54 protein-coding genes and 3 pseudogenes (2 of these 57 cut by a window edge) are annotated in these 57,165 nt (G+C 65.7%); 26 read left to right on the top strand and 31 right to left on the bottom strand.

Going from position 1 to position 57,165, the window contains the following annotated elements; translation table 11 throughout:
- The 8 genes and pseudogenes from ACZI8W_RS17355 to tnpA form a co-directional block, all read right to left on the bottom strand.
- Positions 1 to 9 carry the 5' end (the start) of a Na+/H+ antiporter subunit A gene (locus ACZI8W_RS17355; RefSeq protein WP_463369738.1) on the bottom strand. The gene continues 2,829 nt to the left of window position 1, outside the view, so the window shows 9 of its 2,838 coding nt (coding positions 1–9); its start codon is at positions 7 to 9; the stop codon falls past the left edge of the window.
- 231 nt (positions 10 to 240) lie between these two features.
- Positions 241 to 1,419, bottom strand: coding sequence for a hypothetical protein (locus tag ACZI8W_RS17350; RefSeq protein WP_463369737.1), 1,179 nt, complete (start codon positions 1,417 to 1,419; stop codon positions 241 to 243).
- 1 nt (position 1,420) lies between these two features.
- Complete coding sequence (locus ACZI8W_RS17345) at positions 1,421 to 3,619, bottom strand: AAA family ATPase (protein WP_463369736.1); 2,199 nt, start codon at positions 3,617 to 3,619, stop codon at positions 1,421 to 1,423.
- Between the two features lie 21 nt (positions 3,620 to 3,640).
- Positions 3,641 to 4,495: a CDP-alcohol phosphatidyltransferase family protein gene (locus ACZI8W_RS17340; RefSeq protein WP_463369779.1), complete on the bottom strand. Its 855-nt coding sequence runs from the start codon at positions 4,493 to 4,495 to the stop codon at positions 3,641 to 3,643.
- A 65-nt stretch (positions 4,496 to 4,560) separates the two neighbouring features.
- Positions 4,561 to 5,289, bottom strand: a complete 729-nt coding sequence (locus tag ACZI8W_RS17335; protein WP_463369735.1) for a phosphatidylserine decarboxylase — start codon at positions 5,287 to 5,289, stop codon at positions 4,561 to 4,563.
- Positions 5,290 to 5,375: 86 nt separating this feature from the next.
- Positions 5,376 to 5,840 carry an SRPBCC family protein gene (locus ACZI8W_RS17330; protein WP_463369734.1) on the bottom strand — a complete coding sequence of 155 codons (465 nt, stop codon included), beginning with the start codon at positions 5,838 to 5,840 and terminating at the stop codon, positions 5,376 to 5,378.
- Between the two features lie 77 nt (positions 5,841 to 5,917).
- A pseudogene (locus tag ACZI8W_RS17325) lies at positions 5,918 to 6,202 on the bottom strand (AAA domain-containing protein); the annotation flags it as partial.
- A gap of 91 nt (positions 6,203 to 6,293) precedes the next feature.
- A pseudogene (gene tnpA / locus ACZI8W_RS17320) lies at positions 6,294 to 6,727 on the bottom strand (IS200/IS605 family transposase).
- Between tnpA and ACZI8W_RS17315 the strand changes: the two are divergent.
- Positions 6,719 to 6,814: pseudogene (locus ACZI8W_RS17315) on the top strand (helix-turn-helix domain-containing protein); the annotation flags it as partial. The pseudogenes tnpA and ACZI8W_RS17315 sit on opposite strands and share 9 nt — an antisense overlap.
- Positions 6,815 to 6,817: 3 nt before the next feature.
- Positions 6,818 to 7,633 carry an RNA-guided endonuclease InsQ/TnpB family protein gene (locus tag ACZI8W_RS17310; protein WP_463369778.1) on the top strand — a complete coding sequence of 272 codons (816 nt, stop codon included), beginning with the start codon at positions 6,818 to 6,820 and terminating at the stop codon, positions 7,631 to 7,633.
- Here the strand turns inward: ACZI8W_RS17310 and ACZI8W_RS17305 are convergent.
- Positions 7,587 to 8,195: a DUF1707 SHOCT-like domain-containing protein gene (locus tag ACZI8W_RS17305; RefSeq protein ID WP_463369733.1), complete on the bottom strand. Its 609-nt coding sequence runs from the start codon at positions 8,193 to 8,195 to the stop codon at positions 7,587 to 7,589. The genes ACZI8W_RS17310 and ACZI8W_RS17305 overlap by 47 nt on opposite strands.
- A gap of 258 nt (positions 8,196 to 8,453) precedes the next feature.
- Between ACZI8W_RS17305 and ACZI8W_RS17300 the strand changes: the two genes are divergently transcribed.
- Together ACZI8W_RS17300 and ACZI8W_RS17295 are read left to right on the top strand one after the other, a co-directional pair.
- Positions 8,454 to 8,963, top strand: a complete 510-nt coding sequence (locus tag ACZI8W_RS17300; protein ID WP_463369732.1) for a hypothetical protein — start codon at positions 8,454 to 8,456, stop codon at positions 8,961 to 8,963.
- Between the two features lie 72 nt (positions 8,964 to 9,035).
- On the top strand, positions 9,036 to 9,560 hold the full coding sequence (locus tag ACZI8W_RS17295; protein ID WP_463369731.1) for a PadR family transcriptional regulator: 525 nt from the start codon (positions 9,036 to 9,038) through the stop codon (positions 9,558 to 9,560).
- A gap of 6 nt (positions 9,561 to 9,566) precedes the next feature.
- Here the strand turns inward: ACZI8W_RS17295 and ACZI8W_RS17290 are convergent, their stop codons facing one another.
- A complete protein-coding gene (locus ACZI8W_RS17290) occupies positions 9,567 to 10,808 on the bottom strand; it encodes an NAD(P)/FAD-dependent oxidoreductase (protein ID WP_463369730.1) in 1,242 nt (413 codons plus the stop codon).
- 126 nt (positions 10,809 to 10,934) lie between these two features.
- On the opposite strand from ACZI8W_RS17290, the gene htpG reads away from it, so the two are divergent.
- The 7 genes from htpG to ACZI8W_RS17255 all read left to right on the top strand — a co-directional run bounded on the left by htpG (position 10,935) and on the right by ACZI8W_RS17255 (position 19,084).
- Complete coding sequence (htpG, locus tag ACZI8W_RS17285; RefSeq protein WP_463369729.1) at positions 10,935 to 12,860, top strand: molecular chaperone HtpG; 1,926 nt, start codon at positions 10,935 to 10,937, stop codon at positions 12,858 to 12,860.
- Positions 12,861 to 12,893: 33 nt separating this feature from the next.
- Complete coding sequence (locus ACZI8W_RS17280; protein ID WP_463369728.1) at positions 12,894 to 13,670, top strand: HAD-IIA family hydrolase; 777 nt, start codon at positions 12,894 to 12,896, stop codon at positions 13,668 to 13,670.
- Positions 13,671 to 13,765: 95 nt separating this feature from the next.
- A complete protein-coding gene (locus ACZI8W_RS17275; RefSeq protein ID WP_463369727.1) occupies positions 13,766 to 14,293 on the top strand; it encodes a DUF6764 family protein in 528 nt (175 codons plus the stop codon).
- A gap of 323 nt (positions 14,294 to 14,616) precedes the next feature.
- A complete protein-coding gene (groL, locus tag ACZI8W_RS17270; RefSeq protein WP_463369726.1) occupies positions 14,617 to 16,242 on the top strand; it encodes a chaperonin GroEL in 1,626 nt (541 codons plus the stop codon).
- Between the two features lie 251 nt (positions 16,243 to 16,493).
- Complete coding sequence (locus tag ACZI8W_RS17265; protein WP_463369725.1) at positions 16,494 to 17,507, top strand: alpha/beta hydrolase; 1,014 nt, start codon at positions 16,494 to 16,496, stop codon at positions 17,505 to 17,507.
- Positions 17,508 to 17,830: 323 nt separating this feature from the next.
- Entirely contained in the window at positions 17,831 to 18,784 is a 954-nt protein-coding gene (locus tag ACZI8W_RS17260) for an alpha/beta hydrolase (protein WP_463369777.1), read from the top strand.
- 177 nt (positions 18,785 to 18,961) lie between these two features.
- On the top strand, positions 18,962 to 19,084 hold the full coding sequence (locus ACZI8W_RS17255; protein WP_463369724.1) for a hypothetical protein: 123 nt from the start codon (positions 18,962 to 18,964) through the stop codon (positions 19,082 to 19,084).
- A gap of 220 nt (positions 19,085 to 19,304) precedes the next feature.
- Here the strand turns inward: ACZI8W_RS17255 and ACZI8W_RS17250 are convergent, their stop codons facing one another.
- The 3 genes from ACZI8W_RS17250 to ACZI8W_RS17240 all read right to left on the bottom strand — a co-directional run bounded on the left by ACZI8W_RS17250 (position 19,305) and on the right by ACZI8W_RS17240 (position 20,735).
- Complete coding sequence (locus tag ACZI8W_RS17250) at positions 19,305 to 19,505, bottom strand: PspC domain-containing protein (protein WP_463369723.1); 201 nt, start codon at positions 19,503 to 19,505, stop codon at positions 19,305 to 19,307.
- A gap of 304 nt (positions 19,506 to 19,809) precedes the next feature.
- Complete coding sequence (locus ACZI8W_RS17245; RefSeq protein WP_463369722.1) at positions 19,810 to 20,130, bottom strand: hypothetical protein; 321 nt, start codon at positions 20,128 to 20,130, stop codon at positions 19,810 to 19,812.
- A 131-nt stretch (positions 20,131 to 20,261) separates the two neighbouring features.
- On the bottom strand, positions 20,262 to 20,735 hold the full coding sequence (locus tag ACZI8W_RS17240) for a phage holin family protein (RefSeq protein ID WP_463369721.1): 474 nt from the start codon (positions 20,733 to 20,735) through the stop codon (positions 20,262 to 20,264).
- Between the two features lie 10 nt (positions 20,736 to 20,745).
- Here ACZI8W_RS17240 and ACZI8W_RS17235 point away from each other — a divergent pair, with 10 nt between their 5' ends.
- Positions 20,746 to 21,792 (top strand): patatin-like phospholipase family protein, encoded by a 1,047-nt coding sequence (locus ACZI8W_RS17235; protein ID WP_463369720.1) that lies wholly within the window; start codon positions 20,746 to 20,748, stop codon positions 21,790 to 21,792.
- A gap of 134 nt (positions 21,793 to 21,926) precedes the next feature.
- On the opposite strand, the gene ACZI8W_RS17230 is transcribed toward ACZI8W_RS17235, so the two are convergent.
- Positions 21,927 to 23,936, bottom strand: a complete 2,010-nt coding sequence (locus ACZI8W_RS17230) for a prolyl oligopeptidase family serine peptidase (protein ID WP_463369719.1) — start codon at positions 23,934 to 23,936, stop codon at positions 21,927 to 21,929.
- Between the two features lie 151 nt (positions 23,937 to 24,087).
- Here ACZI8W_RS17230 and ACZI8W_RS17225 point away from each other — a divergent pair, with 151 nt between their 5' ends.
- Positions 24,088 to 25,416, top strand: coding sequence for a wax ester/triacylglycerol synthase domain-containing protein (locus ACZI8W_RS17225; RefSeq protein WP_463369718.1), 1,329 nt, complete (start codon positions 24,088 to 24,090; stop codon positions 25,414 to 25,416).
- Between the two features lie 4 nt (positions 25,417 to 25,420).
- On the opposite strand, the gene ACZI8W_RS17220 is transcribed toward ACZI8W_RS17225, so the two are convergent.
- Positions 25,421 to 25,885 (bottom strand): DUF6194 family protein, encoded by a 465-nt coding sequence (locus ACZI8W_RS17220; RefSeq protein WP_463369717.1) that lies wholly within the window; start codon positions 25,883 to 25,885, stop codon positions 25,421 to 25,423.
- Positions 25,886 to 25,911: 26 nt separating this feature from the next.
- Between ACZI8W_RS17220 and ACZI8W_RS17215 the strand changes: the two genes are divergently transcribed.
- The 5 genes from ACZI8W_RS17215 (at position 25,912) to ACZI8W_RS17195 (ending at position 30,329) form a co-directional block, all read left to right on the top strand.
- Complete coding sequence (locus tag ACZI8W_RS17215; protein ID WP_463369716.1) at positions 25,912 to 26,652, top strand: MerR family transcriptional regulator; 741 nt, start codon at positions 25,912 to 25,914, stop codon at positions 26,650 to 26,652.
- Between the two features lie 91 nt (positions 26,653 to 26,743).
- Entirely contained in the window at positions 26,744 to 27,652 is a 909-nt protein-coding gene (locus tag ACZI8W_RS17210) for an ABC transporter ATP-binding protein (RefSeq protein ID WP_463369715.1), read from the top strand.
- Positions 27,649 to 28,419, top strand: coding sequence for an ABC transporter permease (locus ACZI8W_RS17205; RefSeq protein ID WP_463369714.1), 771 nt, complete (start codon positions 27,649 to 27,651; stop codon positions 28,417 to 28,419). The genes ACZI8W_RS17210 and ACZI8W_RS17205 overlap by 4 nt, the downstream gene beginning before the upstream one ends.
- Positions 28,420 to 28,446: 27 nt before the next feature.
- Positions 28,447 to 29,691, top strand: coding sequence for a sensor histidine kinase (locus ACZI8W_RS17200; protein ID WP_463369713.1), 1,245 nt, complete (start codon positions 28,447 to 28,449; stop codon positions 29,689 to 29,691).
- Positions 29,688 to 30,329 (top strand): response regulator, encoded by a 642-nt coding sequence (locus tag ACZI8W_RS17195; protein ID WP_463369712.1) that lies wholly within the window; start codon positions 29,688 to 29,690, stop codon positions 30,327 to 30,329. The genes ACZI8W_RS17200 and ACZI8W_RS17195 overlap by 4 nt, the downstream gene beginning before the upstream one ends.
- Before the next feature lie 51 nt (positions 30,330 to 30,380).
- Here ACZI8W_RS17195 and ACZI8W_RS17190 read toward each other — a convergent pair whose 3' ends face one another.
- Genes ACZI8W_RS17190 through ACZI8W_RS17175 form a run of 4 tightly spaced genes read right to left on the bottom strand, consistent with a single transcriptional unit; the run spans position 30,381 to position 35,573 of the window.
- Complete coding sequence (locus tag ACZI8W_RS17190; RefSeq protein ID WP_463369711.1) at positions 30,381 to 31,220, bottom strand: energy-coupling factor transporter transmembrane component T family protein; 840 nt, start codon at positions 31,218 to 31,220, stop codon at positions 30,381 to 30,383.
- Positions 31,220 to 32,968: an ABC transporter ATP-binding protein gene (locus ACZI8W_RS17185; RefSeq protein WP_463369710.1), complete on the bottom strand. Its 1,749-nt coding sequence runs from the start codon at positions 32,966 to 32,968 to the stop codon at positions 31,220 to 31,222. Before ACZI8W_RS17185 ends, ACZI8W_RS17190 begins: the two co-directional genes overlap by 1 nt.
- Positions 32,965 to 33,915 (bottom strand): DUF8171 family membrane protein, encoded by a 951-nt coding sequence (locus tag ACZI8W_RS17180; protein WP_463369709.1) that lies wholly within the window; start codon positions 33,913 to 33,915, stop codon positions 32,965 to 32,967. Before ACZI8W_RS17180 ends, ACZI8W_RS17185 begins: the two co-directional genes overlap by 4 nt.
- 38 nt (positions 33,916 to 33,953) lie before the next feature.
- Positions 33,954 to 35,573 (bottom strand): HAD-IA family hydrolase, encoded by a 1,620-nt coding sequence (locus ACZI8W_RS17175; RefSeq protein ID WP_463369708.1) that lies wholly within the window; start codon positions 35,571 to 35,573, stop codon positions 33,954 to 33,956.
- A 194-nt stretch (positions 35,574 to 35,767) separates the two neighbouring features.
- Between ACZI8W_RS17175 and ACZI8W_RS17170 the strand changes: the two genes are divergently transcribed.
- Positions 35,768 to 36,817 carry a LacI family DNA-binding transcriptional regulator gene (locus tag ACZI8W_RS17170; RefSeq protein ID WP_463369707.1) on the top strand — a complete coding sequence of 350 codons (1,050 nt, stop codon included), beginning with the start codon at positions 35,768 to 35,770 and terminating at the stop codon, positions 36,815 to 36,817.
- A gap of 223 nt (positions 36,818 to 37,040) precedes the next feature.
- Here ACZI8W_RS17170 and ACZI8W_RS17165 read toward each other — a convergent pair whose 3' ends face one another.
- From ACZI8W_RS17165 to ACZI8W_RS17150, 4 genes are all read right to left on the bottom strand, one after another.
- The gene (locus ACZI8W_RS17165) at positions 37,041 to 37,883 is read right to left on the bottom strand and encodes an SDR family oxidoreductase (RefSeq protein ID WP_463369706.1); all 843 of its coding nucleotides are present in this window, start codon (positions 37,881 to 37,883) and stop codon (positions 37,041 to 37,043) included.
- A 235-nt stretch (positions 37,884 to 38,118) separates the two neighbouring features.
- A complete protein-coding gene (locus ACZI8W_RS17160) occupies positions 38,119 to 38,763 on the bottom strand; it encodes an NAD(P)-dependent oxidoreductase (RefSeq protein ID WP_463369705.1) in 645 nt (214 codons plus the stop codon).
- A 359-nt stretch (positions 38,764 to 39,122) separates the two neighbouring features.
- On the bottom strand, positions 39,123 to 40,586 hold the full coding sequence (locus tag ACZI8W_RS17155) for an aldehyde dehydrogenase family protein (RefSeq protein ID WP_463369704.1): 1,464 nt from the start codon (positions 40,584 to 40,586) through the stop codon (positions 39,123 to 39,125).
- Complete coding sequence (locus ACZI8W_RS17150; protein ID WP_463369703.1) at positions 40,583 to 41,359, bottom strand: coniferyl-alcohol dehydrogenase; 777 nt, start codon at positions 41,357 to 41,359, stop codon at positions 40,583 to 40,585. Before ACZI8W_RS17150 ends, ACZI8W_RS17155 begins: the two co-directional genes overlap by 4 nt.
- Positions 41,360 to 41,541: 182 nt before the next feature.
- Here ACZI8W_RS17150 and ACZI8W_RS17145 point away from each other — a divergent pair, with 182 nt between their 5' ends.
- Both ACZI8W_RS17145 and ACZI8W_RS17140 read left to right on the top strand, forming a co-directional pair.
- A complete protein-coding gene (locus ACZI8W_RS17145; protein ID WP_463369702.1) occupies positions 41,542 to 42,117 on the top strand; it encodes a helix-turn-helix domain-containing protein in 576 nt (191 codons plus the stop codon).
- A gap of 528 nt (positions 42,118 to 42,645) precedes the next feature.
- A complete protein-coding gene (locus ACZI8W_RS17140) occupies positions 42,646 to 43,008 on the top strand; it encodes a winged helix-turn-helix transcriptional regulator (RefSeq protein ID WP_463369701.1) in 363 nt (120 codons plus the stop codon).
- 167 nt (positions 43,009 to 43,175) lie between these two features.
- On the opposite strand, the gene ACZI8W_RS17135 is transcribed toward ACZI8W_RS17140, so the two are convergent.
- A complete protein-coding gene (locus tag ACZI8W_RS17135; RefSeq protein ID WP_463369700.1) occupies positions 43,176 to 43,859 on the bottom strand; it encodes a TetR/AcrR family transcriptional regulator in 684 nt (227 codons plus the stop codon).
- Between the two features lie 95 nt (positions 43,860 to 43,954).
- Here ACZI8W_RS17135 and ACZI8W_RS17130 point away from each other — a divergent pair, with 95 nt between their 5' ends.
- From ACZI8W_RS17130 to ACZI8W_RS17110, 5 genes are all read left to right on the top strand, one after another.
- Entirely contained in the window at positions 43,955 to 44,905 is a 951-nt protein-coding gene (locus ACZI8W_RS17130; protein ID WP_463369699.1) for an ATP-binding cassette domain-containing protein, read from the top strand.
- Positions 44,902 to 45,717 carry an ABC transporter permease gene (locus tag ACZI8W_RS17125; RefSeq protein ID WP_463369698.1) on the top strand — a complete coding sequence of 272 codons (816 nt, stop codon included), beginning with the start codon at positions 44,902 to 44,904 and terminating at the stop codon, positions 45,715 to 45,717. The genes ACZI8W_RS17130 and ACZI8W_RS17125 overlap by 4 nt, the downstream gene beginning before the upstream one ends.
- 78 nt (positions 45,718 to 45,795) lie before the next feature.
- Positions 45,796 to 47,199, top strand: coding sequence for a dihydrolipoyl dehydrogenase (lpdA, locus tag ACZI8W_RS17120; protein ID WP_463369697.1), 1,404 nt, complete (start codon positions 45,796 to 45,798; stop codon positions 47,197 to 47,199).
- Between the two features lie 253 nt (positions 47,200 to 47,452).
- Positions 47,453 to 48,268, top strand: a complete 816-nt coding sequence (locus ACZI8W_RS17115; RefSeq protein WP_463369696.1) for a class I SAM-dependent methyltransferase — start codon at positions 47,453 to 47,455, stop codon at positions 48,266 to 48,268.
- Entirely contained in the window at positions 48,265 to 48,600 is a 336-nt protein-coding gene (locus ACZI8W_RS17110; RefSeq protein WP_463369695.1) for a cupin domain-containing protein, read from the top strand. The genes ACZI8W_RS17115 and ACZI8W_RS17110 overlap by 4 nt, the downstream gene beginning before the upstream one ends.
- A gap of 21 nt (positions 48,601 to 48,621) precedes the next feature.
- On the opposite strand, the gene ACZI8W_RS17105 is transcribed toward ACZI8W_RS17110, so the two are convergent.
- The 7 genes from ACZI8W_RS17105 to urtD form a co-directional block, all read right to left on the bottom strand.
- Positions 48,622 to 49,314: a GAF and ANTAR domain-containing protein gene (locus tag ACZI8W_RS17105; RefSeq protein ID WP_463369694.1), complete on the bottom strand. Its 693-nt coding sequence runs from the start codon at positions 49,312 to 49,314 to the stop codon at positions 48,622 to 48,624.
- 63 nt (positions 49,315 to 49,377) lie between these two features.
- Entirely contained in the window at positions 49,378 to 51,093 is a 1,716-nt protein-coding gene (gene atzF, locus ACZI8W_RS17100; protein ID WP_463369693.1) for an allophanate hydrolase, read from the bottom strand.
- Entirely contained in the window at positions 51,090 to 54,638 is a 3,549-nt protein-coding gene (uca, locus tag ACZI8W_RS17095; protein ID WP_463369776.1) for an urea carboxylase, read from the bottom strand. The genes atzF and uca overlap by 4 nt, the downstream gene beginning before the upstream one ends.
- A 290-nt stretch (positions 54,639 to 54,928) precedes the next feature.
- Positions 54,929 to 55,468 (bottom strand): carboxymuconolactone decarboxylase family protein, encoded by a 540-nt coding sequence (locus tag ACZI8W_RS17090; RefSeq protein ID WP_463369692.1) that lies wholly within the window; start codon positions 55,466 to 55,468, stop codon positions 54,929 to 54,931.
- A gap of 51 nt (positions 55,469 to 55,519) precedes the next feature.
- The gene (locus ACZI8W_RS17085; protein WP_463369691.1) at positions 55,520 to 56,206 is read right to left on the bottom strand and encodes a GntR family transcriptional regulator; all 687 of its coding nucleotides are present in this window, start codon (positions 56,204 to 56,206) and stop codon (positions 55,520 to 55,522) included.
- Positions 56,206 to 56,898, bottom strand: coding sequence for an urea ABC transporter ATP-binding subunit UrtE (gene urtE / locus ACZI8W_RS17080; RefSeq protein ID WP_463369690.1), 693 nt, complete (start codon positions 56,896 to 56,898; stop codon positions 56,206 to 56,208). The genes ACZI8W_RS17085 and urtE overlap by 1 nt, the downstream gene beginning before the upstream one ends.
- Position 56,899: 1 nt before the next feature.
- A protein-coding gene (gene urtD / locus ACZI8W_RS17075; protein WP_463369689.1) for an urea ABC transporter ATP-binding protein UrtD crosses the window boundary here: on the bottom strand, positions 56,900 to 57,165 show its 3' end. 517 nt of this gene lie beyond the right edge of the window; the window shows 266 of its 783 coding nt (coding positions 518–783); its start codon lies beyond the right edge, outside the window; it ends in the stop codon at positions 56,900 to 56,902.

The following is a 57,165-nucleotide window of genomic DNA, read 5'->3' as shown; positions in this document are numbered from 1 at the left end:
GGCGAGCAAAAGGCACTCCGTCGGGATCGGGCCAGGCGGCGGGGTGAAAACGGTCCTGTACTTATGACTGCGTCGGCGGTTACCGTTGCAGAATTGTCAATGCGTTCGACACCAGAGCCGAAACGCGGGACGCCCCGACATGCGCGCCGATCGCCGTCAATGGGCAAATCGGAATGCACCCATACTAACGAGAAGCTTCGCACCGTTGCGAATCGGGGGTTGCGCACGCAACAACGTGACTCAGCGCACCTGCCACGCGCACGCAGTTCCCGTTGCCGCGAGCGCGAGTGTCGTCCACAGGGTGTCTGCCGGCAGCAACCACACTGCTCCGATCACGGCGGTCAGCGGCACCGGAAGCGACAGACCCAGCGCGGCGACGGACCCCGAACCGGGCAGGGACGACGCGAGCGCCAACGCTGTTCCCGCCGCGATGAGTGCCAGACGAACGGGCAGCGGAACGCTGTCGGCGAACTGGGGCCACAGCACCGCTGCTGTGGAGATCGCCAGTGCTACCGCGAGCCCGGCGGCCGCGTACGGTACGTACCGGGAACAGACCACACCGAATGCGACGGCGGCGACCACGAGCAGGGGCAACCACCATTGTCCGCTGCCGAACAACTCGAGCATCACCGGGTACACCGCGGCCACCACTCCGGTGACCGCCAGAACGAAACGGTCGTCGCCGGGCGGCACGACCCGGGCGACGACCTCGGCGCCGATCACCATCACCGCGAGCGCGCCCGCCGCGGCGAACCACATCCGTGCTCCACCGGACCCGGCCTCGGAGGTCACCAGCTCGCCGAGTAGCCGGTACCCGACGGTCAGCACACCCGCCGCGAGCGCTGTGACCAGGAGTAGCCGAGGGTCGAACCCCTGCGCGCGGACTCCGGGCGTGGCCGTCAGTGCCGCGGCGACGAGCACAACCAGCGCGATCGCAAGCAGCCACTGGGTGACCGTCCACTGCACCGCACCGATCGGCATCTGCACACCGACTGTGGCGGCGGTGAGGAACGCGGAAAACGCACCCGTGAGTAGTGCCCACGGTCCGTTCGGCTCTGCCCACGCTCCGGCGACTGCCGCTCCCAGCAGTACTCCGGTCGTCCCGGAGGTGACCAGCCCGACGGTGAGGAGGGTGTCGGCCGAGGCCCCTGCCGGTACCAGGTACCGGAGGGAGCCGAGCACGAGGACAGCGCCGGCGCCCAACGCCCACACCGTCCGCGGCGAACCCGACCGTTGCAGACCCGCAACCGACACGACGGCCAGGATCGCCGTGATCATCGGCGAGAAGTCGCTGCGGATGCCCGTCGGGAGTGCCGTCTCACCGACCATCAGGACGAACACCGAGACGGCAGATGCGCATGCCGCCGCGGCGAGCGCAACCGGTGCACCGGCCCGGATGAACGTCGTGGTCGGCGACATCTCAGCGTCCGTCCGCGTACGCCCGCAGATGCTGGACCTGGACCGGATCGAGCGACGGCCTGACGGTTTCTCGGGCAGAGGTGACATCCGCGGACGTCACCGCGGCTGCGTCGACCCGCCGCCGCATCGCCGCCAACGCGGCCTCGCGCAGCACCGCCGCGCAGTCGGCTGCCGAGTAGCCGTCGAGTTCCTCGGCGAGCAAGTCGAGGTCGACGTCGTCGTCCAACGGCACCGACCGGCCTGCGGTCCTCAGGATCGCGGCGCGTGCTTCGGCGTCCGGCGGCGGCACGAACACCAGACGCTCGAGTCGTCCGGGGCGCAGCAGCGCGGGATCGATCAGGTCGGGGCGGTTGGTGGCCCCGACCACCACGACATCGCGCAGCGGCTCGACACCGTCGAGTTCGGTCAGCAATGAGGCCACGACCCGATCCGACACCCCGGAGTCCGCACTCTGTCCGCGTCGCGGTGCGAGGGCATCGATCTCGTCGAGGAACACGAGCGAGGGCGCGGAATCCCGGGCGCGTTGGAACAGTTCACGCACCGCCTTCTCCGACGCCCCGACCCACTTGTCCATCAGTTCGGCACCCTTGACGGCGTGCACGCTCAACCGGCCCGTGCTCGCCAGGGCACGCACGAGAAACGTCTTACCGCAGCCGGGCGGTCCGTACAGCAGCACCCCGCGAGGCGGATCGACACCCAATCGCGCGAACGAGTCGGGATGCTGCAGTGGCCACAGCACGGCTTCGGTCAGCGCCTGCTTCGTCTCGGCCATGTCGCCCACATCGTCGAGACTCACGCTGCCGATCGCCAGTTCCTCGGACCCGGAGCGGGACAGCGGCCGGATCACCTCGAGGGCGCCGACCAGGTCGTCCTGCGTCAGCTTCGGTTCGTCGGTGTCGCGGCTCGCGCGGGACGCCGCCCGCAATGCGGCCTCCCGGCACAGCGCAGCCAGGTCGGCAACGACGAATCCGGGGGTGCGTGCGGCGATCGCATCGAGATCGAGTCCGGTGGACGGCACCGCCCGCAGCAGTACCTCGAGCTGCGCGCGGCGGGTGCTGCCGTCCGGCAGCGGCAGCGACAGTTCCCGGTCGCAGATCTCGGGTGTCCGCATCCGTGGATCGACGCTGTCGGACGTGGCGGACGTCGCGACCAGTGCAACACCGTCGGTCTCGACCGCGCGTCGGAGTTGCTCGAGGATCAGCGTCGCCACCGGCTCCGCATCCTCGGGCAGGACGGTGTCCACATCGGTGACGAGTAGGACACCACCACTGCGTACAGCGTCGACAGCCGCGGTGACCCGTGCCAGCCGATCCTGCGCGGCCAGCGCACCGATGCTCGGGCCGTCGACATCGACGACACGGCGGTTTGCAAGCACTGCCCGCGCAAAGGTGGTCTTACCGACCCCCGCCGGTCCGGTGACCATCACACCGAGGTGGGGAGACGCGCCGAGAGTGCGCAGCAGTTCCGGCTCGTCGAGGGCGAGGTCGAGCCATTCGGTGAGCTTGCCGACCTGCGCCTGCAGTCCGACGAGATCTTCGACCGGCGGCGCCGATGGCCGCTGGGCCTCGATCTCGGGAGGGCGCGCAGAGACCGGCGCAGTGACCGAGGGCGCGACAGCGGGAGGTCGAGTGCCGGTGCCGCCCCCGGTGTACCAGGTGACCGCGGTGTTCGGCTGGATGCTGACCGGCCCCGACGGATCGACAGCCGAGACGGTGAGCAGTTCCGTCGTCCACGCGATACCGAAGGTCCGCGACAGTGCGCGGGTGGTGTCGGCGCTGCTGGTGCCGGGGCCGAGGTCGCGCGGCAGCAGCGACACCGCGTCGCCGACGGAGACGACCTTGCCGAGCAGCGCCTGACGCAAGGTGGCGTCGGGGATCGACGAGCTGGCGAGGGACGAACCGGAGACTGTCACTGCTCGTGCCCCGTGCACGGTCACAGGCGCGACGATCACGGTGGCGTTCTCGCGCAGTCCGGTGTTGGAGAGGGTGACGTCGTCGAGGAGGATCGTCCCCGTGGGAGTGCCGGCCGGTGGGTGCCCGGCAACGGCCGCGGTGCGCCGCGCCCCGGTGAGCGCGATCGCATCCCATTCGCGGAGCCCGAGAGCGGTGAGCACTTCCGGGTGGAGACGGACGACCCCGCGGCGGGCATCTGCCGCGGAAGTATTGAGCCGGACGGTCAGCGCAAGTTGTGGGGTGGTCACCCGCACGAGCCTAGATCGTGGTCAGCGTCCGCGCGGGCGACGCAGCCCGAGGCGCGCCGAGGAGCGTCCGGTCGCGGTGAGCATCCGTCGACCGACGGCGCCCCGCGGTCGGAGAGCGCGCGACTCGGCGCGCAGCGCTCGGCGTTCCGAGGGTTTGATGTCCCACGTTGCCGGGCGCGCCGCCACCCACCGCTGGGAACGGATCGCAAAGGGGATGTGCACGAGGTACACGCCGACCAACACCAGCATCAGGACGAACGGGTAGGTGACCAGCGCCGCCGCGGTCGCTGCCACGAGCGCAAGCAGGAGGATCGCGAGACGCGGCGGTACCGACACGGATTTCATGGCCAGCGTGGGGATCCGGCTGACGATCAGGCCGCCGGAGATGAGCGTCCATGCCACGACGAGCGGGAACGACGTCCACCATCCGTCACCCCACTGGATGTAGGCCGCAACCGGGCTCAGCGCGATGATGGCGCCGGCGGGTGACGGCACGCCGACGAAGTATTCCCGGGCGTATGCCGGGACGGAGTCGTCCTCGAGCAAGGTGTTGAAGCGGGCCAGGCGCAGCACGATGCTCACCGCGTACAGCAACGCGATGATCCAGCCGAAGGCCCCGCCGTCGAGCAATGTCACATACAGCACAAGTGCGGGTGCGACGCCGAACGCGATCGCATCGGATAGCGAGTCGAGTTCGGCGCCGATCTTGCTGGTTGCGTCGAGCAGACGCGCGATCCGGCCGTCGAGTGCATCGAGGACCGCGGCCGCGCCGATCATCCCGAGCGCAATACCGAGTTCCCCGTCGAGCGCAAACTTGACGGCCGACAAGCCCGCAGACAGCGCGAGGATCGTGATCACGCTAGGAAGCAGACGCACCGCGGCCGGGCGACTGCGAGCCGTTCGGTCGTCGTCCCCCGCGGGGACACCCGGTTTGAGAGGTGTCACAGCACCGGAGCGGACGGAAGCGCGGCGATGACGGTCTCGGCGCCGATCGTGCGCTGACCGCGCTCGACGAGCAGCGTGCTGCCCGCGGGCAGGTAGGTGTCGACGCGGGAGCCGAAACGGATGAGTCCGTACGTGTCGCCGATGGGAACCGTGTCGCCCACCTGCGCGTCGCACACGATGCGTCGCGCCAGCAGACCGGCGATCTGCACGACCCCGACCAGGGCGCCGTCGCGCATCTCGAGCAGCATGCTCGTGCGTTCGTTGACCTCGCTCGCATCGGAGAGGTCTGCCGAGAGGAACTTGCCGGGCCGGTGTGCCACCTTGCGGACGATGCCCCCGACGGGGCTGCGCTGCACATGCACGTCGAGCACCGAAAGGAAGATGCTCACCCGGGGGAGCGGCGTGTCTCCGAGGCCGAGTTCGGCGGGTGGCACGGCCGTGTCGACGAGTGCGACCTCACCGTCGGCGGGTGCGACTGCCACGCCGACCCGGTTCGGCGGCACCCGATGCGGGTGCCGGAAGAACGTCGCTGTCGCGGCGGCCGATGCGAGGCCGGCGCGGCGGACCCACTTGCGGTTGCGGCCGAGTACGGCCACGGCCAGCGGCGCGGCGACGAATGGCACACCGCCGGGATGAAGCGGCGGAATCGCCTTCTTGATCAGGTCGACGACATGTGCTGCACCGCTGGTCGGTGGTGTTCCAGCGGGTGTGGGCTTGCGTGCCACGGCTCCCCTTCACTCACGTTCATCGGGGTGGCCCGGCCGGTCCGTCCCCAGGACACCTGAGGGTACGTGAGTGTGGAGGCGCGTGGTCAGACGGATGCGCGTGCCTCGGCTTCGTTCTTGATCCGGGCAAGAGTGGAATTCATGCCGACGATCATGTCGTCGTCGAAGCTCTCCTGACCTCCGAGGATGTATTTGATCAGAGTCTGCGAGACCTTGCTGGTGCCGGTGGGAGCTTCACGTCGCTGCACGATCCGGGTGCCGGTTTCGGTGGGTTCGAGGACGAACGACCAGATCGAGCGGTTTTCGTTGATGCGGAAGCGCAGTTCACGGCCGGGTTCGAATGTGAGGACCTTCGATGTGGTGGGCCATACGAGGAGGCCTTTGCGATTGATGTTGATCGTCGAGGTTCCGGCGCTGACGTTGCCGCCGCGGATGATCATCTTGCGGCACTGGGGGCTCCACTCACCCATGCGTTGCAGATCCGAGACCACACTCCACACCCTGTTCGGGTCTGTTGCGACGTCGATGGTGGCTTCGAGTGTCTTCGCCATGCCTGCTCCTGCTCAGTGTGTGGTACTCGAGGTTACAAAAAGCAATGCGTCGATCGTATCCGATGGTGCGATGGTGGTCACCGGGTCAGTCGTAGGAACGCTCCGAGGTCTACCAGCTCGTCGGGTGTCGATGGCAGATGGTCGGTCAAGGCATGCGAGCGGATGACGATTGCACACCATTGCCCCCGTGAGAGCGCGACATTGAGCCGGTTGCGTGAGAGCAGGAACGACATCCCTCGCGGTACATCCTCGATCGCCGACGCTGTCATCGACATCAGGACCACCGGGGCTTCGCGACCCTGGAACTTGTCGACCGTGCCCACATCGACCCGAGTCAGCCCGACATCGGCCAGCCCGGACCGGATCATCGCTACCGAAATGTGCGCTAGTGCTCCGCCGTTCACAGCGGAGGTGAAGGCGCACGCGGGAGGCCCGCCACGGGCCGAGCGTGCCCTACACCGGACGGTCCTGCTGCTCGATGTACTGCCGCAACACCGACAGTGGTGCGCCGCCGACCGACCCGGCGAAGTACGACCCCGACCAGAGTCTCTGGGCTCGCCAGTAGTGCAGGAGCAGCTCGGGGAACTCCTGCCGCATCCGCCGCGACGACACACCTGTGAGGCTGTTCACCAGCGTCGACGGGGCGACCTTCGGCGGGAAGTTCACGAGCAGGTGGACATGGTTGCTTTCCCCGTTGAACTCGACCAGTTCAACCTCGAAGTCGGCGCACACCGCCCGCATGATCTCCTCCATCCGTTTGAGGTGGCGGGCGGTGACCACGCGATGCCGGTATGTGGTGACGAAAACCAAGTGTGCGTGGAGGACGACAGTGCGGTGTGTCTGCCGGTGCGAATGTCGTCGTACTCTGTCGTAGGCCAATGCCACACTGTGGGGGTGCAGTTGCGATACCAGTACCGCCTGACCCCACGCCGGGGCAGCAGTCGGCTCTGGCACGCGCATTCGGCTGCGCCCGGGTCGTGTTCAACGATGCGATCGCCGCCCGCGAACACGCCCGACGCGATAGCCTGCCGTACCCGACGGACGCCGAACTGTCGACAGCGCTCACGGCGGTGAAGAACACACCGGATCGGGCATGGCTGACCGAGGTGTCCTCGGTGGTGTTGCAGCAGGCCCTCGCCGACGCGAACGCCGCCTACCGCAACTTCTTCGCGTCCCGCTCGGGGAAACGGACAGGCCCGACAGTGGGGGCTCCGAGGTTCCGGTCCCGCCGCGACAGCACCCAGGCGATTCGGTTCACCCGCAACGCCCGGTTCGCGGTCACCGAGGGTGGGAAACTGCGGCTGCCGAAGATCGGCGACGTGACAGTCCGCTGGTCCCGCGACCTACCCTCGGAACCGTCGTCGGTAACGATCGTCAAGGACGCGGCGGGACGATACTTCGCGTCGTTCGTGGTGGCGGTCGACGACGAACCGATGCCGGAGTTGGACACCGAAGTCGGGATCGACCTCGGCCTGACGACGTTCGCGGTATGGGCCGAAACCGTTGTCGGTGCGTACCTGGTCGTGCCGGTGCGGGGCGGTCCACGACCGCGATCTCAACGCTGCCAAGAATATCCTCGCCGCCGGACGGGCGGAGAGGCGAAACGCCTGCGGAGAGACTGTAAGCCTCCCCGCGTAGCGAGGGAGCACGACTCTGTGAAACAGGAACCCACCGAGAGTGCCGCTATGGGTGCTGGTCGGATTCCTCGGCCTTCAGGCCGGGGAGGGCGTCAACTCGCGGTGCGATTCACCAACGTCGAGGAGAGGTCGAGGCGAGCGGTTGTGCCCGGGTGAGCGGTACGCAGCGGAGCTGTCCCCGGTGCGCGATCGAGTGGGTACGCATGGCCTCCCGGTGCGCGATCGAATGGGCTCGCATCGCCTCCCGGCGGGCGACCATGGCGGCCCGAGCGGCCTCTCGTCGTGCGTCGTGCGCGCGGGAGGAGCATCCGCCGCCTTCGATTCCGAGCACGGTCCGGCCGAGGAGTACCAGCCCCCACGGTCCGATGACCCACAGCGGCCACGGGTAGACCAGCGATGCTGTCCCGAGCGACACCAACGCCCAGACCAGCACGTTGATCGCGCCCACCCCGAGCCAGATGGTCCACTCGATCCCTTGATGGAGGGGTAACCGCCGACGGGTATGTGCTGTGGCAGGTGCGGGGGAAGCGGAGTGGGGGAGGTCGGTGAACTGCGCGCGGGCCTCGGTGACGGTCGTCGATGCGTAGACAGCGGAGGCGCGGGTGTCGAATTCGTCGATGGTGAGGTGTCCAGTGCCGACGTGCTGTGCGAGTTCGTCGACGAACCGTGCGCGCACGGAATCGGAGATTCTGTCGGAGTCGGGTTTCTCGGTGGTCATGGGGTCCTCCAGCTGGAGCTCTTCTTCCCAGATGAGTTTCCTTTGTGGAATGTCGCAGTGTCCATGATGGATATGACACAGTGGAATGTCAATGGCACCAGCGCTGACGATCCGCGACCCATTGTCGTCACCTACCGCGACGGTCGACAGACTTGGCCCGCAGTCGTCGGCGACTTGACCCTTTTGTGGTCGCCCCGGGTTGTGTCGGCCCAAGCGGGGATGTCGACTGTAGGGTGCTGGCACCAGGAGGGATATTTCTTGATAGAGCAAGGCAGCGGGGGCGAGTACGAAACCCCGGCGATACAGCACGTCTGGAATGCACAGAAGGGCGACCTGGAGCGGCTGACGATCCGGGCGGTTGCGGCGCAGTTCCGCCGGCCCGGGTGGCTCGCATTCCTCGCGGTGGTTGTGGGGTTCACGGTGCTCGCATCGATCATGCTGGAGAATCCGTGGATCGTGTTGATCGGGATCATCTATCTGATCATGTTACTCATCTTCTCCTTCGTGCCGACGCGACGTGCGTTCCGCGGAATCATGAACCCCGGATTGAAGATTGCTACCGGCTTCGGCCCGGGCACGATGGTGTTGCGGGATGCCGTGGCGCAGGTGGTGATCCCGTATTCGAGCATCACGTCTATTCGGGCCGATGGTGACCTGGTTCTGATTCGGGTGCGTACGCGGCGTACGCCGATCGGGATTCCGGCGCCATTGGTTCCGTCGTACGAGATTGAGCGCATACAGCACCATCTCGACCCGGCTCGGGCATAGAGGGTCGGTCGGGTATGCCCGAAGCGCTACTTCGGGCCAAGAGGCAACGAAAGGGAACGAAGGGAACGAGCAATGGCGGGACGTCCACTCAACGCGACGGCAGCGTCGCTGCTGGGGTTTCTGCATGAGGGCCCGAAGACAGGTTGGGACCTGGTGACCACGGCGCAGGAGCGGATCGGGAAGTTTTGGTCGCTCACCACCAGCCAGGTGTATCGCGAACTTGCCGCCATGGAACGCGGCGGCCTGATCGTGCCCGGTGAGAAGGGTCCGCGTGACAGCAAGCCCTACGCCCTCGCCGAAGCCGGCCGGCGGGCGTTCGCCGAGTGGATCGATCGTGATCCCGGGCCGGAGAATATCCGGCACCCACTGCTTCTCACCGTCGCATTCGCTGACCACCTGCCGCCGGAACGCCTCGCGGAGATACTCGCGCACTATCGCGCCGTGCACGAGAAGCAGCTCTCGAGCTACGAAGACCTCATGGCGAACGAAGACTTGCCGGACTTCTCCGCCGCCACGGTCGAGTTCGGTATCGCGTACGAACGCGCGGTGCTCATGTGGCTCGGAGGCATGGACGCACGTCTGGCGAATCAGGGATAGAGCCGGTCATCGAAGCGGATCGAAATGCCGTAACAGCGGATCGGCGTGGCCGGTCATCGCACCCGCGAGGAGTCTGCCTGTCAACGGTCCGAGCGCGACACCCCACATACCGTGACCGCCTGCGACGAACACCCGCGGCGACCGGGTCCCACCGATCAGCGGCAACCCGTCGGCTGTGCACGGCCTCGAACCGACCCATTCCTCGCGCCGGCCCTCCCAGTCGACATCGCGCAGGAGCGGGCGGGTCGTGTCGATGATCGCGCGGATCCGTCGCGGATCGAGTGGTGCGTCAGGGCTACGGAACTCCATCATGCCTGCGATGCGGAACCGGTCGTGCAGGGGAGTGCAGGCCACCCGCTGCACCGGGAAATACACGGGATTCTTGGGAAGTTCAGGGGGCACCACGCTGAAGCTGTACCCGCGGCCGGCCTGAACCAGGGTGCGCACACCGAAGTCGTGGGCGAGTGCGTTGAGCCGGGCTCCCGTCGCGAGCACCACCGCATCGACCGACACACTGACTCCCTTCGCGGAGATCACGTCGACCACGCCGTTGCCGGGATCGCGGACGTCGGTGACCTCGAACCCGGTGAGAACCTCACCACCACGCACTCGCACAGCATCCGCGAGTGCGGCGACGAACCTCGGTGGATCGATGAATCGTTGACCGCGGATCCTCAACCCCGCGCGCACCTTCTCGCCGAGCAGGGGTTCGAGCGAGTGCACGGCGTCGGCATCGAGGACGTCGTAGTCGACCTCGCCTCCTGTCGCCCGAACGTGGTCGAACTCCCCGAGGAGGTGATCGCGCTCGGTTTCTGCGGTGAACGCCGCGAGGAGGGGGTCGGCGTCGCGGGTCGGTTCGGCGACACCGCCGTCGGTCAGGTCGTCGTACGCACCCAACGCAACCCTGTTGGCCGAGGCGAACACTTCGAGCGATGCCATCTGATGCCGTGTGGTGCAGTGCCGGGCGAAGTCCACGAGGAAACGCATCAGCGTCGGGTCGAGAGTCGGCGGCACATACACCGGCGAGGACGGCTTGAACATCGACCGCAGCCCATACTTCAGCACCGACGGCTCCGGTAGCGGCAAGGTCAGAGCGGGTGCGAGCCAACCGGCGTTGCCCCACGACGCGTCGGCTCCAGGCCCGGCGCGGTCGACGACGGTGACGTCGATGCCCCGTTCTTGAAGGAACCACGCGGTGGACAGCCCTACGATACCGGCGCCGGCCACAGCGACCCGACGAATCGTCATTCCGCACTCCCGTCGACGCAGGGGTCTTCTCTCTCTTTCATTATGGGCCGCAAGGACACGATGCAGGCGCCGCTCGGGGGGTTCTACTATTCGAAGGGAAATTTGCTTGTCGAAGGGGACACTGAGTTGAGCACACACGTCGAACAGCGCGAGTTCCAGGCCGAGGCACGTCAGTTACTGGATCTGATGATCCATTCGATCTACTCGAACAAGGACACCTTCCTGCGCGAGTTGATCTCCAACGCATCCGACGCGCTGGACAAGCTCCGCCTGGAATCGTTCCAGAACAAAGATCTGAATGTCGACACGTCCGACCTGCACATCGAACTCGAGGTCGACAAAGAGGCCCGCGCCCTCACCATCCGGGACAACGGTATCGGCATGTCGCGTGACGAGGTCGTCGACCTCATCGGAACCCTGGCACGGTCGGGCACCGGTGAACTGCGCAAGAAGCTGCGTGAAGTCAAGGACGCCGCGGCGTCCGAGGAGCTGATCGGCCAGTTCGGTATCGGTTTCTACTCGGCGTTCATGGTGGCCGACAAAGTCACGCTCGTCACCCACAAGCCCGGGCAGGATGCCGGAACCCGGTGGGAGTCCAGCGGCGAATCCACCTACACGATCGAAGACGTCGAGGACGCTCCGCAGGGGACGTCGGTGACGCTTCACCTCAAGCCCGAAGATACCGACGACCATCTCTACGACTACACCTCGCAGTGGAAGCTCGAGGAGATCGTCAAGAAGTACTCCGATTTCATCGCGTGGCCCATCCGTATGGAGGTCTCCCGGACCACCAAGGGTGAGGACGGCACCGACGAGGTCACCTTCGAGACCAAGACCCTCAACTCGCAGAAAGCGCTGTGGGCACGCTCGCGCGACGAGGTGTCGGACGACGAGTACCACGAGTTCTACAAGCATGTTGCCCACGCGTGGGACGAACCGCTCGAAACTATCCCGATGCGCGCGGAGGGTACCTTCGAATACCAAGCGCTGCTGTTTATTCCGACGCATGCCCCGTTCGATCTGTTCGCGCGCGAACGCAAGACGGGGATCCAGCTCTACGTCAAGCGCGTGTTCATCATGGATGACTGCGAAGACCTCATCCCCGAATACCTGCGCTTCGTCAAGGGCGTGGTGGATGCGCAGGACCTGTCGCTCAACGTCTCCCGTGAGATCCTGCAACAGGACCGTCAGATCCGTGCGATCCGCCGTCGTCTCACGAAGAAAGTCTTGTCCACCGTCAAGGACATGGCGACGCAGGATGCCGACAAGTACCGGACCTTCTGGAACGAGTTCGGCCGCGTCCTCAAGGAAGGTCTGATCTCCGACACCGACAACCGCGACACGCTGCTCGCGGTCTCGTCGTTCGACTCCACGGAGAGTGCGGACGAGCAGACCACGCTCTCCGGGTATGTCGAGCGTATGAAGGACGGGCAAGACGAGATCTACTACATCACCGGCGAGTCCCGTCAGTTGCTCGAGAGCTCCCCGCACATGGAGGCGTTCACGGCGAAGGGAATCGAGGTGCTGCTGCTGACCGATCCCGTCGACGAGATGTGGGTGACGTCGGTTCCCGAGTTCGAGGGCAAGGCCTTCCGGTCGGTCGCGAAGGGTGAGGTGGACCTCGATACCGAAGACGAGAAGAAGGCGGCCGAAGCCGAACGCGAGGAGCAGGAGAAGGAGTTCGGTGATCTCCTGACGTGGATGAAAGACACCCTCGACCAGCATGTCAAGGAGGTGCGCCTGTCGTCGCGCCTGACCACATCTCCGGCGTGCATCGTGGGCGATACCTTCAGCATGTCACCGGCGCTCGAACGCATGTACAAGGCGTCGGGCCAGCCGGTGCCACCCACCAAGCGGATCCTCGAACTGAACCCCGGGCATCCCCTCGTGGCGGGACTGCGTGAGGCGCATGCTGGCCGCACAGACGATCCGGCACTCGCCGAGACCGCGGAGCTGCTGTACGGGATGGCCTTGATCGCCGAGGGTGGCGAGGTCGACGATCCCGCACGGTTCACGCATCTGCTCGCGGATCGGCTCGCCCGCACGGTCTGAAGCGGCTCGTCCCGTGGGCGATAGGCTCGGGGTATGAGCGACGTGACGGGAGTGCTGTTCGACATCGAGGGCGTGATCGTGACGTCGTGGGAGCCGGTCCCCGGCGCCGCCGACGTCCTCGCGCAGCTCCGCGAGAGCGGGGTTCGGCGGGCGTTCCTGACCAACACCACGTCACGGACACGTGCCGAGATCGCTGCAACGCTCAGCGATCTCGGCATGCCCGTCGATCCGGGCGAGATCGTCACGGCTACGTCGCTCACGGCCGAGTATCTGAAGCAGACCTACCCGGGCCGGCGATGCTGGGTGCTCAATGCCGGTGACGTCGATGTCGATCTCGCCGGAATCGAACGCGACGACGACAACCCCGATGTGGTGGTGCTCGGCGGTGCGGGGGAGGAGTTCACGCACCGGACCTTGAGTCGTGTTGCCGAGCTGATGCTCGACGGTGTCCCCGTCGTCGCGATGCATCGCGCTACCAGCTGGCAGGCGTCCGACGGGCTCCGTCTCGACACGGGTGCGTATCTTGCCGGGCTCGAAGAACTCAGCGGTCGGTCGGTGGTAGCGGTGGGGAAGCCGTCGATGCAGGGCTTCCTCGCGGCCTCGGACATCATGGGCGTCGACCCGGATCGCATGGTCGTGGTCGGCGACGATCTGTACGGCGAGGTGCTGCCGGGGCAACGGCTCGGAATGACGGGAGTCCTGGTGCGCACCGGAAAGTTTCGACGGTCCGTGCTCGAGCTCGCCGTCGACCGGCCCGACCACGTGATCGATTCCGTCGCTGATCTTCCGGGGCTGCTTCGCTCGGTGTGAAGTGGGTCTCGCGTGCCACACGTGTGACCGGTACCCTGCGCGCGGGGGCTTTCCCTCCTTCCCGCCCCCTTCCTTCCAGCGCAGAGGAGCACTTCTTGTCCATTCGTTCTCTCCGGTCCGTCCTGTCCGGCCGTCGCGTTGCGCAGGTCTTCGCGGCGCTTGCTGTCGGCGCGGCATCGTTCGCCGTGGTGGGCGCAGGTACGGCGTCGGCCGCGCCGGTGACGTGTGTGTCGCCGCCGTCCGAGAATCAGATCCTGGTATCGGATACGGCGAGCTGTGGTGCGACCACCACCGGTGAGGGCTTCGCGCGGGCATCGGCAGCCGACAGCGGTACTGCGGTCTCGGTCGCCGAGTCCGCGGGTGCCGCCGAATCCCAGGCAACGGGCTACGGTACGGCGCTCAGCGCGGCGCGTGACGGTGGGCGCTCATACGCGTTCGCGCTCGGCGGCGGTCTGAGCCATTCGTGGGCGCAGGGGCCCGCGACCACAGTATCGGTAGCGGGCTGGGGTTCGGGAGCGACAGCCGACACGACCGGTGTGACGTGCATCGGTGCTCAGTCGTTCGCTGTCAATACCGCCACGGGGCAGTGGTGCGCCGTGGGTGTGGGTTCCACGCCGCGCTAGTCGATGGGGTGCAGAAGTCTTCTGCACCGTGACGAGGGTGGTCGAGTGCCGGTAACCTTGCACTCACCACCCTCGAGTGCTAAAAATGCAGTTGGCACTCACAACAAGCGAGTGCCAGGTCGGGACGGTGAGACCGGGAAAATATCGACACCCCTGGTCGTCCGTCGCGGGCACTGATTCCGGCCGAAGGCGTTACTTGGGCGACCGACGAGGGGTCGTTCAGTGGCGATGGGCCGACCCGTAAACGGTCGTCCCGTGAAATGGGCCGACCCGACGAGCGGTCGTCCTAGGTGTCACCCCGATATCCGGAGGATCACTTCGCAATGACCAAGATCATCGCGTTCGACGAAGAGGCCCGTCGTGGCCTCGAGCGGGGCCTGAACAGCCTCGCCGACGCTGTCAAGGTGACGTTGGGCCCCAAGGGTCGCAACGTCGTGCTCGAGAAGAAGTGGGGCGCCCCCACGATCACCAACGATGGCGTGTCCATCGCCAAGGAGATCGAGCTCGAGGATCCGTACGAAAAGATCGGCGCTGAGCTGGTCAAGGAAGTTGCCAAGAAGACGGACGACGTCGCGGGTGATGGCACCACGACCGCTACCGTGCTCGCCCAGGCGCTGGTGCGCGAGGGTCTGCGCAACGTTGCAGCCGGCGCGAACCCGCTCGGCCTCAAGCGCGGCATCGAGAAGGCCGTCGAGGCCGTCACCGCCAAGCTGCTCGACACCGCCAAGGAAGTCGAGACCAAGGAGCAGATCGCAGCGACCGCAGGTATCTCCGCCGGCGATCCCGCGATCGGTGAGCTGATCGCCGAGGCCATCGACAAGGTGGGCAAGGAAGGCGTCATCACGGTCGAGGAGTCGAACACCTTCGGTCTCCAGCTCGAGCTGACCGAGGGTATGCGCTTCGACAAGGGCTACATCTCCCTCTACTTCGCTACGGACGCCGAGCGTCAGGAAGCCGTCCTCGAAGACGCGTACATCCTCCTCGTCAGCTCCAAGATCTCGACGGTCAAGGACCTGCTGCCGCTCCTGGAGAAGGTCATCCAGTCGGGCAAGCCGCTCGTCATCATCGCCGAGGACGTCGAGGGTGAGGCTCTGTCCACTCTCGTCCTGAACAAGATCCGTGGCACTTTCAAGTCCGTCGCCGTCAAGGCTCCGGGCTTCGGCGACCGCCGCAAGGCGCAGCTCGCCGACATCGCCATCCTCACCGGTGGCGAGGTCGTCAGCGAAGAGGTCGGCCTCTCCCTCGAGACCGCAGGCCTCGAGCTGCTCGGCCAGGCTCGTAAGGTCGTCGTCACCAAGGACGAGACCACCATCGTCGAGGGCGCGGGCGATCCCGACGCCATCGCCGGCCGCGTCAACCAGATCCGCGCCGAGATCGAGGCATCGGATTCGGACTACGACCGCGAGAAGCTGCAGGAGCGCCTCGCCAAGCTGGCCGGCGGCGTTGCCGTCATCAAGGCCGGCGCTGCGACCGAGGTCGAGCTCAAGGAGCGTAAGCACCGCATCGAAGATGCCGTGCGCAACGCCAAGGCTGCCGTCGAAGAGGGCATCGTCGCCGGCGGTGGCGTGGCCCTGCTGCAGGCCGCTCCCGTTCTCGACGACCTCAAGCTCGAGGGCGACGAGACCACGGGTGCCAACATCGTCAAGGTTGCCCTCGAAGCTCCGTTGAAGCAGATCGCGTTCAACGCGGGTCTCGAGCCCGGCGTGGTCGCGGAGAAGGTGCGCAACCTGCCCGCTGGCAGCGGTCTCAACGCCGCCACCGGTGACTACGAGGACCTCCTCGATGCCGGCATCAACGACCCGGTCAAGGTCACCCGCTCGGCGCTGCAGAACGCTGCGTCCATCGCGGCTCTGTTCCTGACCACCGAGGCCGTTGTGGCCGACAAGCCGGAGAAGGCCGCCGCTCCCGTCGGCGACCCGACCGGCGGTATGGGCGGCATGGACTTCTGATCCGGTCCTGACTGCTCGGCCCGAGCTGCACGGCGAGGCCCGACCCCACTCGGTGGGGTCGGGCCTCGCTGCGTGTCCAGGGCGAAGGTGGTGCGAGTATCAAGATCTTGACCCTTTCGTGACCTTTCAGCGGAGATGGTGTAAGAACAACGGTGTAATTCGGGGCTGGTCGGGGAGCACCGGGACGGGTCGTCGGACTCGTTGTGGGATGAGACGGTTTTTCGAAGGGGCGTGGGGTTTCCTTGGGGTCGATGTGGTTCAGGCGTGCATGCGGCGCACTGACGGTCGGATTGGCAACAGCAGTGTGTGTACCGGCGGCGGGATCGGCCGAACCGGTTCCCGGATCGTCGACAGGGGGTGAGCGGGCCTCGGAGCTCTCCCATATCGAGGTGGAGAACGACCGCACGGTCATCGTGCACGTGTATTCGGCATCGATGGACACCGTCGTGCCGCTCCGGGTGCGGACACCGGCAGATATCAGTGAGCCGCGTCCCACGTTGTATCTGCTCAACGGATCCGGCGGTGGCCAGGGGATCGCCACGTGGGACGAGCAGACCGACGTCGACGAGTTCTTCGCCGACAAGAACGTCAATGTGGTGACACCACTGGGTGGACGCTACAGCTACTACACAGACTGGGAACAGGACGACCCGGCGCTCGGCCGGAACAAGTGGACGACGTTCCTCACCGAGGAGCTGCCGCCCATCATCGACGAGCAGTTCGAGACCACCGGAGCCAATGCGATTGCAGGTCTGTCGATGTCGGGTACCTCGGTGCTCGGCCTGGCAACTGCCGCGCCCGAGTTGTATCGGGCTGTCGGTGCGTACAGTGGGTGCGCCGAGACGAGCACGCCGGTCGGACAGGCCTACGTCCAGGCTGTGGTGCGGGTCAAAGGTGGCGACCCCGAGAACATGTGGGGCCCGGTGGGCGGGCCGGGGTGGATCGAGAACGATCCGTATCTCAATGCGGAGAAGCTCCGTGGGGTCGAGCTGTACGTGTCGGCAGCGACGGGCCTTCCGGGTGAGCATGATCAGTTGAGTTCGAGGTCGATCAACTACGATCCGCTCGGTCTCGTGGGTCAGCTCGTCGTCGGTGGGAGCATCGAAGCGGCCGTGCATCATTGCACAACGCGTCTCGCAGATCGGCTCGCGGAGTTGGAGATCCCCGCACACTTCGAATGGCGCAACGGTACGCATTCCTGGGATTACTGGCAGGACGACCTGCACAAGTCGTGGCCCATGATGGCGGCAGCCATCGGGTTGTGACGGTGGTGGCAGCCATCGGGTTGTGACGGTGGTGGCAGCCATCGGGTTGTGACGGTGGCGGCAGCCATCGGGTTGTGACGATGGCGGCAGCCATCGGGTTGTGACGATGGCGGCAAGTGCGGCTGCCTGGTGTCTGCAAATTCGAGTTTCGTGTATTTGACCGTTTCGTGACCATTGCGGGGCCCCGTGGTGTAGAAATGGTTTCACTCCGGCCGGGCGGGTGTCGTTATCGGCGTTCGCTCGGCCGGTACCCAAGGGCTCGGGAGGGTGGTCGGGTGGTCTCGTTCCGGCGAACGTGTGCGGCGTTGTCGGTTGCCGCGTTCATGTGTGTGCCGTCAGTGCTGGCTGTGAGTGAAGTGTCGGCCGAATCTATTTCGAGTCTGTCTCGCATCGAGGCCGAGGGAGATCGCACGGTTGTCGCGCACGTGTACTCGGCAGCGATGGATCGGGTCGTTCCATTGAGGGTGCGGACACCGGCGGATACGAGCGTTCCGAGGCCGACGCTGTATCTGCTCAATGGGGCTGGGGGTGGTGAGGGGGAAGCCACGTGGGATGCCCGGACCGATGTCGATGGGTTCTTCGCCGACAAGAATGTCAACGTCGTCACGCCGCTCGAGGGGTCGTTCACGTACTACACCGATTGGGAGCGTGACGATCCGTCGCTGGGCCGGAACAAGTGGACGACGTTCCTCACGGATGAACTTCCTCCGATCATCGATGCGCATTTCGGCACGTCAGGCGTGAACGCGATTGCAGGGCTGTCGATGTCGGGTACGTCGGTGTTGAGTCTCGCGATCGCGGATCCGGATTTGTACCGGGCGGTGGGTGCATACAGTGGGTGCGCCGAAACGAGTACGGAGCTGGGGCAACTTTATGTGCGTACCGTTGTCGAGAGTCGTGGCGATGCGGATGTCGAGAACATGTGGGGTCCGCTCGACGGGCCGGGTTGGGCCGAGAACGACCCGTATGTGAATGCCGAGAAGCTACGGGGGGTCGATCTGTACATCTCGTCGGCCACGGGATTACCTGGTCCGCACGAGAATCTGGGCGACAGCTCGGTAGCCGGCGATGCCGGACTTCTCCTGAATCAGATAGTGGTTGGGGGTGTCATCGAGGCTGCGGTGAACGAGTGCACACAGCGTCTGGCTGTTCGCCTCGATGAACTCGATATCCCGGCCACGTTCGAATTCCGTTCCCATGGAACTCATTCGTGGGGCTACTGGGAAGACGATCTGCACGCATCCTGGCCGATGATTGCGGGCTCTATCGGGTTGTGACGAAATACGCATCGGCCGCTCCCGCGTCGGGAGTGGTCATATTTGCCGTCTGTCCTTTGAATAGTGTTGCGGTGTGCAGTATTTGGGATAAGAACTTGAAGGACGTTCCTGTCCGATAGTGCTGACGAAGTGGAGGGCATGCCGTAATGTGAGCCACGGCACTGGGTGATCTCGAAAGTGCCAGTGCCACACCACCTCAAACACCGTGTCGTAGGAGGATTCATGGGCAGCACCACCATCACCGAAATCATCGGATTCATCTTCTCCCTGCTCTCGCAGAGCGCGCAGTTCTTCAGCTGAATCGTCTGATACTCACTGAGTTCGATGTCCGGAGGTATCCGATCTCCGGCTGCACACTGGAGGAAAAATGGGCAGTATTTCCGCAGGTCTCGAAGCAATCAGTTCACTCGTCGGTCTGCTGCTGGCGATCGCGCCGGGGTTGCTGACGGGCTCGCTGTAGTCCGGCTGTAGGCGAATGGCCGTGGTTCTCGCTTGTCTGAGATCCACGGCCATTCGCGTGTCACTCGGGGATCAGCATCCAGAGTGCGAGGTAGACCAGGATCGCGGTACCACCGGTGATGAAGGTGGCGACGACGGTAGCGGCCCTGACGATGTTGACGTCGATGCCGAAGTATTCGGCTATTCCGCCGCATACTCCGGCGAGCATGCGTGTCTTGGTCGATCGGGTGAAGGTGCGGGGGGTGTTGTTCTCGAAGGTCATGTCTTCGATCCTGCTCTTCATGGGGCGAAAGCACATCAGGTGGCGCCCCTATCTTCACCCTGATCTTCGTCTCGGGGTCCACTTGACGGATGCCGGTTCGCGGCCCTCGGTGAAGCTGCGTGGCGTTCGCAGCATTCGCGGCGACGGTGTCGTCGGCCGGCAGAGGGAACGCCGTGTCAGTGCGGCTGCGTACCGACGCTGAGAAACGAGTGAATCTCGGTGTCGGACAGCAGGACACGTTCAACGCAGAACACCCCGATCTCGAATACGAAATTCGGTCTCGGGGTGTCGATGGTCAAGGAGATCAGCGGCACACGACGGTCAACCCGACGCCGCGCCACACCTTCGTTTCCTTTCGGTCCCATTCGTTGTCGGTGTGGTCGTAGACCGATTCTGTCTCGGTCCGGTATCCGCGGTCACGCTGCTCGCTTACCGCGCACGTGCCGGAGATGTTCCCCGACCGGTTGGTGACAGTGTAGGGCGTGCCGCTGGCAGTGAGCGTCGACATGGCTGCGTGCTCTTCCATTCCGACGACGTTCGGTGCGGAATCTGCTGCAGCGACGCCGGTTCCGATTGTCAACGCAGCAGCGCCGACGAAAACTGCGGTCATGATGGTCTTACGCATGTGGGATCTCCCGAAGTGTGTGAGGCCTGTCGAACCGATAGCTCCACTGTGGACTTCGGGCCGCCTCGGGCACATCAGGGACGAGCCCCCGTCTGTACCCTGAACTTTCCGTCAGGGTCGGCTGGAAGAGATCAACTTCCGGCGCGTGTGGCGAGAGTCTTCTTGAAGACGACGAAAGGAAGCAGCAGCCGTGCGACGAGCGCCATCGCCCACACGATGACGGTCGCGAGAATCCAGGTCGTGATGCCGTCTATCCGCAGACCGTCACTCACGACCGCGGTGACGATGAGCGCGAGCAGTGTCGAGACCAGCGCGCTGCTTCCGATGAGCACCGGTGTTTTCGTCATCGCAATCTGGCGGATCAAGGGGTCGAGTAGAATCGTGGAGACGGTGAAGATCACGACGGCGATGACGAACGCGAACGAGTCGAGCGTCATGCCGGGAAGGATCCAGGCGCCGACTATCAGAGCAATCGCATTGGCGATCAACGCAACGACGATGGTGGCAAGCAGCCTGATCATCGTGTCAGGGTAGCCCGGTAGGCCCCCGCTGCGCTGGATATTGCGGACCGGCTGCCTCATGCCGGTGTCGTCGTGGCGTGGCACGATCGGAACCATGGCCGATCGGACGCGCGTCGCACTTGCACTCGGTAGCGGGGGAGCCCGTGGCTACGCACACATCGGGGCGATTCAGGTCCTCGAAGAGCGTGGGTTGCGGATCGTAGGTATTGCCGGTTCGTCGATGGGTGCCCTCGTGGGTGGTGTCTACGCCGCGGGGAAGCTCGATGACTACACCCAGTGGGCTGAAGGCCTCACCCAGCTCGACGTCGTCCGGTTGCTGGATGTGTCGGTCACGTCGCCGGGAGTGATCCACGCAGAGAGAGTTCTCAACAAAGTGCGCGATCTCATCGGGGATGTCGTCATCGAAGATCTCCCGATTCCGTTCACCGCTGTGGCGACCGACTTGGCGGCAGGTCGTCCGGTGTGGTTTCAGCGAGGACCGGTCGACGTCGCGATCCGCGCGTCGATCGCGATCCCGGGTGTCATCACTCCCTATGTTCTCAACGGACGTGTCCTCACCGACGGTGGCACGCTCGCTCCGCTGCCGGTCGCTCCAACGGTCGGTATGTCGTCTGATCTGACGATCGGGATCAGTCTCGGGGCCGAAGAACGCGGTCGGACATATGCGCCGGAAAATGCGAGTGCGGAACCGCGGCCTGCGGAGGAATGGGTCGGGCGCTTCCGGCGGTCGGCGTCGCTGCTGCTCGACAGCGACATCGTCCGTTCGGTCGTCGGCAGGTTCGGGACGGGAGCGGCCGACGAACAACTCGGCCGCGATGATCTCGGCGCCGACTCGGTAGACGACGCCGACATCAACGGCGGCCACGAAGGGGTTTCGGCTCCGAAGTTCAGCCGGGTTGCAGTGATGAACCGTTCCCTCGACATCATGCAATCGGCTCTGGCTCGCCACCAGCTTGCGGCGTATCCGCCGGACGTGCTGGTCGAGGTCCCTCGCACAGCGTGCCGCAGTCTCGACTTCCACAAGGCCGTCGACATGATCGCCCTGGGGCGGACGCTCACCGAGGGCGCGCTCGACGCCGCAGGATTCGGAGTCATGGCACCTCGCTCTGCTGACCGGGAAAGTGATTCGGGCCTAGTCTGAATTGGTGGAGACCGTACCGATCCAGCTTCCTGACGGCACGACGACACCGTCGAGCGTGTCGTCTCCTGGCTGCGCGACCGGTGAGAAAGAGTGTGGATCCGAGCCCGGAAACCGGGCTCGGATCCACACTGTTGCTACAGCTTGGAGGTGAGGAACGTGAAGGTCAGTGCCGATTTGAACGCGGCCTGCGCGTTGTCGGCGGCACCGCCGTGCCCGCCCTCGATGTTCTCGTAGTACCAGACTTCATGTCCTTGTTCCTCGAGCCGCGCGACCATCTTGCGGGCGTGCCCCGGGTGCACACGGTCGTCGCGGGTGGACGTCGTGATCAGGATCGGGGGGTACGTCGCATCGGGGTCGGTGTTCTGGTACGGCGAGTACTCGGACAGGAACCTCCATTCGTCCGGGTTGTCGGGGTCGCCATACTCCGCCATCCACGACGCGCCGGCGAGCAGCAGATGATAGCGCTTCATGTCCAGCAGCGGTACCTGGCACACGATCGCGCCGAACAACTGTGGGTAGCGGGTGAGCATCACTCCCATCAGTAGGCCACCGTTGCTTCCGCCCTGGACCCCGAGTTGTTCGGTCGTCGTGATGCCTCGCGCAACAAGGTCTTTCGCCACCGTAGCGAAGTCTTCGAACACCTTGTGGCGGTTCGCCTTCAACGCCTGTGTGTGCCAGGCGGGCCCGTACTCACCGCCGCCACGAATGTTTGCGATCACGTAGGTGTTCCCGCTCTCGAGCCACGCGCGACCCACACCGCCGCTGTAGGCCGGGACCATCGAGTTCTCGAATCCGCCGTACCCGTACAGAAGCGTCGGTGATGCCGTATCCGTACGGCTGCCGACGACGAAGTAGGGGACCCGTGTGCCGTCGTCGGAGGTCGCGAAATGCTGTGTGACGGTGATGGCGTCGGAATCGAAGAACGACGGGGCCTGCTTGATCGAGTCGAGTGGTCGGCCGACCGTGCCCGACAGCAGGGTCGCAGGAATCGTGAATCCGCTCGAATTGAGGAAGAACTCGTCGCTCTCGCGTGGGTCGACGTCGATGATGGACGTCGACGTCGCGTCCGGGAGTCCGTCGAGTTCCTCGTCGGCCCACCCGTCGGGGCCCGGGGTGAGGACGCGCATGCGGGTCTGGACGTCGCGCAGTGTGACCATCAAGAGGTGATTCTGCGTCCAGGTGTACTGCTCGAGCGACGTGTGCTCGTCGGGAGTGAACAGCACCGTCATGTCGCGCGAGCCCGCGAGAAACGACGGGTAGTCGGTCGCGAGCAGGGAACCCGCGGGATGGCCGAGCCACTCCGAGCGAGGCCGGACGAGCATGTGGTCGCGGTAGACGCTGACCCGTGCGTCGTCGGGGACGTCGAGCTTGACCAGGGTGCCGTCGGGATTCAGTTCGTACTGGTACGTGGCGTAGAAGTCGATGGCGCGGTCGACGAAGCTGCGTTCGTACCCGGGGGTGCTGTCGTAGCCGGCGCCGACCGCGACGTCGGTCGCCTCGCCTTCGAACACCGTCTCGGCGTCTTCGATCAGGGTGCCGCGGCGCCAGCGCTTCGCAATCCGCGGGTAGCCCGAATCGGTCAGGGAGCCGTCGCCGAAATCGGTGCCGACGAACACGGTGTCGACATCGATCCAGCTGATGTCGGTCTTCGCTTCGGGAAGTTCGAAGCTGTTCGGGCCCGACACGAAGGCGCGCGTGACCAGGTCGAACTCGCGGGTTACGGTCGCGTCCGCGCCGCCACGCGACAGGCTGATGAGCGCGCGGTTCTGGTCGGGGCGCAGCACCTGCGCACCGGACCACACCCAGTTCTCGCCCTCTTGTGCCGCCACGGCATCGAGATCTACGAGTACATCCCACTCGGGATCGTCGAGCACGTACTGGTCGAGCGTGGTGCGTCGCCACAGACCGCGCACGTGCTCGGCGTCGCGCCAGTAGTTGTAGAGATACCGGCCACGGCGTCGCGCGTAGGGGATGCGTGCGTCGGTGTCGAGGACTTCCCGGATACGAGTCTCCAGTGTCGCGAAGTCGTCGGTGCGGGTGTAGGTGTCGACGGTGCGGTCGTTGCGGGCCCGCACCCAGTCGAGTTGCTTGTCTCCGGTGACGTCCTCGAGCCAGAGGTACGGGTCGGTGGTGGTGTTGCTCATGTACCTATTTCTACCTGCAGTGGCTCTGGCACCCCGACCAGTCAGAGGACTACCTGTTTCCGGGTGTGAGCGAATGTATCCCTGGCTCTGTTGATCGAGGCGAACGATACATTCGCTCAGCGTGGGGTGGTCGGTCAGTACGCTGGCACACGTGCAGCTCACCGCCTCCGACGCGCAGATGTACTGGCTCGCCGACCGGATTCGCAGCGACCAGTTCCTGGTGTACTGCTTCGCGGGCGAGGTCGACGCCGGCGCGGTGCGCTCTGCTGTCCGTCACCGCGTCGAGCGGATCGGGGATCTCGGGTGCAGGATCCGCGCCGTCCCGGGCAACCTCGACTATCCGTACTGGGAGCCGCGCGAGTACGGCGACGACCAGGTCGTCGAGCACCGCCTCACAGACACCTCGTGGGCTGGGTTGCAGTCGGCTCTCGGAATGCTCGTGTCCACGTCGCTCGATGCCCGGATGAGTCCGTGGCGACTGCACGTCTTCGCCGGTGTTCGCGACGCTCCTCGCTGTGACGGGCCCGCCACCGTCGTGGTGTTCCAGGTGTCGCACGCATTCGCCGACGGCGCTCGGGCGACGGAACTGGTGCGCGCGTTGTTCGGCACGATGGAACCACCGCGCTCGTCGGCTCCGGAACCGGTCTCGATGCCGACGATGCTGGCGCGGTTGCTCCGGTTTCCGGTCCAGTTCGCGCGACTCGTCGCGGCCGGGCGCAGGGCTGCTGCCGCCGATCGGGCGCTGACCGACGCGACAACCGCTGGAGAGATTCCCGCGCCGGCCGCAGGATGTCCTCTCGTCGGTGTCAATACCGATCCCGGAGACGAACGGGCAGTGCGCATGGTGGTGCGTTCTGCAGAGGCATTCCGCGGTGGTGGCGTCACCGTCACGGTGTCGGCGCTCACCGCGATCTCCGTGGCACTGCCTCGCTTCCTGGCGGCGCGCGGAGAAGACGTACCGGTCCGGCTCGGTGCAGAGGTCACCTTCGCCACCGATGCGTCAGGACGAGCGCGAAACAACTATCGCAACGCCGGTGTCGACCTGTTCGTGACCGAACCGGACCTGCGCGTGCGGGCCGCACGGATCGCCGACGACGTTGCGGTCCGACGCGCTCGGCTCTCGAGCCGACTTTTGGCACAACGTGATTCGGCCGACGAGTTCGTTCCGGCACCGCTGCTGAAGTTCGGGATAGACCGGTACTCGCTGCACGAGATACCCGCGACCGTCACCGGGAACACGGTGGTCTCGAGCGTGAATCGCGGCCCCGCGGACCTCGAACTCGCGGGTGCCCCGGTCGTGTTCAGCGCGGGATTTCCAGGGCTGTCGCCGGTGATGGCACTGACCCACGGCGTATACGGACTCGGCGACACCGTCACGATCGGAATCAACGCGAGTCCGCGGGTGGTGCCTGACCTCGACGAATACGAGTCGATGCTGGCGGACGCGATCAGCGAGGTCGGGGCGGCGCTTCGCAGGTGAGCGGTCACGCGTTCTCCCGGCGGGTTGCGCGTCGTCGCGCGTCCTCGTGAGCGTCGCGGAGAAGCGTGAGTGCGGCGGCCGACGTCCGTGCGCCGGGGTTGACGATCGCGACCCATCCCTGAGCCCGATAGACGGGATGAGGAAGAACGGTGTCGGCTTCACTGAAGTCCCACAGGGTTCCCGCCGCCCGCGGCTCCTCCCCGGTGAGTTCGGCAAACCTCGCTCGGCCGACGTGGATGTTCAGGCGCCACCGGTACGGCGGGGTCAATTCGGACTCGGTGTCGTCGGGGTAGTCCTTCGTCACGATGGTCGCGAACGGCTGACCCCGCTGCGGGATCTGCCCGTCGGGGGCGTAGTAGAAGAAATGATCGCCCCATGCGACCTCCGGGAACTCACTACCGTCGGCGGGTGCGAGCTCGACGACCCCGTCGAAGCCGCGCATTGTCTCGAGAATCTGCTCCATACTCATGGTTCAAGTGTGAGGTTGAAGTGCTTATGGAGGGTTCGGCAATGGTCCACGGCGATGCCGCCGAGCTGAGCACCGCTGCTGTGTCCGCCGCGACCGGCTACTCGGCACAGCAGATCCGGGACCTCGAGGCGCACGGCGTCGTCGAGACTGCTCCTCGAAAACCCAACGGGTACCGCGTATTCTCCACGCTGCACGTTCGCGATCTGCGCGCCTACCGCGACCTCGCTCGTGCTGTCGGCGCGGTGGAAGCCCGGCGAGTCATGCGGGAGATTCGGGTACTCGCGTCCGATGAGGCGGTCGCACTGGTGGCGTCACTCCACATCGAACTCGCTCGGGAGCGCGAACGAACGCTCGAAGCACGACGGGCACTGCTTACCATCCGCGCGGAAGCGACGGGTGAGGCAGAGCCCACGGAGGATGACGCGATGACCATCACCGAACTCGGTGGTGCGCTCGGGGTTCGAGCCTCGACGCTGCGCTTCTGGGAGAAGGCGGGGTTGGTGACGCCGGATCGGGTGATCACGAACGCGGGATCTGCTCGTCGCTACCCGCTCGCGGCGATCCGCGAGGCGCGCATCGTCGCGGCCTTGCGGGCAGCCGGCTATCGGATTCCCGACATCCATCGAACCCTCACCGCTCTCCGCGGACTCCGAGACCTCGATGTGTCGCTGAAAACCCTGGACTCACGGGTCGACGAGCTCGCCGCGCGAACACTTGTGCTGTTGCGTACCGGAGCGGTTCTTGCCGAGATCATCGACTCGAGATGAGGATGCCTGGCGGCGCATCATCCGATCGGCTGATGGCGACCCGACCCACTCGGTCGATGTGCCGACCCGGTCCGGCAGGCACGCTCGACACATGCCAATTGTAGAAGTCACCGACCTGTACAAGTCGTACGGTGATCGCACCGTCGTCGACGGCGTCAATTTCCATATCGACGAGGGAGAGATCTTCGGAATTCTCGGACCCAACGGCGCAGGGAAAACCACGACGGTCGAATGCATCTCCGGATTGCGCACACCCGACTCCGGCGTCGTCCGCGTCGCCGGGCTCGATCCGATCGGTGATCATCGTGCCGTGACGGAAGTGCTCGGCACACAGCTGCAGGAAAGCCAGTTACAACCGAAATTGACTGTGCGCGAGGCCCTCGATCTGTATGCAGCGTTCTATGCGCGCCCGGCCGATGGCAACGCCCTTGCCGAACGTCTCGGACTCGGAGCACTGCTCCGCACCCAGTTCGCGAAACTGTCGGGAGGTCAGAAACAGCGCCTGTTCATCGCTCTGGCGCTCATCGGGACACCCCGCGTGGTGGTGCTCGATGAGCTCACCACCGGCCTCGATCCGCGCGGCCGCCGCGACACCTGGGAGTTGATCGAGGAGATTCGCGACACCGGTGTCACCGTCCTGTTGGTCACACACTTCATGGAGGAAGCCCAGAGGCTGTGCGACCGGGTCGCCGTCTTCCGCTCGGGCCGGATCGAAGCGCAGGGCACACCCACGGAACTGATCGGTAGGACGTCCACCGCCGTTGTCGTCTCGTTCCGTCCGTCGGGTCCCTGCGACGTACGCAGGTTCGAGTTGTTGCCCGGCGTCGCCGCAGTGCGCACCGACCATGATCGGGTGGTGGTGGAGGGCGGCGAGGAGTCTGTCGAGTCCGTCCTCTCCGCACTCTCCGAGGCGGGACTCACTGCCGAACGGCTCCGTATCGCCGATGCCACACTCGACGACGCCTACCTGAACATCACCGGATCGGAAGGCGCATCATGACCACCTCGCTCATGAACAAGACGACGACGAACCCTGCGATTGCGGTCCTGCGTACCGAGGCGAGACTCTTCGTGAGACAGCCCGGCTCGCTGTTCTGGATTCTCGTCTTCCCCGTGCTGCTCCTGACGATTCTCGGTCTGATCCCGTCGTTCCGGGAAGCTGACCCCAACCTCGGTGGGCTGCGGGTGATCGATCTGTATGTGCCGATAGCGTTGCTGCTGGCAATGATCGTGGCCGGTATTCAAACGATGCCCACGGTGTTGTCGGCGTACCGTGAACAGGGCATCCTCCGCAGGCTGGCCGTGACACCGGCCCGCCCGGCGAATTTGCTGATGGCACAGATCATCGTGCATGCCGTGGCTGTCGCGGTGTCGATGGTTCTCGCGCTGGTTGTCGGCCGTGTCGTGTTCGGCGTGGCCTTTCCCGCGCAGCCGTGGGGGTACGCACTCTCGGTGCTCGTGACCCTCGCTGCGGCGTTGAGCCTCGGTGCCGCGATCTCGGCGGTGTCGCCGTCGCAGCGCACCGCGCAGACGCTGGGCACGATCGTGTTCTTCCCGATGATGTTCTGTGCGGGGGTGTGGCTTCCGGTGCAGGCGATGCCGGACTTGCTGCAGCGGATCGTCGAACTCACCCCCTTCGGTGCGGCGGCGCAGATTCTGGACCAGGCTGCGGCGGGCGACTGGCCTGCCTGGAGCGGGCTGGCCGTAGTCACCGCGTGGGCGGTAGTGCTCACGGCCGCTGCGATCCGCTGGTTCCGTTGGCAGTGACGGCGACGGCCCGCCATGCTGGATCATGTGACCGAGTTGGAGGCCGGGACGACATCCCAGTCCGGGGTGGGCGACACTGCCCTGGGCAGGTTCCATCGCTGGGGTCCGTCGGTACTGCTCGTCGTCGGGACGGCTCTGTCCGCAGTGTCGACGCCGCTACTGATGGCACCCGGCGAATGGATCCCGGCGTCGCTGATGGTCGCCGTGTGCGCGGGCGTGGACGTACGGAGATTCCTCGACGGCACGGAAGGCGCGCCCGCCTATTTCGTTTTCCGATCTCTCATGGCGTTTGCGCTGAGTTGGTTCAACCCGTTTTTCGCGATCTATGCCGTCATGGGTTATTTCGACGCACCGTGGTTGCTTCCCGATCGGTGGGCTCGGCTCGGGATCGTCGCGACAGCAGTTACGGTGGCAGGTTCGCAGGCGGGGGGACTTCCCCCTCGAACTCCGGCGACGTGGCTCCTGTTCGGCGCGGTGTTCATGCTCAACGCGGTGATCGCGATGGTGATGTACGGGATCGGCGAACGTGACGAACGCAGGACGAAGGAACGAATCGACGCGATCGACGAACTCGAACGAGCGAATTGCCGTCTCGAGAAGGCGCTTTCGGAGAATCAAGTACTGCACGCTCAGTTGGTGAAGCATGCCCGTGAGGCCGGTATCGACGATGAGCGCCGCCGGCTGGCCGCAGAGATCCACGACACCTTGGCGCAGAGCCTCGCCGGTATCGTCACGCAACTGCAAGCCGCCGGCGACAGCCCGGATCCGGCAGCGGCGAGACATCATGTGGCCGAGGCTGCAGGTCTTGCACGACGCAGCCTCGGTGAGGCACGCCGCTCGGTGCACAATCTCGCGCCGGCAGCGCTCGAACACGGCACACTCGAATCGGTGTTGGCAGATTCGGTGACTCGCTGGTCGGCCGAGCACGGGATCCGGGCGGACTTCACTGTGACGGGGAACGCAGAACCGTTGCACGACGACATCGCCGTAACGTTGTTGCGCATCACTCAGGAAGCGCTTGCGAACGTCGCCAAGCACGCGTCGGCACAGCGCGTCGGTGTCACAGTGTCCTACATGGACGATGAGATCAGTGTCGATGTCCGCGACGACGGATGCGGTTTCGATCCGACGGCGACGCCGGTGGACGGATTCGGGTTGAGAGGCATGTGCTCGCGTGTCGCCCGCATCGCCGGCGTCATGGATGTCGAGTCCGAAATCGGTGCCGGAACAGCGGTGTCGGTGCGGGTGCCGCTGGTGGGGTCGGTGTCGTGAACAGCGATGGACCGGGGATCACGGTGCTGATCGTCGACGACCATCCCGTGGTTCGCGATGGCCTGCGTGGAATGTTCGCGGCCTCGGGTGAGTTCACGGTTGTCGGTGAAGCGGGGGACGGACGTGAAGCGGTGGCGCTCGTGACTCGGCTCGATCCCGACGTGGTGCTGATGGACCTGCGGATGCCGCGAGGCGGAGGTGTCGACGCGATCGCCGAACTCACGTCCAGGCAACTCCGCAGCCGGGTGCTGGTGCTCACCACCTACGACACGGATACCGACACGATCCCCGCGATCGAAGCGGGCGCGACCGGGTATTTGCTCAAGGACGCCCCGCGCGACGAACTGTTCGAGGCGGTGCGCGCAGCCGCGGCGGGGTGCACGGTGCTCTCGCCGGTGGTGGCGTCGCGTCTGATGTCCCGGGTGCGCGGAGCGGACACCCCACGGTCGCTCAGTGCGCGTGAACGCGAGGTGTTGGTGCTCGTTGCGAAGGGCACACCCAACCGTGAGATTGCGCGGGAATTGTTCATCAGCGAAGCGACGGTCAAGACTCATCTGGCACACATCTTCGGGAAGCTGAACGTGGCCGATCGTGCGGCGGCAGTGGCAGTCGCGTACGAGCGCGGCATCCTGGGTTGACGGGCGGTACCGAACCCGGTGCGGATACGGCCCGGCTCTCACCCGTTTCGGTTACGGGACGAGGTCGTGCCGGTACAGAGGCCAGCTGCTTCCCGCCCAGAAGGCCGCGGCGGCGAGGGCGAGGGTGACCACGATGACGGTGAGATCACGCGGGGTGATCTTCAGGTAGGCGAGGCGGATGTCGCGGCCGCGCCGATCGATCGTCGCGTAGGTGAAGCCACGGGTTTCGAGTGCTTCGACGGTGGTGCGCACGGATTGCGCCGTGTTGAGAAAGATCGGGTAGAAGGACAGCACGACCATCTTCACCCAGTGGGTGAGATGCCGGACACGCAGCGGGCCGGCGTTGCGCGGAGGCGCGGAGCGCAGGCGATAGTTGTCGAAGACGGTGTTGAACTCCTCGACGAGGATCGGGAGCATGCGGTACCCGTAGCTGACGGCGAAGGCCAGCAGGGGCGGGGCTTTCAGCGACAGTAGTGCGTCGGAGAGCTTCTCGGGGTCCAGGGAGACGAACGCGGCCATGGAGGCCATGGAGATCGCGCCGAGTTTGAGGGTGAACTCGGTCAAGGCGAGGACAGTGTCGAAGTTTCCTCCGAACATGAGGGCGGCCAAGACGATGTAGACCGTTTCCATGAGCAGCCCGAACACGAACAGGCCCAGGAGAAGCGGCCCGACTCGGGCGAGGACGACAGCGGCCGCGCCCATGACGAAGAAGATCGCCAGGACGGTCAGGTTGTGGGTGAACCAGGGTGCGATCGCGAGAATCAGATACCAGCCCAGCACCGCGCGGGGGTCCATGGTGGAAAAGAGCCCACCGCGGGTGGCGTAGGCGGCGCGGATGAGTTCGAGTTTGACCCACTCCACGCTGAGGACGTCACGTTGCTTCCGTGCCATCAATAGGCTCCTTGGTTGACGAGGGCACCGGCAGGCGCGGCGAATCGGGCGGTGAACTCCTCGACGCTCAGGGGCGCGGGCGCCATCCCGACCGCCCGTCCCAGCGCGGTGATCTGCGGAGGGACGAGGTTGGCGTCGGCGAGCAGGGCGGGTCGGTCGAACAAATCCCGAGGTGACAGGTCGGCGGCGACGGTGCCGTGGCTCAGCACGACGACACGGTTCGCCCATTCGGCGACCAGGGTCATGTCGTGGGTGGCGATGACGGAGGCGGCGATCGTGTCGGAGAGTTCGTCGAGCATCGCGATCACCGCGTCGCGGCTGGCGATGTCCAGGGACGCGGTGGGCTCGTCCAGGAGCAGTAGCGTCGGGCGCATGGCCAGCCCGATCGCCAGGGTGGCGCGACGCTGCTGACCTCCCGACAGCGTGCGTCCGTCGCGGTCGGCGAAATCGGTGAGACGGACCTTGTCCAATGTCCGGTCCACGAGTTCGGCCCAGTCCGCGACGCCGCGTCCCCGGGGGAAGAGCGCGATGTCGGAGCGGACGGATTCCCGCAGGAACATCTGCTGGGGGTGCTGCCACAGATAGGCGACATGGTCGGAGAGCCGGGACGCCGAGCGGGTGCGGGTATCGATTCCGTCGACCGTGACCGCACCTCCACGGGGAACCATGATCCCGGCCAGCAGCTTCAGCAGGGTGGTCTTGCCGGAGCCGTTACCGCCGACGAGGGCGACTCGGTCGCCGCGCCCGATAGTGAGATCGATTCCGTCGAGCACCGTCTGGAGCCCGGCGGTCACGGTGCGATAGCTGTGCCGGACCCGGTCGGTCCGGGCGACGATGTCAGGCTGCGCGGTGATCTCGGGCTTCGCGGTGGTCTCGGGTGCCGACCGGCCAGGTGCAGGTGGGTGAGGTACGGCGGGATGCGGTGCGGGTCCGAGAAGTTCTGCTGCGGCGACGACCGTGCGCGGTGCATGGAGGTGCCCGAGCGACTGAGCCGCCTGGACGACCTGGGGTGCGGGGATTCCGTGCTCGGCGAGTTCGGCCGAGCGATTGACGGCGTCCTGAGTCTGGAGGTGCCACACCGGGCTGCCTCGGTCCATCAGAATCACCGAGCGGGCGAAGCGCGCGATGAACTCGGCGTGATGCTCGATGGTGACGACGGTGATGCCGTACTGCTCGTTGAGGACTTCGAGGCGCTGATAGATCTCCAGGGCTCGAGCAGGGTCCACTTCGGCCACCGGCTCGTCCACGACGATGATCTCCGGGCGCATGGCCAGGACCGACGCCAACGCGGTCAGATGTGCCTGACCGCCCGAGAGCTGCCAGACGTACCGGTCGGCCAACTCGGTGACGCGGAGCATCTCCATTGCTTCGGCGGTGCGTTCGGCGTGGTCGGCGAATCCGAAATTGATCGGTGCGAAAGAGATCTCGTCGCGCACGGTGGGCCGCACCAGCTGGTTTGTGAAGTCCTGGTAGACGTATCCCACACGGCTGGACAGTTCGGCGACGGTCGAGGTGTAGGTGTCGATGCCGCAGACCTCGGCCGTTCCGGCGAATTCGCCGGACCAGTAGTGGGGAACGAGACCGTTGAAGGTCTTGCACAGGGTGGTCTTGGCCGAGCCGTTGCCACCGACGATGCTCACGAAGTCTCCGGCCGCGATGCTCAGGTTCACGTTCCGCAAGGTGTCCTGTGTGGTGCCCGGATAGCGGAAGGAGACGTCCTGGAGGCGGATCACGGGGTCGGTGGTCACGGGCGGGCTCCAGGATCCGTGATGCCGTCGGAAGTGGTGGAGACGTGGTCGTCTCTGTGCGCGGCTTTCTTCTGCGCGGCGCGGAAGAACACGATGGCCAGAGTGAGAACAACCAGGAGTGCCGCCACCGAGATCCACAGGAACCCCGGGCCGTACTGGTCGACGAAGTCGGGTTCGAACGAGCCGATGCCCACATCCCACGCCTCGAGGAAGGCGAAGAAGAACGACGCGATCGACATGAGTAGCGCGGCGCCGACGAACAGGCCGGAGCGGGGCGCCTGGCCGGGGAAGGGCTCGCCCGGCACTCGCGGGCGCAAGCCCATCAACGGTTCGATACGGCCGTGCAGTGCCGGGACAAGCCACATCGCGGGTATCGCCCCGAACACGATGCCGGAGATGATCAGGTCGGTGCCGAATCCGATTCCTTCGAGAAGCAGCATGGATTCAGGCAGACCCTCGACGAACTCGGCGTCTTCCACACCGATCCAGACCTTGCTGAGGTCCACCACCGCGGAGAGCAGTTTGTCGATGAAAACCAGCAGGATCGCTCCCGTGGCGATCTGGATCCGGTTGTTCGGGTTACGGATCACCGACCCGGCGATGAAGATCGCCAGGAACATCTGAAGGTATCCCTCGACCTCGCTCAGTCCGGAGAAGTCACCCATGAGCAGATCGGTGAAGACGATCTCACCGAGCGGGGCGCCCAGGGCGACCCAGAACGGGCTGAGCAGCGCTGCCAGCGCCAGGGGGATGAACACGAAGTAGGCCACCGAGAAGTCGACGGGCCCGATCGTGACGTCGGGGATGATCTCCAGCAGGATGTTCGACAACCCGAACATGGCCATCGAGAGCACGAAGATCATGAGTTTCTGAGGTGGGTTCAGCTCGAATCGGCCGACGCCGCTGGGCCCGCGCACGGCCCCGGCACGCTGATAGTCGGTGGACATGGTTGCTCCTGGAATGGTCGAGGTGCGAGAAATGGCGGTCAGGAATGGGCGGTGATCAGGGGCAGTGCGTCACCGGGTTCGGTGACGACCGCGGTGGCCACGCCCTCGGTGAGGGCGTGTTGCAGTGCGTGTTCGTCGGTGCTGCCGCCGCGCACGAGTACGCGATGCGCGATGCCGCACGCGGCCGCGCCTGCGGCGTCGTTGACCGGTTTGTCGCCGAGGAACCAGGTGCGGGCGGGGTCTGCGCGGGCGATCGCGAGTCCGGCCCGGATGATGCCGGGGTCGGGTTTGCGTGTGCCGAATTCGTCGGAGGCAACCACCGCGGTCACCAGGTCGGTCAGACGGTGGCGATCCAGTTGCGCCCGCACCGAGTCGCCGGAGACGGTATTGGAGACCACCACCACCCGGTGCTGGTGCGCGACACACCATCTGAGCAGTTCGTCGACGCCGCGGCGCATCGTGCGACGGGACTTGGCCGACCCCCACGCCGCCATGAGTGCCGATGCTTCCGAACGCAGCAGGGCGACGGTTCGTGCCGACTGTCCCTCACCGCCGAACCGGGCCCAGAATGTCACGGGGTCGATCTCCGCGTGCCCGGTCTGTTCCGCCTTCCGGCGTCGGTTCGCCGCGAGTGCTCGCTGCAGGATCTGCTCGGCGACTTCGGCGGAGGATTTCTCTCCCACACTGGGACCGAGGAGTCCCGCCAACCTGTCGATGAACCTCGCGCGTGCTTCGGGGTCGGGTTCGGCGTGCGAGATCACGCCGCCGTGATCGATCAGCAATGCAGCGCCCGAATCCGCCGTCACACGCCGTGGACGCCCTACCTCCGAGCGTGCGGCTCGGGGCTCGGACTTGTCGAGGATCTCCAGTAGCTGTGCGGGTGTGTCCAGCACAGCGTCGGCCCGGTCGTGTACGGCGAACGGCGGGAAGTCGGTGTGATGGCACCGCGTGACGACGACTGCTCCGGCTCCGGCGCGGCGCCCCGCCACCACGTCGCGGTCCTGTGTGTCGCCGACATACCAGCACTCACCCGTGCTCACACCCAGGGCGTCCGCGGCGAGGGTCAGCATGTCGGGGTGCGGCTTGCGGATACCGACTTCGTCGGAGTAGATCTGCACGCCGAAGACGTCGGCCAGTCCGTGTTCGGCCAGGATCTCCCGGTGTGAGGCGCCGGAATGGGCGTTGGAGACGATGCCCAGCTGCACCCCCTGCTGTCGGCACCGGGACAGGAGTTCCGGTACACCCGGGCGCAGGTGGTGATCCGAGATCACCCGGTTCTGCGCCCGGACCAGTTCGCGGGCGCGGGAGGCCAGGAACTCTCGGGGTCCTTCAGGCAGGTCGGAGACCATGAAATCGGTGATCACCTGCCGGTGAGTCAGTTCGACGGGTTCCAATCGGCGGCTCGAGGCATTTTTCCAGTGTTTCAGCGCGGTCAGGCCCGCTTCGACGGACGCGATGAGTCGCTCGTGGGGAACTTCGAAGCCCGCTCGCTCCAACAGGCCCCAGTACAGGCGCGCCAGTTCCTGTTTGCCTCCGGGACGCTTCGAGGTCTCGAAGACGACGCCACCGAAGTCGAGGAGCAGGGCGTGCGGCGTGCGCAGCAGTGCTGACGGTGTCACGGGCGAGTCGGCAGGCGCTGCAGGGAGAATCCGGGTCATGAATGGAGGGGCCTTCCGGCGATCAGGTGTGTCGATGCGGCTGACGGTAAGGACTGGTTCTGACCTGGAGGTGGCGCGCAGATGAACGACTGGAACGTTCCAGATGTGAAGATCGGGAACGTTCCAGTCGCAGCTCGGTCGAGGTGCTTGTCGCAGATCCGGAACGGACACCGAACCGTGGTAGAAGAGAAGACGTGCCGCCACCCGACACCGGTTCTCTCCGCCCGACCATCATCGACATAGCCCGTGCAGCGGGGGTGTCGAAATCGTTGGTGTCGTTGGCCCTGTCCGGGAAGCCGGGGGTCAGCGACGCGTCCCGAGATCGGATCCTGCGGGTTGCCGACGACCTCGGATACATCTCCAACACCTGGGCACGCTCACTCGTCAGTGGACGCACCCAGTTGATCGGGGTCGTGGCCACGGACGTCTCCAGCGCCTACAACATCGACGTCGTCACCGGCGTGGAGGACGAAGTGGCCGAATCGGGGTACGGAGTGCTTCTCGCGCACGGTCGCCGGGATTCCGGGCAGCTCGAACGTGGTGTGGATCGGATGCTCCGGCTGGGTGTCGACGGACTGATCGTGGTGTCCTCCCGCGTTCGGCGTGCACAACTGGATTCCGCTGCGCGAAAGCGACCGGTGATCGTGGTGGGGCGGCCTGACGATGCCGGAGACCTCGTCGACGTCGTCCGCAACGACGACGAACTCGGGGGCCGCCTCGCCGTCGAGCATCTCGCTCGGGCCGGCCATCGCCGCATCGGGTTTGTCGCGACCTCGACCCGTGCCGCCGTCCGCGCTCGGGGATGCGCGTACGAGACCACCATGACCGAGCTGGGGCTCTCCTATCGCTGGACGGCGACCGGGTCGGTTCGCCGCGATCCGGCCTTCGCCCGACGTGTCGTGGATGCCGTGCTGAGCGAGCCGCGATCACATCGCCCCACCGCGTTGTTCGTGTCCACCGACGAGACGGCGATCGGCATTCTCGGAGCGGCCCTCGATGCCGGACTCCGTGTTCCGGGCGACCTCGCACTCGTCGGCTACAACAATTCCGCCATCGCGTCGGCGATGCGGCCGACCCTCACGAGCATCGACCAGCCGCGCAATCGGATGGGCCGGCTGGCCGTCGCACTCCTTCGGGAGCGGCTGTCCGGGCGTACTCGGCAGCGTGTCGAGATCATGACACCGCAACTGAAGCCCCGTGTGTCGTCGGAGTCGGTGGGGGCTGATGGCGCAGCGGGTCGGTAAGGGCTGATCGCTGCGCTGCCGTACAAAGTGTTCCCGCGATGATCCCAGTCATCCGCGACTGCAATTGCGCGCGCGGATGACTGGAATACGCGCGGGAAGAGGAGGATGGGCTACGTGTGAACGTCGATGGTCTGGAGCTGTCGTACCCAATCGAACTCGGCGCCGAGGAAGGCTTCGCCGCCGAGTGCTGGGTGCTCGGTAGGCCGCCCGTGGGGCCTGGTGCTTACGACCGACGCAGCAGGTCGGCAAGGCCGATCGGTGCGCTGCCGGTCAGGTGCTCGACGGTGTCGGTCAGCGGCGCGAGCTCGCCGGCGGCGATCGCGGTGTAGGTGGATACCCAGGCGTCGAGTTGCCATTCGGGGACGCCGTAGGGCCGGCGGGACGCGTACGCCTGTTCGACCGATTCTTCTTGGTAGGTGGTGGCTCGCCCCGTCACTTCGGTGACGATGCGTGCAACCTCGATGAGGGTCAGGGCTTGAGGCCCGGTCAGATCGTAGGTGTGTCCCGCGTGCGCGTCGGGATTCGATAGGACGGCGGCGGCGCTACGGGCGACGTCCGCGCGCGCCACAGCACCTACCCTGCCGTCGGCAGCCGGTCCGCGGATGACTCCGTCGTCGCCGGCGAGGGTGGGGAGAAAGTCGAGGTAGAACGAGTCGCGCAGCAGTGTCCATGCCATGCCGGAGGTGCGCAGGTGTTGTTCTGTGGCCCAGTGGTCGCGCGCCAGAGTGAATGTGGCGTCCGGGGACGCCCCGAGGAACGAGGTGTAGACCACGTGCTGCACGCCGGCGGCGGCTGCTGCGTCGAGGAATGTCCGGTGTTGGGCGAGCCGGTCCTCGCTCTCGGCTGCCGAGACCATGAACAGCACGTCCGCCCCGCGCAGCGCGGCGGTTGCGGCGTCGAGGTCACCGAAGGTGGCCTGTGCCACGTCGCCGATGCCGGTGGGGGTGCGGTCCGGGTCGCGCACCACCAGGCGCAGGCGGGCACCCGAGTCTGCGAGGTGACCGGTGACCGCGCGGCCGATGTTGCCGGTGGCTCCGGTGACGGCAATGACGGGGGTGGTGGTCATGATGTCGGTTTCCTTTCGAGGTGAAGGGGCCGCCCGGTGGACGTGGCTCGAGCCACGTCCACCGGGCGGGTGCCGATCAGAAGGCGACTGTGGTGAGGAACCTCGGCCGAGGCGGTCGCGTCCCAGTGCGCCATGATCGCGCTGTCCTTACTCGCCACGGGTCAGCGTAGATCTCCGGCCCGCCGAAGGTGCCCGATGCCGCGAAGACGCGGCAGATCTTCGCACGACTTCGTGGTCAGTAGGCGACGGAGAAGCGTTGACGCCGGTGCGCGGGCTGCTCGATCTCATCGACGAACGCGTGGGCGTAGTCCGCGCCCGAGATTTCCGAGTTGCCCTGCGCGTCGACGAGCAGGACGTCACCGCCGAGCCGGAACGTGCCGGTGTGCTCGCCCGGGGCCCAGGCGCCGAAGCCGCCGGCGGGGCTCAGATAGAACCAGTCGAGCGAGTCGCCTCCGGCGCGCAGGTCGGTGAGGATCTCCGCCATCTCGGCCGCCTCGGGCTTGAACGCCTCCGGGAAACCGCCCGTCTCGGCCACGGCTGGTCCACCCTGCGCGACCAGCAATGATCCGGCGCCGCCGACGACGCCCAGCCTTACCCCGGCTGCCTGGGCCGCGGTAGTCAGCCTGCGTGCGATGTCGGCCAGCTTGCCCTCGAGTTCTCCTCGTGGGGACAGTGCCTCGATGACGACGTCGGTGTCAGCGACGGCCCGCTCCAGCGTCGCCGGGTCGAGCACGTCGGCACTGATGTAGGTGACACCGTCGACCTTCTCGGTCGGGGCGGTTCGGGACACCGCGGTGACCCGGTGTCCGCGCGAGTTGGCCTCGCGAACGATATGTCCACCGGCGTATCCGGTACCGCCGATCACGGTGATACGTGCCATGACTGATTCCTTTCGTTGATGCTCCCTCGAAGCCGGTCATACTTACTATAAGTAAGTAGAGATTGAATGTAAAGTAGGTACCGTCTGGTAAGTGGATAGCGATCCCATTGGTGTAGAAGCTCTCGGCTTCCCATCCGATGAGTTCGCCGGCCTCGCTCATATTCCGCTGGTACTGGCAGTGCAGCGCACGATCTCACTCGTCCGCGTCGAGGGCAGATGCGAGACGGCACGTGTGAAACATTTCGCCCGATGCCTGTTCGCCTCACCTGTGCCTGTTCGCCTCACCTGCCGAGCCCGGCGGGTGAGATGAACGTCGATCGAGTCGCGACGCCTGGCGCTCGCGTCGTGGCCGGAGGTATTCAGATGGGGTATTCGGGTGCGGTTCTCGAGACGGTGATCCAACGGGTGCGAGTGAACGCATCGATGGACTCCCGGCCGCCGAAATGTCCCCACCCGCTGAGCTTGGTGCCGCCGAACGGTATTTGTGGATTGTCGTCGACGGTGGCGGCGTTGATGTGGGTCAGTCCCGCGTCGATCGCGCTCGCGACCTCATAGGCGTTGAGCACGTCGGCACCGAACACGGCCGCCGAGAGTCCGTAGTCCGAGTCGTTGGCGAGTTCCGTTGCGTGTGCCTGGTTGTCGGCTTCGATGATCGCGACGATCGGGCCGAACGACTCCTCGCTGTAGATACGCATGTCGGAAGTTACTCCGGACACCACAGTCGGGGTCAGGAGATTTTCATCCGCGGTGCCGCCGGTGAGTACGGACGCGCCCTTGCCGACTGCATCGTCGATGAGCGCGAGAACATGGTCGACCGCCTTTCGATTGATCAGCGGGCCGATCCGAGTCGCCGGATCGGCGGGATCTCCGACGAGCAGGGCCTGTGCGCGCTGCACGAGAAGGTCGCTGAAGGCCGTCACTACCGACGTGTCGACGATCGCTCGCTCCGTCGACATGCAGATCTGTCCGGTGTTCATGTAAGCACCGAAACTTATCGCACGTACGGCGGAGTCGAGATCCGCATCGGCGAGTACTACGGCAGGGGCCTTGCCGCCCAACTCGAGCAGTGTCGGGGTCAGCGTCCGTGCCGCGATCTCGGCGATGATTCGGCCGACGCGGGTCGAGCCGGTGAAGTTGACGTGGGCGACCCGGTTGTCGGAAACGAGGGTTTCGGTGACCTCGGGTGCCTGTTCCGGGGCGCTGACGATGTAGTTGATCGCACCGTCGGGTATTCCGGCATCGTGCAGGGCTGTGACGATTGCCGCATGTGTGCGGGGGCACTGCTCAGAACCCTTGAACACCACGGTGTTTCCGAATGCCAGCGGTGCGGCGATGGAGCGCACACCCAGGATGAGGGGGGCATTCCACGGCGCGATCGCCACGACCACGCCGAGTGGTTGCCGAACGGCGAGGGAAAGTCGGTCGGGTGTGTCGGACGGAATCAGCGCGCCAGTGAGCCCCTCGTAGGCGAGTGACCCGGCATGTCGGAGCGAGTCGGCGGCGAGGCCGATGTTGAAGGCGCACCAGGCGTGTGTGCCTCCGACCTCGGAACGCATCGTATCGGCGATGACTGCCGAGCGCTCCTCGATCAGATCGGCCGCCGCGAACAGGACCGTCCGTCGCCGGCCGGGGGCCTGCGCGGCCCAGTCCCGCGAAGCGCGCGACGCTTCGTCCACGGCGCGTCGGGCGTCATCGGCCGTGACGCCGTTCAGCGTGGCGGCCGGTTCCCCGGTGAACGGGTTGTGGTGGGTGAGTTGCGGTCCGGATCCGGCGACCCAACGTCCACCGATCAGATTGTGCTGTTCGACAAGTTCGTTGCTCATTGCTTCTCCTGGAAAGTGGACGCCGCCAAACCGCCATCCACGGCGATGTCTGCACCGTTGACCCACGTGGACTCCGGAGTGAGGAGCCACACCACACTCGGCGCGATATCGGCAACGGTCGCGGGACGTCCCACCCGTCGAACGTCGTCGTCGACACGGTCCTTGCCCAGCACGTTGACGAACTCACCCAGGATCGGTGTCTCCACAGGCCCGGGGCTGACGGTATTGACACGGATGCCCTTCCCGATCCACTGTGCCGCCTGGATCTGGCTCCACACGCGCAGTACTTCCTTCGAGTAGGGATACGCGTCGTCGTCGCGGACCTGGTGAGTAGTGAGCCAGTGCAGTCCTGACTCGAAGTCGGGTGTGGCCGCGAGTGCGCGATGGAGGTCGAGTCGGTCACGCCACGCCACGCCGGCGAATGACGCGACGTTGACGACGCCCGATCCGTTTGTGAAGTGGGATTCGAGTGCGTGTGTGAGGTACCGCAGGCCCAGAAAGTTGACCCGAAGCGTCAGGTCAGCGCCGTGGCTGCCCGATACTCCTGCGACGTTGGCGAGGCCGTCGACCGGCCCGGAGATCGCGTCGACGGCGGCATCGACGGAGGCTGGATCGGAGAGGTCGGCGCGGATGAACCGGACACCGTCGGTGAGGGGTTCGCGGACATCCACCCCGATCACCTCGGCGCCGGACGCCGAGAGTAGTTCCGATACGCGCGCACCGATACCCGACGCTGCCCCGGTCACGACTATTCGTCGGCCGTTGATGCTCATGATGCAGGCTCCTTCCTGGAAGCTGGGGGCCGAACCCCGACTAGTTGTTATGTTTACGATTACGCCCGTAGTTGTATGAGATTACGTAAGTCTCGTTTCTACACCAAAGAAGTGGTGTGCTCAACAGTCGGTAGGCTCCCGGCAGTGGGTCGCCGGCACGACGGGTACGGAGAGGGGAGAGCATGGCTGCGCTCGCGCGGGTCCTTGCCGCGAACGTTCGACGGTTGAGGGAGACGCACGGGTTGTCTCTGACACAGCTCGGGGATCAGTCAGGGGTCGGCAAAGCGACTCTGTTCAAGATCGAAGCAGGCAGGACCAATCCGACCCTCGGCACCCTCGCTGCGATTGCGGATGCGTTCGATCTCACGGTTCCGGACCTGCTGGCAGAGCCCGAGGCCGTCACGGTCGAACACCTCGCAGAGGGGGAGGGCGAGCCCATCAGCGACTCGGCAGCAACCGGTTTCGTGCTGCGCCGTCAAGTGATCGGTGCGGGATCGGTCGAGATCCACGCCAAGACATTCCGCGAGGGCCTGACGCTGGAGTCCATGTCGCACGGGTTGGGGGTGCGCGAGCACGTCTTCGTTCGAAGCGGGTCGATACTGCTCGGCCCGGATGGTGGGCAGGCTCTCGTCTCGGCAGGCGGCTACGCGACCTACGCTGCAGACCGGCCGCACCGCTGGGAGGCGAAAGGTGGGGACGCCGAACTATGGATCGTCCACACGTTTCCTCGGTCGAACGCCTTCGGTGAGGTCGACTAGTAGATGCGAATGATCGAGGAGTCGGCCGCGGACAGTCGCGAGGCGACGGAATCGAACCCGAGCGGGTCACCGGCCTCACCAGCGGTGTCCCTGACGTCACTCGGTCGACAGCCGGTCGGCAAGCCCCGCAGCGGCGAAGGCCTCGACCACCTCCGCCCGTCCCTCGGTGAGGTGGCTCCAGCTGTCGCAATGCGTCGGCACCACCCGACGAGCACTGCGGTCGTGGCGGCGATAAAGGTGTCGGCGGGGGCGGTTCCGTGGCTACGAGTGTCTCCTCAGCTGTGGTGGTGGGTGCGCAGCCGGCCAGAGCGACGGCGGCGACGCGATGGTCGCTGTGCTGTGATGCATGTTCCGATCAGTGATCGGGCTTGCTCGACGCGGTCGCGCCGTACAAGGGGCGGCCGAACCGATTCTCTTTCGTGGAGAGTTCTTGCCTCGACCGCCAAGAGTTACCATAAGAGAGTTGCAAGTGGATAGAAATACGGCACTGAAAAGTGCCTTACATACCTTGTGGTTACTGGAGGTGGCATGGTGGAGTGGGATCCGTACGACCGCAACTGTCCGACGCGGAAGCTACTTGATCGGATCGGGGACCGCTGGACGGTACTTGTGGTCGGGTCCCTCTCGGACGGGCCGCTGCGATTCTCCGAACTGGCTGTCCGGATCGACGGGGTGTCGCAGAAGATGCTCACCCAGACGCTTCGTGGCCTGGAACAGGACGGTTTGGTGAACCGCACTGTCACGGCCGCGGTGCCGGTCCGGGTCGATTACGAACTCACCGATGCGGGACGCTCACTCCAAGGCCCGTTGAGGGCGTTGGAAGAGTGGGCGAAAGCTCATATGGGTCCGATCCTCGAGTCCCGAGACCGCTTCGCTGCCGAGGGTGCATGATGACCGGGTCATCTGAGGCACGGCTGGTACTTCTTCATCGACGATGCGCTCAGCGGCGACCTCTTCGAGGGCGGAGTGCACGGTAGAGGTGCTTCGCGACGGCGGGTCGTAGGCGGGACTTGCGGCCCGCGCCGATAGCGATCGACGTCACCTCGACACCCGCAGGGTCAGAGTCCGTTGCCGGGTGCAATACCGAACAACATCGCGTCGATGCCTGCCGCGAACGCGACGTCGTTGTCGAGTGGTGCGGTGGGGGTGTCGTCGCCGGTGCGGGCGAACAGCGCCGCCAGGTGCGGATAGTCGCCGCGCACCAGCATCGCGACGAGATGTTCTGCACCACCACCGGATTCGGAGGCGACATCGCCTGCGGATTCCTGCGCGGCGAAGTTCGTCACCCACCCGCTCAGAAGCGCGACACCCATCATGGTGGCGGTCGGGTCGAGTTTCGCGGGGGTGAGTGCGCCGATGAGGTGATCGAGATAGCGGACGGCATTCGGACCCAGATCGGTCGCAGGGATCTCGCGGAGCCAGGGGTGTCGCCGGTGCAGCGCGCGCGACTGCTCGGAGATGTTCAGGACGTCGGCGCGCACGTCGCCGGTGAGCGGTGCGAACTCGTATTCGCCGGCAACATGATCGGCCATCAGGGCGAGTAGGTCGTCTTTTCCGGACACATACCGGTACAGGGACGCGGCCGAGGTGCCGAGCGACTCGGCGGCGCGGCGCATCGACAGCGCGCGCATGCCCTCGCGGTCGACGAGGTGGACGCATGCCTCGGCGATTTCGTCGAGCGTATGAGTGGGGCGGGGGCCGCGTTTCGGTTCGCCGGATCGCAGCCAGAGTGAGGTCGGCACGTTCCCAGCATGCCTCACGCCCACAATTGCGAACAGCGTTCGCATAGGTCTATCCTGAAACTGCGAACGTTGTTCACAATTGAAGGGAGACGAGCGTGAACGTCATCGAAACCGAGGGCCTGACCCGGCGTTACGGCGAGATCGTGGTGGTCGACGGGGTGGATCTCCGAGTGCGGGAAGGTACGGTGCACGCATTGCTCGGGCCGAACGGCTCGGGTAAGACCACCACCGTGCGCATGCTTGCGACCCTGCTGCGCCCGACCTCCGGACAGGCTCGGGTCCTCGGCTTCGACACCGTCGCCGACGCAGTGCAGGTGCGGCAGCGGATAGGGTTGGTCGGGCAGTTCCACTCCGTCGATCCACGGCTCACCGGGGCCGAGAATCTCACGATGGTTGCGCGGCTGGCCGGAATGCGAAGCCGAGACGCCCGCCGTCACACCCGCGAACTACTCGAGCGGTTCGACCTTGCCGAGGTGGCAGACCAGCAGGTGCAGAGCTATTCCGGCGGGATGCGGCGCCGACTCGACATTCTCGCGGGTACTGTCGTGCGCCCCGCGGTGTTGTTCCTCGACGAACCGACTACCGGGCTCGACCCGCGCAGCCGCAACGACATATTCGGATACGTGCTGGATTTCGTCGCAAAAGGCACCACCGTCGTGCTCACCACCCAGTACTTGGACGAGGCCGAACGACTCGCGGACACGATCACGATCCTCGATGGCGGCCGCACCGTCACCACCGGAAGCCCGGCCGAGATCACCGCTGCGGTCGGTACCGGCCTCGATGTGGTCGTCCCGCCCACGCAGCGCGGCCGGGCCACGAGGGTTCTCGCCGGCTTCGATGCTCGGGAATTGGGAGCGGTTGCCCTACCCGAAGACTCGATCCGGCTGTCGTTCGGGCTGGACGACGAGCCCGAATTGCTCCCGATTCTGCGCGCCCTCGACGCCGACGGAATCGACGTCCACGACATCGGCAGGCGCCGCGCGAGCCTCGACGAGGCATTCCTCGCGCTCACCGGCCATCCCAAGGAGGAGACACCGGCATGACCACATCCACGGACATACACCCCACCGTGAACACCGCCACTGCGGCACGCGTGATCTTCGGACGAACCATGGCCACCTACCGCCACTCACCGGCGCTGCTCGCAGTGTCGCTCGCTGCGCCGCTCGGCATGGTCGTGCTGTTCGGCTACGTCTTCGGCGGCACGCTCGCCGGCGACGCCGCCCCTTCGGTGTATCGGTCGTACCTCATGCCGGGTGTCTTCGTCCTCGTGGCCGCGTTGGGTTTGATGGCCACTGCGAGCACGGTCAATGCGGATCTGAGCAGCGGCCTCACCGACCGGTTCCGTGCCCTGCCAATCTCACGATCCGGTGTGCCTACCGGTCTCGCGTTCGCCGAGACGGTGTTCGGCGCTGTCGCCCTCGCCGCGATGATCGGCGTCGGGTACCTGGTCGGGTGGCGTATCGACGCACCTGCCGGTGAGGTCGCATTGGCAGTTCTCTTGCTGTTCGCTTTCCGATTGGCGCTGAGCTGGCTCGGCATCCTGCTCGGCATTGTGATCCGTGATGAACAGGTTCTGCAGCAGGCAGCACCGATGATCTTCGGACTCATCATGTTCTCGAACGTGTTCACGCCCACGGAGGCGATGCCCGCCGTCGTCCGTGCGATCACGGAGTGGAATCCGATCAGTGCGGTGGTGGCAGCGCTCCGGGAATTGTTCGGCTCGGGAACTGCAGTCGCGGCCGATGCGGCCTGGCCGATGCATCATCCCGTCGCCGCTGCATTCGGATGGATCGCGGTGATTCTCGTGGTGGCGGTGCCCGTGGCGGTGCGCCAGTACGGCGCGCAGCGGTAAGTGCGCGAATCCACCTTACCGGCGGGTAACCAGACCATCGGCAGACAGCGGGATCGGGCAGGACTACCCTCTATGGCTGTGACCTCACACTATGACGTCGTTGTCCTCGGAGCCGGTCCCGGTGGGTACGTCGCTGCTATCCGCGCGGCACAGCTGGGATTGAGCACCGCCATCATCGAGCAGAAGTACTGGGGTGGTGTCTGTCTCAACGTGGGCTGCATCCCCTCGAAGGCGCTTCTTCGCAACGCCGAACTGGCGCATCTCTTCAACAAAGAGGCCAAGACCTTCGGTATTTCGGGCGATGTGTCGTTCGACTTCGGTGCCGCCTTCGACCGCAGCCGCAAGGTGGCCGACGGTCGTACCAAGGGCGTGCACTTCCTCATGAAGAAGAACAAGATCACCGAGTACGACGGTAAGGGCTCGTTCGTCGACGCCAAGACCATCGAGGTGGCGCTCACCAAGGGCGGCACCGAACGGGTGACCTTCGACAACGCCATCGTCGCCACGGGCTCGGTCACCAAGTTGCTGCCGGGCACGCAACTCAGCGACAACGTCGTGACCTACGAGGAGCAGATCCTCACCCGCGAACTGCCCGGCTCGATCGTCATCGTCGGTGCCGGCGCCATCGGTATGGAGTTCGGCTACGTCCTGAAGAACTACGGGGTCGACGTCACGATCGTGGAGTTCCTCGATCGCGCCCTGCCGAACGAGGACGCCGACATCTCCAAGGAGATCACGAAGGCCTACAAGAAGCTCGGCGTCACCATCAAGACCGGTGCGGCCGTCCAGAAGATCGTCGACAACGGATCCAACGTCACTGTCGAGATCAAGGACAACAAGTCCGGCAACGTCGAGACGATGACCGTCGACAAGGTGCTTCAGTCGGTCGGTTTCGCCCCGCGCGTCGAGGGCTACGGCCTCGAGAACACGGGTGTCGCCCTCACCGATCGCGGCGCCATCGCGATCGACGAGCGCATGCGCACCAACGTCCCCGGCGTCTACGCCATCGGTGACGTCACCGCTAAGCTGCAGCTCGCGCACGTCGCCGAGGCTCAGGCCGTCGTCGCCGCCGAGACCATCGGGGGTGCCGAGACCCTCGAGCTCGGCGATTACCGCATGATGCCGCGCGCGACGTTCTGCCAGCCGCAGGTCGCGTCGTTCGGTCTGACGGAGGAACAGGCGAAGGCCGAAGGCTACGACATCAAGGTCGCGACCTTCCCGTTCACCGCCAACGGTAAGGCGCACGGCCTGGGCGACCCGAACGGCTTCGTCAAGCTGATCGCCGACAAGACCCACGGCGAACTCCTCGGCGGCCACCTCATCGGCCCCGACGTCTCCGAGCTCCTGCCCGAACTGACCCTCGCTCAGAAGTGGGATCTGACGGTCAACGAACTGGCCCGCAACGTCCACACGCACCCCACGCTCAGCGAGGCGCTGCAGGAAGCCATCCACGGCCTCGCAGGACACATGATCAACTTCTGACCTTCCGCGCGGGTGGACCCCCGCTCGGATGTACCGACCTCAGCCCGTGGTGACTTGATCGTCACCGCGGGCTGTTGTCGTTCGGTGTGGGGCGTTGGACGAGTCCGACGAGATGGAACCGGATGGTCGTCACTGCCCGAGCATGGTTAGGTGAGGATGTCCTTAGAAAGGGGCCAAAGCCTCTATGGTCCACCTTGCATCTGCCGTAGGTTTCTCCTGCAGATGGGTTGTGCAGCGAGAGAGGCCGAGAATCATGAACGACACACGCCCAGCCGACGACGAACTACCTCTGGCAGACCGGGATGCTGCCCACCTACCTGGGCACTGGCTCCTCGCACGTCTCGGCAAGCGCGTCCTCCGCCCCGGCGGCAAGGAACTGACTGAGCGGATGCTTGCCGACGCGAAACTGCGCGGCGTCGACGTCGTCGAGTTCGCGCCGGGTCTGGGCCGAACCGCACAGAACATCCTCGACTACGCACCCAAGAGCTACGTCGGAGTCGAATCCGACGAGAGCGCAGCCGAACTGACCAGAAAGGCCCTCGGGGGCGCGGGATCCGTCGTCAGCGGAGAAGCATCGAAGACCGGGCTCGGCTCCGCAACCGCGGATGTCGTCGTCGGCGAAGCGATGCTCACGATGCAGACCGACAAGCACAAGTCGGAGATCATCGAAGAGGCACTGCGCGTACTCCGCCCGGGTGGACGCTACGCAATCCACGAACTGGCGATCGAGCCCGACGAGGTCGACGACGAGGTCAAGACCGAGATCCGCAAGTCCCTCGCACGGTCAATCAAGGTCAACGCACGTCCGCTCACCGCGGCCGAATGGACTGAACTCCTGACCGATGCCGGATTCGAGGTCGAGACCGTGGGATTCGCGCCCATGGCACTGCTCGAACCCCAGCGCATTCTCGCCGACGAAGGCCTCGTCGGTACAGTGAAGTTCGTGGGTAATGTACTACGGGACTCCGACGCTCGGGCGCGCGTGCTGCAGATGCGGTCCACATTCACCAAATACAAGAAGCACCTCGTCGCGATCGAGATCATCGCGAAGAAAAAGGCGGCACGATGACCGACACACCCGTTTCCAGCGGAACTATGACGGTGATCGAGGGACTCGCGCACCTCGAGGTCAAGGACGGCGACGCCCCGCATCTCGAGAAGCTGGTGTCGAGGCCGGGCGCCACCATGATCCGAATGGGTTTCGCGCAGGGCCAGGTCCTGAAGGATCACCGTGCGCCGGCACCGATCCTCGTGCAGGCGACCAGCGGCGACGTGTCGTTCAGTACTGCGGAGAAGACTGTCTCGCTCGTCCCAGGAGTCGCGGTCCACGTCGACGAGGGCGTCATGCACAAACTCGTTGCCAACACCGACTCCGTGGTGATGCTGACGATCCTGCGCTGATCCGGCGTATCCCCGTAGCGTTCAGGCGCGGCCCGGCCCGGCCTCCACAATCCGGGCCGCGATCACCGAGACAGGCGTGTTGGTTTCCTGCGACAGCTGCACCATCATCTGGAAGGCTTGTTCAGCCCCCACAGCAAATCGCTCCATCAGCATGCCCTTGGCCTGGCCGATCAGGTCGCGGCTCGCGAGCGCAGACTTGAACTGTAGTTCTTTGCGGGAGGCGAGAACCGCGATCGCGGCGTGCGCCGCGAGGACTCCGCCGACGTGCATCGACTCGGCATCGAACGAACCGGGTTCAGCCGCGAACAGGTTGAGGGCACCCGACTCGTTACCGTGCGTGAACAGCCGGAACGACAACATGCTGAGCACGCCCGCCTCGACCGCGGCAGCGGAAAACCGCGGCCAACGCGGATCCGAGCGCAGGTCGGCGCTGTGGGTCATCTCCGCTTCCAGCGCGGCATCGACGCACGGACCCTCGCCGAGCCCCGCCTGGATCCTGTCCACCTGCCTCGTCAGCTCGGAGGTGGCGGCGTGTGTATCGAAGTCGGACGGACCCGTCACCATGAGCACTCCGGCCGCGTCTGCACCCGGGATCAATTCGATCGCTGCTGCGGTCAGACGCCCGAACGACGACTCGAGGTCGGTGTCGTCTGTCATGGAACGAGCGAGACCGGCCAGAATCCCGCTCAATCGCTCCTCATCGTAGTCCGCCATCGCAACCGCCTCCTGTCCACTTTTCTGGCATAGCAGTCTACGCACCCCGGCACGCGGTCTGAGTCAGGCGTGAAGATATGCTACCCAGCCCCCGAACTCGGTGATGTCAGAAGAGTTCGCGGATGCATCCTGCGTACAGCCGAATCCGACGACCCAGCGACCATCCGACAGCTCCACGCTCGTGAGGGTCATCGGGGCCGGCAGGGCCGCGAGGAACCGGCCCAGTCCGGCCTCGGATACCCGGAACAACTCGCCGACGATCGCGGCGCCCTCACCGGCGCGGAGTCGTACCAAGCCCGGCTTCGGTGGACTGGTGTTCAGCGCCATCAGTCGGTACGCGGCCGAAGTATGTACCTCCTCGGAGAAGCGGGCGCCGATGTCCTCGAGCTGGACATGCAACGGCTGACCCCGCAGGTGTGCGCCGAATACCGCCAGCTCGACTCCGGCGTCGACGAACTTCGGTGCTTCGACGGCGGTGAGGCGTGCCGCGATGTCGACCGCCACCTGGTCGTGGAACCCGGGCACCACCACCATCACGCCGAACGGATGTCCGTCGGAGGTGGTGACGCCGGGCACCGCAACTGCGGCCATGTCGAGCAGGTTGCAGAAGTTGGTGTAGGTACCCATCCGGCGATTGATGCCGACCGGGTCATTCTGCACCGCAGCGATCGTCGGATGCTCGGTGGTGGTAGGGAGCAGCAGACCGTCGAGGCCGTCCAGTAAGGCACGCGCGTATGCCTTTGTGCGGACCAGTGAGTCGAGGTCGATGACCAATTCGTGCGCGGCAGGCCTTGCTGCCGATGCGACGATTGCGGCAACGGTGGGATCGGCGCCCGCCCGGTCGGTTGCGAGGAACCTACCCACGGCCGCATGCCGTTCGGCGACCAATGCCCCGTCGTACAGCAAGGTTGCGGCATCGAGAAGCGGAGAAATGTCGACTTCGGTGATCTCGATACCGGACCGGCGGGCATCGAGAACGGTCGCATCGAACGCGTCGCGGTACTCGGCGCACAGTGCCGTCAGATCCTCCGGGCGCGGCACGGCGAGCCGGATCTGCGCAGGTGCGGCGAGGCGCACATCGGTGGGCCACGCGCGGCTGCGCGGGTCGCGTTCATCCGGCACTGCCATCACGGCGGCCGCATGTGTAGCGAGGTCGAGGGACTCGGCGAACACGGTGAGACAGTCGTAGTCGACGCATGCGGGTACCACCCCGTGCGTCGGGATCACCCCGAGTGTCGCCTTGATCCCGACGATGCCGTGGAGTGCCGCCGGTACACGACCGGAGCCGGCTGTGTCGGTGCCGATTCCGATGTCGGCGATACCCAGGGCCACCGCGGCCGCGGACCCCGAGCTCGATCCACCGGAAATCCGATCGGGATCCCAGGCGCATCGCACTGCGCCGTACGGGCTGCGGGTGCCCACCAGACCCGTCGCGAACTGATCGAGATTGGTCTTCCCGAGGACCACTGCGCCCGCGTCGAGGAGACGGGAAATACCCGATGCCGTCGTCTGCGGTGTGTACGCGAACTCGGGGCACCCCGCAGTGGTCGGGAGGCCGGCGACATCCACGTTGTCCTTGACCGCGACCACGAGACCTGCGAGTGGCAGCGATTCGCCCGCCGCGACACGTGCGTCGACGGCGGCGGCGTCGGCGAGGATGTCGGCTGCATCGCGCAGGGTGATCCACACCTCGGGGCGGTCGACCTTCTCGATCCGGCTCAGAGCACGGCGCGCACGGTCGGTCGCGGATGTGGTGGAAGTGACGACATCGGTGGTCATTCGGCAGGTCCGATCACGAGAAGGGGGGTGCCCGGTGCGACTTTCGCGCCCGGAGTGACGAGTACCTTCAGGACTGTTCCGGCACGTTCGCTGCGGACCGGCATCTCGAGTTTCATGGCTTCGAGGATCACGGCGGTGGTGTCTGCCTCGACGATCTCGCCTTCGGCGACCTCGACACGCCACACGTTACCGACGAGAGCGGCCTCGACGACGGTGGAGCCGTCGGGCATCCCGGCAAGCGGGTCGACCGTGGTGGAAACCTCGACCGGCGCGGCCTCGACGCGGTCGAACTCGCCGGAGTCCTGCCACGCCTGCTTCTCGATCCCGAACGCGGTGGATTGCTTCACGTCGAACTCTGCGATGGACTCGGCGTTGTTCTCCAGGAATCGGAGATGGTCGGCGAGCGCGAACGTTCCCTCCGAGATGTCGGCGTCGAACCGCCCGGCCTTCGATGCGGCCCGGTATTCGAGCAACTGCTCCGGGGAGACGGGCTCCCAGACGATGCGGTCGAAGAACCGGAACAACCACGGCTTACCGTTCTCGAACGGTCCCGACTGCCGGTAGCCGGACCAGATGGGCACCGTACGGCCGACGAGCTGATAGCCGCCGGGAGATTCCATCCCGTAGACGCACAGGTACTTGCCGCCGATACCCACCGCGTCCGACGGCGTCCACGTTCGAGCCGGGTTGTATTTGGTGGTCACGAGGCGATGGCGCGGATCGAGTGGGACTGCCAGTGGCGCACCGAGATACACGTCGCCCAGGCCGAGGACGAGGTACTCGGCGTCGAACACGGTGTCGCGGACATCGTCCACGGAGTCGAGACCGTTGATGCGACGGATGAACTCGATGTTGGACGGCAACCACGGAGCGTCGTCGCGCACACCGCTGCGGTATCGCGAGAGTGCTTCGGAGATCGACGGGTCGTCGAACGACAGCGGGAGTCGGACCGTGCGGCTGGGCACCACGAGATCGTGGGTCGTCGGTAGTTCGGTTTCGAGATCCTGCAGCACACCCAGCAGCCTGTACTGGGGGAGTACGTCGGGATCGAAATGGATGTGCAACGACCGCACACCCGGGGTGACGTCGACGACGCCGGGCAGTTGCGTCGCGGTCAAAGCTTCGGACAATGCGTGGACTCGCATGCGCAGGCCGAGGTCGAGGGTCATCTCGCCGTATTCGACGAGGATGTTGTCGTCGCCACCGCGCAGGTACGCGACCTCGGGCCTGTCGAGCATCGGGTCGAAATGGCCGAGGCGTCCGGCGTCGAGGGTGGTGCGCGGCACGGTCGGCGGTACGTCGAGCGAACGGTGCGCACCGTGGCGGAGCGCGGCCGCGTCCTCGTCCGAGACCGGCACGAACCTCACCGAGTCGCCGGGACGGATCTGGCCGAGCTTCCACCGATGCCCCGACACCACGGTCAGCGGGCACGCGAATCCGCCGAGACTCGGGCCGTCGGGACCGAGCAGGATCGGCGTATCACCCGAGACGTTGAGCGACCCGACACTGTACGGATTGTCGTGCAGATTCGACGGGTGCAGCCCGGCGTCACCGCCGTCGGTGCGTGACCACGTCGGTTTGGGGCCGTCCAGGCGGATACCGGTCCGGTTCGCGTGGGTCTGGACGGTCCACGTCGTGTCGTAGAACTGCGCCATGTCCTCGACTGTGAAATACACGGGTGCGGGCTGTGGGCCCTCGGTCACCGCGAGATGCCAGGTGTGGCCGAATTCGGGCCGCTGATCGGTGGGTACTGGTGCCGGCTCGCTCGGGGGCTCGGCGTCGGCGAGTCCGAGGACATCACCGGTGGCGATTGCTGCGCCGGTGAGTCCACCGAAGCCGCCGAGCGTGAACGTCGAGGCGCTGCCGTGATACAGCGGCACGTCGAGACTGCCGCGAACCGCGAGGTAGGTGCGCAGTCCTACATCAGCCGGTGTTCCGATGTCGAGCACCCCGTCGGTGGGCACCTCGATCGGTTCCCACATCGATACGGGTTCGCCGTCGAGCGTGACGACCGTCGGTGCTCCGGTGACGCACACGACGGTGGAGCCGGAGAAGCTCAATCGCGGACCCTGGAGCGTGCATTCGAGTCCCGCTGCGCCTTCCGCGTTGCCCACCGCGACGTTCGCGGCGCGCATGGACAGGTCGTCCATCGGTCCGGACGGAGGAATGCCGACCTCCCACAAACCTGTTCGGCCCGGGAAGTCCTGGACGGTGGTCATGGTCCCGCCGCGCAGTACGTCGATCCGGCGCGTCGCTCCGGGCAGCGCGGCGAGTGTGGAGGTGGTGTGCTCGGCGGACAGGACAGTGGACTCCGAGCAGATCGACTGCAGCAGAGGCAGATTCGTTTGAACCCCATAGACGTTCGTGTCGTCGAGAGCTTCGGCGAGTGCAGCGAACGCGGTGCGGCGGGATTCGCCGCGCACGATCACCTTCGCAATCATCGGGTCGTAGAACGAGCTGACCGCCGTGCCGGTGTCGACCCACGTCTCGATGCGGGTGTGCGCGGGAAACTCGACGTGTGTGAGGAGGCCGGAGCTGGGCCGGTAGTCCTGACCAGGATCTTCCGCATACACACGGGCCTCCACGGCGTGGCCCGTGATCTCGGGCCCCGCGTCGGGTATCGCGTCGAGCAGGTTCGTCTCGCCCCCGGCGAGCTGCAACATCCACGCGACGAGATCCACGCCGGTCACTTCTTCGGTGACCGGGTGTTCCACCTGCAGTCGGGTGTTCATCTCGAGGAACGACACCTCGCCGCGTGAGGTGTCGTACACGAACTCGACCGTGCCGGCGGAGCGGTACTGCACCGACGACGCCAGGGCCCGCGACGACGAGAGCATCTGCTCGACGATCTCGTCGGGCAGGTCGGGTGCAGGTGCCTCTTCGACAACCTTCTGGTTTCGTCGCTGCAGCGAGCAGTCCCGCGTGCCGAGGCTGATGGTGCGCCCACGTCCGTCACCGAATACCTGGACCTCGACGTGACGGGCGTGCGCGATGAACCGTTCGAGGAAGATACCCGACGACGAGAAGTTCGCCGAGGCGAGTCGCAGTACGCGGTCGTAGGCGTCGCGCAGGTCGTCGGGCCCGTGGCAGGCCTGCATGCCGATTCCACCGCCGCCGCCGACGGCCTTGAGCATCACGGGGTATCCGATCTCATTCGCCGCGGCAAGTGCGTCGTCGAGAGAATGGAGGAGGCCGCTTCCGGCGACGAGGGGGACCCCCACCGCGCGTGCGGCTTCGCGCGCAGTGTGCTTGTCGCCGAACACCCGTAGTTGTTCGACGGTCGGGCCGACGAAGGCGATGCCGGCGACTTCGCACGCGGACGCGAATTCGGCGTTTTCGGAGAGGAAGCCGTAGCCGGGGTGGATTGCGCCGGCCCCGGTGGTGAGTGCCGCCTCGATTACGAGGTCGGCCCGCAGGTAGGACTCTGCGGCGGGTGAAGGACCGAGACGTACTGCCATATCGGCCAATTCGACGTGTGCGGCGGACGCGTCGGCATCCGAGTACACCGCGACCGTCTTCAGTCCCATCAGGTGCGCGGTGCGCATGACGCGGCACGCGATTTCGCCGCGATTCGCGACGAGAAGGGTGTCGAATCCGAATGCCACGGCGTTCTCCTTCGAAATTGGCGGGCGAACAGAATCCACATCGGACAGCGCGGAAGTGAGTGTGCCGCTGCTGTATCCGCCGTTGTGGACACTGCTGTATACGCTATGGGCCCGGTGTTTCGTCCCGGTTTCCTGCGGTAAAGCGCCGGTTAGAAAGAGCTGTCGCCGCTGGAACACGAAGAAGTACGCGATGCCGGGAGCAACCCGGCATATCAGAGGGGGACGACGCGCTACTCGCCGCCGAAGTCGCGGTCGAGTCGAAGCACACCGATGGTGGTGGCCAGACCGTCGTATTGCGTGACGAGGAGGCTGAACTCGATCATGCGTCGATCGTCGAAGAATTCCGTGAGCGCCGCCCAGGTCTTATCGGTGAGGTTCCGGGTGCCGATCAGTTCGTCGACGGCGGTCAGGACTGCACGTTGACGCCGGCTCAATCCCTCGGCGGATGGGCCGGTGACGATCCGTTCACGGATCTGGTCGGTGATTCCGGCTCGGCGCCCGAGGCGCGTGTGGTGCTCGAATTCGTAGTCGCAGGCACGCAGGTGGGCTACCCGCAGAATTACCATCTCCGCTTCGAAACGGCTCAGCTTGCCGAACGGCATCAACATGCCGGAGTAGTGCAGCCATCCGCGGAACAATCGGCCCGATCGACCGAGGGTGCTGAACAGATGCGCGTCGGGTGTGCCCGCGGCCCGCGACAGTGCCTTCCACGCAACCCAGTTGATCGGGCCGAGTTCCTTGAGTCGTCCGGGCTGGATTCGTGGCGTCACGGTCGTAGTGTGCACGAGTGCCGGGCTTCAGTCACGCGCGACACGTGCGTCTCAGTCCCGCAGCGCTTGCGCGAAGCGCGTCATCGCACGCGCTTCCTCCGCACGTCGGATCACGACAGCCCTGGAGGTGTCGATGTGACCGAGGAGTACCCGGTGTGCGTCGTCGAGTCTGCCGTCGAGCAGCAGTTCGGCCACCTCGATGTGCTCGTCGATGGTCGCGGCCATGCGGTCCGGCGTCAGGTAATCGAACATCCGCACCGGCCGGACCTTGCCGTTCACCGTCCTGAGGGCGTCGCACAACGCGCGGTTTCCGGACGACGCGAGGATCGCCAGGTGATACTGCTCGTCGAGCGCGACGAAACCGGCATCGGGTGCGGGCGGGTCGGCGCGCAGCGTGTACCAGCGATCCAACTCCGCGCGGAGGACGGCGGGGTCGTGACGGATCGTCGGATTCACGAGTGCACGCGCAATGCCGTGCAGTTCGAGGGTGATGCGCAGTTCGTACAGATCGGCGAGGTCATCGAAGCGCGGGCGGTACGGGAACAGGCCACCGGTACGGCGTTCGACGAGCCCGTCGGAGACCAGTCTGGCCAATGCCTCCCGCACGGGTGTGCGCGACACCTCGTAGCGCTCCGCGAGCTTCTCCTCCCCAAGCCGTTCATCGGCTGCCAAGACGCCGGACATCAGGTCATCGCGTAGTGCCCGATACACCCGGTCGCGGTGCGTCGCGGTCGTCATCAGATCGCCATCGCATCGCGGACGGTGTGTGCCGCCTCGGCACCGCCGCCACCGGTGGAGGTGACGCGGCCGGATTCGACGACGTAGTAGCGCAGGGCGTTGTCGAGCGCGAACCCGATGTGTTGCTCGACGAGCAGCACGCCGAGAGTGCCCGAGCGGCTCAGCTCGACGATGGTGTTCTCGATTTCCGCGACGACGGACGGCTGGATGCCTTCGGTGGGTTCGTCGAGGATGAGCATGCGCGGTTCGGTGATGAGTGCCCGCGCGATGGCGAGCTGCTGTCGCTGCCCACCGGACAACAGGCCCGCGCGCCGATCGAGGAGGGGGACGAGCGCGGGGAAGAGATCGAGCATGTCGGCGATCAGCTTCTTGCCGTTCTTGCGTCCGTCGGCGACGACCTGCAGGTTCTCGGCGCAAGTGAGCTGACCGAACGACTGCTGCCCCTGCGGCACGTATGCGAGACCGCGTGCGACACGGGCGGCGGGACGTAGTCCGGTGATGTCCTCGCCGTCGAAGAGGATCTTTCCGCGTGTGACGGGTAGAAGTCCGACCGCAGCACGCAGCAGCGTCGTCTTGCCGGCTCCGTTGTGGCCCATCACGGCCACCACTCCGTCTCCGGGGACGTCGAGCGAGACGCCGTGAATGATCTCGGTGCGTCCGTATGCGACGCGCACGTCGACGAGTTCGAGCATTTCACGCCTCCTGTACTGCAGCGGTGGTCCCGAGATAGACCTGCTGGACCTGCGGATTGTTCTGCACTTCCTCGACCGTGCCGTCGGCGATCACCTTGCCGCGGGCCAGTACCGTCACCGATGTCGCGAAGGCGCGCATGAAATCCATGTCGTGTTCGACGACCACCACGGTGCGCTCTGCGCCGATCCGCCGGAGCAGTTGCCCGGTCTCCTCGCGTTCGGCGCCGCTCATGCCGGCGACAGGTTCGTCGAGGAGCAGGACGTCGG

The organism is Rhodococcus ruitaii (assembly GCF_055230935.1).
The sequence above is the reverse complement of the archived record's forward strand: the minus strand, read 5'-3'. Positions and strand labels throughout refer to the sequence as shown.

Coding starts and splice junctions, on each gene's coding strand:
- ACZI8W_RS17250 (WP_463369723.1), bottom strand. CDS start 19,505: ATGACCTTCGAGAACAACACCCCCCGCACCTTCACCCGATCGACCAAG.
- ACZI8W_RS17105 (WP_463369694.1), bottom strand. CDS start 49,314: ATGGCGGACTACGATGAGGAGCGATTGAGCGGGATTCTGGCCGGTCTC.
- ACZI8W_RS17110 (WP_463369695.1), top strand. CDS start 48,265: ATGACCGACACACCCGTTTCCAGCGGAACTATGACGGTGATCGAGGGA.
- ACZI8W_RS17215 (WP_463369716.1), top strand. CDS start 25,912: ATGGAGGGTTCGGCAATGGTCCACGGCGATGCCGCCGAGCTGAGCACC.
- ACZI8W_RS17175 (WP_463369708.1), bottom strand. CDS start 35,573: ATGACCCGGATTCTCCCTGCAGCGCCTGCCGACTCGCCCGTGACACCG.
- ACZI8W_RS17180 (WP_463369709.1), bottom strand. CDS start 33,915: ATGTCCACCGACTATCAGCGTGCCGGGGCCGTGCGCGGGCCCAGCGGC.
- ACZI8W_RS17140 (WP_463369701.1), top strand. CDS start 42,646: ATGGTGGAGTGGGATCCGTACGACCGCAACTGTCCGACGCGGAAGCTA.
- ACZI8W_RS17350 (WP_463369737.1), bottom strand. CDS start 1,419: ATGTCGCCGACCACGACGTTCATCCGGGCCGGTGCACCGGTTGCGCTC.
- ACZI8W_RS17280 (WP_463369728.1), top strand. CDS start 12,894: ATGAGCGACGTGACGGGAGTGCTGTTCGACATCGAGGGCGTGATCGTG.
- ACZI8W_RS17155 (WP_463369704.1), bottom strand. CDS start 40,586: ATGAGCAACGAACTTGTCGAACAGCACAATCTGATCGGTGGACGTTGG.
- ACZI8W_RS17165 (WP_463369706.1), bottom strand. CDS start 37,883: ATGACCACCACCCCCGTCATTGCCGTCACCGGAGCCACCGGCAACATC.
- ACZI8W_RS17245 (WP_463369722.1), bottom strand. CDS start 20,130: ATGCGTAAGACCATCATGACCGCAGTTTTCGTCGGCGCTGCTGCGTTG.
- ACZI8W_RS17150 (WP_463369703.1), bottom strand. CDS start 41,359: ATGAGCATCAACGGCCGACGAATAGTCGTGACCGGGGCAGCGTCGGGT.
- ACZI8W_RS17330 (WP_463369734.1), bottom strand. CDS start 5,840: ATGGCGAAGACACTCGAAGCCACCATCGACGTCGCAACAGACCCGAAC.
- groL (WP_463369726.1), top strand. CDS start 14,617: ATGACCAAGATCATCGCGTTCGACGAAGAGGCCCGTCGTGGCCTCGAG.
- atzF (WP_463369693.1), bottom strand. CDS start 51,093: ATGACCACCGATGTCGTCACTTCCACCACATCCGCGACCGACCGTGCG.
- ACZI8W_RS17265 (WP_463369725.1), top strand. CDS start 16,494: ATGTGGTTCAGGCGTGCATGCGGCGCACTGACGGTCGGATTGGCAACA.
- ACZI8W_RS17290 (WP_463369730.1), bottom strand. CDS start 10,808: ATGACGATTCGTCGGGTCGCTGTGGCCGGCGCCGGTATCGTAGGGCTG.
- ACZI8W_RS17210 (WP_463369715.1), top strand. CDS start 26,744: ATGCCAATTGTAGAAGTCACCGACCTGTACAAGTCGTACGGTGATCGC.
- ACZI8W_RS17295 (WP_463369731.1), top strand. CDS start 9,036: ATGGCGGGACGTCCACTCAACGCGACGGCAGCGTCGCTGCTGGGGTTT.
- ACZI8W_RS17160 (WP_463369705.1), bottom strand. CDS start 38,763: ATGGCACGTATCACCGTGATCGGCGGTACCGGATACGCCGGTGGACAT.
- ACZI8W_RS17235 (WP_463369720.1), top strand. CDS start 20,746: ATGGCCGATCGGACGCGCGTCGCACTTGCACTCGGTAGCGGGGGAGCC.
- ACZI8W_RS17205 (WP_463369714.1), top strand. CDS start 27,649: ATGACCACCTCGCTCATGAACAAGACGACGACGAACCCTGCGATTGCG.
- uca (WP_463369776.1), bottom strand. CDS start 54,638: ATGCGCACCGCGCACCTGATGGGACTGAAGACGGTCGCGGTGTACTCG.
- ACZI8W_RS17085 (WP_463369691.1), bottom strand. CDS start 56,206: ATGACGACCGCGACGCACCGCGACCGGGTGTATCGGGCACTACGCGAT.
- ACZI8W_RS17145 (WP_463369702.1), top strand. CDS start 41,542: ATGGCTGCGCTCGCGCGGGTCCTTGCCGCGAACGTTCGACGGTTGAGG.
- ACZI8W_RS17220 (WP_463369717.1), bottom strand. CDS start 25,885: ATGAGTATGGAGCAGATTCTCGAGACAATGCGCGGCTTCGACGGGGTC.
- ACZI8W_RS17125 (WP_463369698.1), top strand. CDS start 44,902: ATGACCACATCCACGGACATACACCCCACCGTGAACACCGCCACTGCG.
- ACZI8W_RS17260 (WP_463369777.1), top strand. CDS start 17,831: ATGTGTGTGCCGTCAGTGCTGGCTGTGAGTGAAGTGTCGGCCGAATCT.
- urtE (WP_463369690.1), bottom strand. CDS start 56,898: ATGCTCGAACTCGTCGACGTGCGCGTCGCATACGGACGCACCGAGATC.
- ACZI8W_RS17230 (WP_463369719.1), bottom strand. CDS start 23,936: ATGAGCAACACCACCACCGACCCGTACCTCTGGCTCGAGGACGTCACC.
- ACZI8W_RS17305 (WP_463369733.1), bottom strand. CDS start 8,195: ATGACCACCGAGAAACCCGACTCCGACAGAATCTCCGATTCCGTGCGC.
- ACZI8W_RS17190 (WP_463369711.1), bottom strand. CDS start 31,220: ATGGCACGGAAGCAACGTGACGTCCTCAGCGTGGAGTGGGTCAAACTC.
- ACZI8W_RS17115 (WP_463369696.1), top strand. CDS start 47,453: ATGAACGACACACGCCCAGCCGACGACGAACTACCTCTGGCAGACCGG.